Below are 56787 nucleotides of genomic sequence, written 5' to 3' on the forward strand. Positions count from 1 at the left end.
GCGCGCTGGAACCGCCCGTTCGTGGGCCTCGCGCACGCCGTGCTGCTCGGCCGGGAGGGCCGGCCGGGCGAGGCGTCGGCGGCCGCCGACGCGGCCCTGGAGGCGGCGGCGCCGTATCCCGTGGCACGCCACCTGGGGCTGCGGCTTGCGGCGGGCATGGCCTACGAGGACGGCTGGGGCGCCCCGGTGGACTGGCTGCGCGAGGCGGAGGAGTACTTCCACGGCGCCGGGGTCGCGCCGGTCGCCGGGGCCTGCCGGGCGCTGCTGCGCGGGATGGGCGCGCCGGTCAGGCAGCGCCGCTCGGGCACGGAGCTGGTTCCGGCGGGTCTTCGCCGGTGCGGGATCACGGTGCGCGAGTTCGAGGTGGCGCGGCTCCTGGCGGAACGGTTCGGCAACCGGGACATCGCGGGCCGGCTGCACATCTCGCCCCGTACCGTCGAGAAGCACGTGGCGAGCGTCCTGCAGAAGACCGGCCTCCCGGACCGGGCGGCCTTCGCGTCGGCCGCCCGCGACCTCGGCGGCGTCCTGTCGGTCGGCCCGGACCAGCGGGCGGCCTCCGGCGCACGCGATCTGGCCAGGCCGGCGGGCGCGGAGGTCGTGTCCGGAAAGTAGCGCCGTCTGCCCGCAGGTCAGGCGGGACTTTGCGGACACGACCTAGGCGGTGGCTTGTCGATCAGGCCGGGCCCGCGACGCCCGGCGCGCTTCCTCCGTAGCCCTTCGGGCACGGGAAGCGCGCCCAGAACGCGCCGGACGCCGCTCGCCGGTCCGGCCTGATCGGCCCGGCACTTCCTCGGGCGCGGCCGGAACGGGGCGCCGTCCGCCGACGGATCGGCCGGACGCGTGGCTGCAAGACCTCCGTGCCCGCGCCGGGGAACGCCGGGCGCCGTACTCCGGCGCCGGTGACCGTGCGGGGCGGGGCCCGAGCGGGTCACCGGGCCACCTCGTCCAGGAGGAAGTCCGCGGTGCCGCCGGTGCGGGCCCGGTGGAGCACGCGCAGGACACCGGCCGAGCCCGTCAGGTAGTCGGTCGCGCAGCGCAGCAGTCCCTCGCCGGGCACGGCGAGCGGCGCGGGCCGGTCGTCCTCGCGCGGGACGCGCAGAATCCGGTCCGGCTGGAAGAGGAAGACCTTGCGCACGAAGTCGAGCCGGCGCAGGGCGGCGGCGCGGAAGGCGCGGTCGCCGGTGAACTCGGTGGCGTCCAGGAGCGCGTCGGCGACGCCGCTGATGCCCGACGCGTAACCGGGCAACGCCCGGTGACCGAGCGGAAGGCCGCGCAGCACGGTCCGGGCGGCGTCGAGGTCGCCGTAGCGCAGCAGGACCTGCGCCACGCCGGCGCAATCCGCCCCGGCGTACGGCTCGATCGCGCCCTCGGGCCCGGGCCCGCCGGCCGTGGACCCGCCCCGCCCGTCTCCGTCCCATGCCGCGGTCCAGGTCCCGGTCCCGTTCCCGTTCCCGTCCGCGTCGCCGTCCTCGGCCGGCCGGGCGCGGTCGATCTCCCAGGCGAGCGCGTCACGGCCGAGCCGCAGATAGCGCTCCTCGCCGGTGACCTGGTGCATCCGCAGCAGGAACAGGGCGACGCCCGCCTGGCCGAAGCCGAGTCCGGTGAGCGGCCGGCCGGCGACGAAGGCGTTGAGCCAGTACGCGAGTCCGCCCTCGCGCCGCACCGTGTCGCTCAGCGCGTCCGCGCACCGCCGGGCCGCGGCGAGGTGGTGCCGGTCGCGGCCGTGGAGGTGGAAGCGGAGGTTGGTCATGCCGAGCCCGGACAGGCCGTAGTAGAAGGTGTGGTCGGGGTTCAGGTCGGCGCAGGCGTGGGCGCGCCGGTTGGCGTGGTCGAGCAGTTCCTTCGCCTGCGTCCCGAGACCGAGGCGGTCGGCGGACCAGGCGAGTCCGGCGAGGCCGCTCATCAGCCCGTCGGGATACGCGCGCAGGTCGATGCCGTCGAGCCGCTCGCGCAGCCAGTCGTGCCACTCCCGGCGGACGGGCACGCCGGACGCGTGCAGCGCCCACAGCACTCCGCCGGCTCCGAAGCCGAGGCTGAGCGGGTTGGTGACGTGCGCGAACGGGTCGACCGGGAAGAGGGTGGCGCGGTCGGTGTCGGCGACCGCGGTGACGAACGCGGCCACGCCCGCCTCCGCCCGTGCGAGCGGTTCCGGGTCGACGGCACCGGTGTCGGAGCCGGCATCACGTACGGAACCGTGGACCGGCTGGAGCGCGGGCGCGCGGACCTGGTCGAGCAGGCCCCGCTCGTCCTCGTCGAGAGCTTCCTCGAGGGCTTCGTCGAGGGCCTCGTCGAGGGCCTCGACGAGGTCGGTGAGGCCGATGCGCGCCGTGGCGAGGCCGGTGAGGAGTTCGTGGACGCGGGGCGGCCAGCCCAGGCCGTCGAGGAGGATCCGGCTGGTGTCGAGGAGTTCGGCGCGGTGGTACGGCACGGCGGCGACCGGGAAGACGAGCTGCGCCATGGTGGTGGCGAGGTCGTGGAGGTCGCCCTCCACGCTCCCGGCGAGGCGGCAGGCCTCCAGGCCGACGACCGTCACCTCGTGGCTGTCCGGGTCGAGGAGCAGGTGGTCGGCGGTGAGGTCGCCGAGGACGACGCAGCGGTCGTGGGCCGCGCGGACGGCGAGGGCGAGGCTGCGGAAGACGGCCAGGAAGAGCCTGAGGAAGTCCCGCGAGCACGCGACGTCGAAGGCGGGTCGGGTGAGCGGGTTGCGGGCGAGCAGCACCGCGTGGACGTCGGCGCCCTCGACGAACTCCGCGGCCAGATAGTGGTGTTCCCCCTGGGTGAAGCGCGCGACGGGGAGCGGGAAGCGGCCGGTGCCGACGAGCAGGTTCAGGAAGGCCCACTCCTCGGCGAGCAGGCCGGCGGCGCCGGAGCCGGCATCGTGGCGGCCGTCCTCTTGGCCGGTGTGCGGGCAAGCCTCCTTGAGCACCACCGTACGGCCGCCGCGGGCGGTGTCCTCGGCGGTGTAGACGTCGCCGGCGCGGCAGGGACCGAGCTCGCCGGTCACCCGGAAGCGCCCGCCGAGCAGCCGGCCGCGCACCCGGCCGCCGTTCCGCGCGCCCGTGTCGGGCATCCCGTCCTCGGCCGGATCGAAGAACAGTGTGTCGTGCCCGGCCAGGAGGAACCGCTTCACCCGTCGTTCGTTCTGCATCTCTGCCTCTGCTCAGCCTCTGCGTTCGTCCGGAGGCCGCAGCGGACGGTGTCCGCCCCAGCCGGCCGGTCCGGCCCGCGCCAGTCAACGCCGTCCGCCGGTCCCGCACATGGGAGATCCGCCCCCATAATCCGGGCGCCGGGCCGCGCGGGAATGCGGGGGGTCAGGAGGCGCAGGTGTCCAGCATGCGACCGAGGGCGGTCTTCTCCGCCGCGGTCGCCGTCAGGCCGTACGTCGACTTCACGGACGTCCAGGCCCGTGCGTAGGAGCACCAGGCGGTGCGCGACGGCGGCTGCCACGCGTCGGGGCCCTGGTCGCCCTTGGAGCGGTTGGAGACGGCGGAGACGGAGAGGAGCTGGGGATGGGTGAGGTCGTTGGCGAAGGCCTTGCGCCTCTCCTGCGTCCAGCGGTTGGCGCCGGAGCGCCAGGCGTTGGCCAGCGGCACGGTGTGGTCGATGTCCACGCCGGACGCCTTGGTGAGCGTCTTGCCGTCGTACGCGCTGATCCAGGTGCCGGACACGGCGCGGCACTCGGCGTCGCGCCGGACGCCGGTGCCGTCGCGCTCGAGGACGGCCTCGCGGGTGTTGCAGCTGTCGCCCTGCTCGGTCCAGTGCGGGAACTTGTCGCGGCTGTACCCGGTCATCGAGCCGCGTGGTGCGACGGTGAGGCGCGCGAGCTGGGCGCGCGCCTCGGCGACGGTGGGCATGCCGGGCAGCTTTCCGTCGCCGCCGCGGCCGGCGCCGGCCGCGCCCGGCGAGGACGGGGCGGCCGGCGTCGTGCCGCCGCCCTTGCCGTCCGGGCCCGCGCCGAGGGGGCCGCCGGCCTGTCCGGAACAGCCCGTGAGCGTGACGGCGAGCAGCGCCGCCGCCGCGGTCGCACGTGCCGTCAGACCGGATGTCGAGCCCTGCTTCTGACGCCCCATGAGCCGAATCGTTCCCTCCGCTTGCCGCCGTTACGCGCGGCAGCGTATCCGGCGGCGGGCGGCGGGCCGTCTGCGGGTGCGGGGCGGCCTTGCGGGTGCGGGCCGCCTTGCGGAGTGCGGGGCGTCGGGCCGGGTCCTGGGCGTCAGGCCGGGTGCGGGGCGTCAGGCCGGGTACTTCACGTCCGGCGTGTAGGTCGGCCCGGCGAGGCAGTCGCGCATCTCGTGGCGCGGCGCGGCCGTTCCGGTCCACCGCAGGAAACCGTCGGTGCCGGCCGGCTTGCGCGCGTCGATGAAGCGGCAGCCGTCGTAGAGCAGTTTGCCCGAGGTGGTCGGCGTGCTTCCGGTCGTCACCCGGTGCGTGCCCATCAGGGCGCAGTCGAGGTAGCGGACCATCGGGCCGCTCGCGCCGTCCACGTCGAAGGCGTACGCGTGCGTCACGGCGCCCGGCGCCCAGTCCTGGAAGTGCTGCGCGGTGTCGTCGCAGGAGACGAAGGTGATGTTGCCGCGGGTCCAGCGGGAGTCGATCACCTTGTGGTTCGGGCCCTGCAGCTCGAAGCGGATGCCCTGCGCGAACAGGCGCAGGACGGAGTCGAACCGGGAGGCGGCGTCGGAGGTCAGCTGGAAGAAGGTGCCGGCCTTGGCGCCGTCGGTGAGGATGTAGGAGCCGCCGATGAAGTTCATCGAGCCGCCGCGGATGTTCTTCACGAACACGCCCGACTTGAACTCCACCTTGCAGTCTCGGAACCAGTAGTTGAGGAACTGGTCCTGCTGGGTGGCGGCCGTGTTCATGCCCGTGACGAGGAAGGCCTCGGAGTAGGTGCCGCCGATCTGGCAGTGGTCCCAGCCCATCTCGCTGTTGAGGTCGGACTGGGCCTGGCCCTGCTGCGTGGCGTCCACGGGGCCGTCCAGGCCGATGCCGCGCTTCCAGTCGCCCCGCCACTCCACGTCGGTGTACCAGGTGTCCTGGGCGCCGTAGCCGCCGTCCTCCGAGTAGGAGTAGCAGAAGCTGGAGGTGGGGTTGGTGCTGGTGAAGGTGAGGCCGGAGATCCGGATGTTCTTGTAGCGGCGGTAGTTGGTCCACAGCGTGGTGTCGTTCGCCGTCGGCGCGTACACGATCCGGGAGGTCCGCTTGCCGTAGCCGCTGATGGCGATGCCGTCGATGACACCGCCGCCGCCCCGGCCGTCGACGTGGGGCAGCAGCGAGTCGGGCTCGGTGAGCAGGTAGTTGCCCGGCGGGATCAGCAGGACCTTCTTCAGGATCGTGCCGGAGATCGGGTTCTTCTGCCAGTTGGCGGCCGAGAGCAGCTCGGTGGCGGCCGCGCGGAAGGCGGCGTCGCTCGGCGTGGCGCCGGTCGGGTCGGCGTTGTGGCTCATCACGTTGACCACGTACGGGTCGCCGCCGGCTCCCGCCGCGTAGGCGGTGCCGCCGCCGGCCGCCAGCGCTCCCGCCGCGACGCCCGCCCCGGCGGTGGCCACGCCGCGCATGACGGACCGTCTGTCCAGGTGCTGTCCGGTCATCACGTACCCCCATTGTCGTGATCTTGGAAAGGACAGGACATGGGACCACGCCGCCGTCGGGTGCGCAAGATCTCTACGAGAGGGACGACTTGTGGGCGTCCGTTCCGATGGGTCCGCTCCTGCACCCATTTGTTGCCTGGGTAAAGTAATTACCAAGACGCCCGCCCACGGGACGTCTCGCTTTCGTGTGCCCACTCCCAGGAGAGCCGTCGTGCCCGCTGCCCGCATGAGCCGTACCCCGCTGCCCGGAATCGGTGTCCGCTACGACCTGACGACCCGCGAGGACCGCCGGCTGTCCGTCGTCGCGAGCCGCGACGGGACACGGGTACTGAGCGCCTACCGCCGCGACGATCCCGACGAATGCAGCCTGTCGGTGCGGCTGAGCGCCGGCGAGTCCGAGGCCCTCATCGACGCGCTGATGCCCTCCCACCACAGCCCGAGCCTGCTCTCCACCACCGACCTCGGCCTCGTGGCCGAGCGGATCGAACTGTCCTCCGGCTCCCACTGGAACGGCCGCCTGCTCGGTGACACCCGGATGCGCACCGAGACCGGCGTCTCGATCGTGGCCGTGCTCCGCCGCGCCGACGCGATCCCCTCCCCCGGCCCCGACTTCCGCCTCGCCGGAGGCGACACGCTCATCGTCATCGGCACCCGCGAAGGGGTCGACGCCGCCGCCCTGATACTCGAAAGGGAGTGATCCATGCACTCGTCCGCCGTCTTCCTCGTCGAGTTCGGTGCGATCATCCTCGGCCTCGGCCTCCTCGGCCGGATCGCCGGACGACTCCGGTTCTCGCCCATACCCCTCTATCTGCTCGCCGGTCTCGCCTTCGGTGAGGGCGGACTGCTGCCGCTCGGCGCGAGCGAGGAGTTCGTGGCCATCGGCGCCGAGATCGGCGTCATCCTGCTGCTGTTGATGCTCGGCCTCGAGTACACCGCCACGGACCTGGTCACCAATCTCAAGACGCAGTATCCCGCCGGTCTCGTGGACGCCGCCCTCAACGCCCTGCCCGGCGCGGCCATGGCCCTGCTCCTCGGCTGGGGCCCGGTCGCCGCCGTCGTCCTCGCCGGCGTCACCTGGATCTCCTCCTCCGGCGTCATCGCCAAGGTCCTCGGCGACCTCGGCCGGCTGGGCAACCGCGAGACGCCGGTGGTGCTCAGCATCCTGGTCCTCGAAGACCTCGCGATGGCCGTCTACCTGCCGATCGTCACCGCCCTGCTCGCCGGCGCGGGCCCGGCCGCGGGCAGCGTGACGCTCGCCATCGCGCTCGGTGTCGCCGGCCTCGTCCTGTTCGTCGCGGTCCGCTACGGACGGCTGATCTCCCGCTTCGTCTCCAGCGACGACCCGGAGAAGCTGCTCCTCGTGGTCCTGGGACTGACGCTGCTGGTCGCGGGCGTGGCGCAGCAGCTCCAGGTGTCCGCGGCGGTCGGCGCGTTCCTGGTCGGCATCGCGCTGTCCGGCGAGGTCGCGGAGGGCGCGCACCATCTGCTCAGCCCGCTGCGGGACCTGTTCGCCGCGGTCTTCTTCGTCTTCTTCGGCCTGCACACCGACCCGGCCAGCATCCCGCCCGTCCTGCTGCCGGCACTCGCGCTCGCCGTCGTCACGGCCGGTACGAAGGTGGCGACGGGCTACTGGGCGGCGCGGCGGGCCGGGATCTCGGCCAAGGGCCGCTGGCGGGCCGGCGGCACGCTGGTGGCGCGCGGCGAGTTCTCCATCGTCATCGCGGGCCTCGCGGTCACGGCGGGCATCGAGCCCTCGCTGGGACCGCTGGCCACCGCGTACGTCCTCATCCTGGTCGTCCTCGGTCCGCTCACCGCCCGCTGGACCGAGCCCGTCGCCACCCGGCTGACCCGGCGCCGCCGAGGCACGGCCGCTCCGGCGGACGCATCGTCGGACCGGTCGGCGGACGGACCGGCGGACGCGGCTGCGGACGGGTCGCGGCAGTCGCGGGACGGGTTGCTCGACCCGGTGGGCGAGACGCACTGATGTCCGGATCTGCAACTCGCATGACATTGCCGCCATGCGGCGGTGGTTCGTAGCGTGGAAGCACGGTCACCCGGCCGCACTCCGGGCCCTTCGACCGCACCCGAACCACGACCCTGAGAAGGGGCATCAGCATGCCTGGCACCACTCCGTCGATCACGCCGGCGACCACCCTGCGCGAGCTCAGCGGCTTCGACCAGACCCCGGCCTCGCTGGCCGGCTCGACCCTGATCCTGATCGACTACCAGAACACCTACACCACGGGCGTGATGGAGCTGACCGGCTGGGAGGCCGCCCTCGACTCCGCCGCCGGGCTGCTCGCCCGTGCCCGGGCCGCCGGCGCCACGGTGATCCACGTGGTCAACGACGGCGGCGAGGGAACTCCGTACGACATCCGTGCCGAGATCGGGCAGATCCACCCGAAGGTGGCTCCGGTCGAGGGCGAGGCCGTCGTGGTGAAGACCGCGCCCGACGCGTTCGTCGGCACCGACCTGGCCGAGCACCTCGACGCCGCCGGCCACAAGGACGTCGTCGTCGCCGGGTTCATGACCCACATGTGCGTGGCGTTCACGGCCGCCGGCGCCTTCCTGCGCGGCAACCGTCCCACCGTCGTCGCCGATGCCTGCGCCACCCGCCCGCTGGGCACCGTGGGCACCGAGGTGTCCGCCGAGCAGCTCCACCAGGGCGCGCTGGCGACGATCGACGACCTGTACGGCGTCGTCGTGCCGAACGCCGCCGCGCTGAGCTGAGCCTGGCTCGGCCGAGCCGAGGAGGGGCCCGCGGGGCATCGCACGGACGCGGAGGGGGTCGCGCGGCGCGCCGCGGGCGTGCTCAGTCCAGCTGAAGCTGGAAGTGGGCCGTCTCGCGGTAGCCGGCGTCCGGCGGGGCGACCTCGACCGTGACCGGGATGCCCTTGCGGCTGGGCTCGATCCGTACGGGGACGGTACGGGTCTCGCCCTCGGCGAGGGGCGGCAGCAGGACCGAGGCGGCGCCCCGCCAGTCGGGCCAGTCCAGCGTGTAGTCGGCCGTGTGGTCGTCGAGGGAACGGCCCGCGCGGACGACGAGCGGCGCCTGGCCGTACGTGCTGACACTGCTGTCCAGGGACTCGCCGCCCGGGCGGATCGTTCCGTCGGTGTCGTTCTCGTACGTGACGGTGAAGCTGTACGTCCGGCCGCCGGCGTCGGCGTGCGGCGGGCTGACCGTGACCTTCAGACCGTCCTCGTAACGGGCGGTCATGCCGGCCGCGAAGGGGCTGGCGACGCTTCCGGACATGCCGGTCGAGCCGGACTGCTCCAGCTGCCCGTAGCCGTCGAGGCCCTTCTCGAACTCCTGCAGGGCCCACGCGCCGAGTCCGAGCAGCCCGAGGAGGACGAACATCGCGATGCCGCAGCCGAGCGGCCACCGCGAGGCGCGCTCGGCGGGCGCCTCGGCGGCGGCGCCGCCGGTCGTCGCGCCGAGGTCGCCCCCGGGCGCGCCGGCGTCGCGGCCGGTCGCGCTCTGGTCGCCGCCGGCCGCGCTGCTGTCGCTGTCGTCGGCGGAAGTCCCGGGCTGCGGCGTGTCCGTGTTCATGCGGTCAACCTACGAGAGGGCGTCACCCGGGCCATGAGCGTGGCTACTCAACCGGCCCTGAGTACGTTCAGAGGCGGCGCAGGACCGAGACGACCTTTCCCAGGACGACCGCGTCGTCGCCGGGGATCGGCTCGTAGCTCGGGTTGGCCGGGTTGAGCCAGACGTGCGGGCCGACGTGGGCGAGGCGCTTGACGGTGGCCTCGCCGTCCAGCATGGCGGCGACGATGTCGCCGTCGTCCGCGGTGTCCTGCGCCCGTACGACCACGACGTCGCCGTCCTCGATGTGGGCGTCGCGCATCGAGTCGCCGACGACGGTCACGGCGAAGAGCCGGCCCGCGCCCACGACCTGCGCGGGCAGCACGAGGGTGTCCTCGACGTGCTCCTCGGCGGTGATCGGCACACCGGCCGCGATGCGTCCGACGAGCGGGACGGTGACGGCCTGCCGCTCGCCCCGGCTCACCAGCTCGCTCTCGGCGCGTCGCTCCGGGCGGCCGTCGGGCCCGCCGTCGGCTCCGCCCTCGTGCAGGCCCTCGGCGAGCACATAGGCGCGCGGGCGCTGCGGATCCTGGCGCAGGACGCCCTTCTTCTCCAGGGCCCGGATCTGGTGGGACACGCTGGAGGTGCTGAGCAGTCCGGCCGCCGCGGCGATCTCCCGCATCGAGGGCGGGAATCCGTGCCGCCGGGTGTGGGAGCGGATGATGTCGAGGATCTGCTGCTGCCGCTGGGTGAGCCCGTCGTGGTTGGCCCGGGTGCCCGGCGGCCGGCCGGCACGGCTCCTGCCCATGGTCGGCCTCCGTTCTTCCGCTTCGTTCGTCCGCTTCGCCGATAGGGCACATTAACCCGGCCGACCGACATCCCAGCAGGTCGGGTACGCCCCGGTGCCGGTCCCGGCTGATAGCAATGGGTCATGATCAGCAGTGACGACACGGCAGCGACGGCCCGGGACCTCTCGGAGGCCGCCTGGCACCTCCGCTGGGACGACACCTCCGTGCGGGAGCTCGCCGACCGGCTCGGGCCGCCGGCCGAGGTCTCGGACGACCCGCCGCGGCTGGTGGTCCCGGTGAGCCGTCCGGAAGGCGAACCGCTCGCGCAGGCGCGGGAGTTCCGGCGGGTCGCGGACGCGCTGCGGGCGGCGCTCGGGGAGCCGGGTCTGCTCGGCGCGCACGGCCATCGCCGCCCGCCCGGCCGCCGGGCCGATCCCCGCTGGGGCCGGCCGTTCCTGCGCTGGCGGCGCGGCGGGACCACCCTGGAGCTGCGGGCCGGCGCCGCGGGTCCCGAGCTGGTCCTGGAGCCCAGCGAGACGTGGGAGTCCTGGTATCCGGACGCCGGCACCGGTTTCGTCGGAGTCGGGGAGGAATCGGGCCTTTCGGTCGACCACCCGCCGCACGAGCCGCCGGCCGACTGGGAGGACCTGGCTCTCACGCTGGCGGTCTTCCTGCGCACGCTGCCGGCGGAGACGTACGCGCTCGGGATCGCCCACTGCCTGCCGCTGTACGGGCGGATCGCCGGCAGCGGCGCACCGCTCCTCTTCGACATCGTCTCCGACGACCGGCTCTTCCTGGACTTCACCGAGTACGAGGTGGCCGAGGCGGCCCGCGGTGAGCGGGTCGCCGCGCTCGGCTGGACCCGTACGGACTCCCTGCCGCCGGGCCATCTGGATCCCGGCCTGGACGGCGGCGCGCCGTGGCGGGTGGACGCGGGCGGCCCGGGCGAGGTCGACGCGGGCGCCGCGGCCGCCCTGCTCGTCCGCACGGCCCGCGCCGCCGGCCTCGACCGCCCGACGGACCTGCTCCTCGGCGGCGAGGGCGAGTTCCGCCGGCCGTACCGGTTCGGCTTCCCGGGCCTGGGACTGCCCACGGTCTGACCGCCGCGACCCGGCGGCCGGCGGGGCCCGCGGGCCCGGTGCAGCCGCGCGGGCTACCGGCGCGGGGGCGCGGGTCTACTCGAAGCGCGCCGGGTCGCCCGCTCCGCGCCGTACGATCTCGGCTCCGCCGCCGGAGAAGTCGACGACCGTCGTCGGCTCCGTGCCGCAGTCGCCCGAGTCCACGACGGCGTCCAGCACGTGGTCGAGCCGCTCCTTGATCTCCCAGCCCTGCGTCAGCGGCTCGGCCTCGTCGGGCAGGAGCAGGGTGCTCGACACGAGCGGTTCGCCCAGCTCGGCGAGGAGGGCACGGGCGACCGGGTGGTCCGGGATCCGGACGCCGACGGTCTTCTTCTTGGGGTGCATGAGCCGGCGGGGCACCTCGCGGGTGGCCGGGAGGATGAAGGTGTAGCTGCCGGGCGTCGCCGACTTGACGGCGCGGAAGACGTCGTTGTCGACGTGGACGTACTGTCCGAGCTGGGCGAAGTTCTCGCAGACCAGGGTGAAGTGGTGCCGGTCGTCGAGGCGCCGGATGGACTTGATCCGCTCGAGCCCCTCGTGGTTGCCGATCCTGCAGCCGAGCGCGAAGCAGGAGTCGGTGGGATACGCGATCAGGGACCCGGCCCGCAGGCCGTCGACGACCGTGCCGATGGTGCGCGGCTGCGGGGACTGCGGGTGGACATCGAAGTACTTGGCCATTTTCCGACCCTACGGGATCGCGCGCGTCCCCCGCGCGCACCCGACGTCGGGGTTCCGCTCCGTTGACAGCGCCGCTCGCCGCTCTCGATACTGACTGATGGATCAGTCAGTAAGCCGTTGCCGCAACTGGAGGCACCATGTCCGACCTCCCGACCGAGCTGGTTCCGTTCACTCCCGAGCAGCGTGGCATCGTGGACCTCACCCGGGCCTTCGCCCGCGACGAGATCCGCCCGCGGGCGCGCGCCGTCGACGAGGCGGACGTCGAGACGCCGTGGGACCTGTGGCAGAAGGCCGCGAAGGTCGGGATCACCGGCTTCATGCTTCCCGAGGAGTACGGGGGCGGCGGCTTCACCGACGTCTTCACGCAGTGCCTGGTGCAGGAGGAGCTGTGCGTGGGCGACCTCGGCATCGGAAACCTGCTCTGCTCCAACGGCTTCTTCGCCGATCCGCTGCTCGAACTCGGCACCGAGGAGCAGAAGCGGATCTGGCTCACGCCGCTGACCGGCCCCGACACGCCGATGACCGCCCTCGCCACCACGGAGCCCGGCGCGGGCTCCGACGCCGCGTCCATCGTCACCACCGCCACCCGCACCGAGGGCGGCTATCTGCTGAACGGCCAGAAGGCCTGGATCTCCAACGCCGGCGAGGCCGAGCAGTACGTGGTCTTCGCCAAGACCGATCCGGCCGCCCGCTCGCGCGGCGTGAGCGCGTTCCTGCTGCGCAAGGACACGCCCGGCATGAGCTTCGGCGAGCCCATGCGGAAGATGGGACAGCGTGCGATCGTCTGCCGCGAGATCTTCCTCGCCGACGCCTTCGTGCCGGAGGAGAACCGGCTCGGCGCGGAAGGCCAGGGCTTCCACGGGCTGATGCGGACCTTCGACGTCTCGCGCACGGTGCTCGGCGCGGCGGCCACCGGTGTGGCGCGGGCGGCGTACGAGTACGCCCGCGACTACGCCCGCACGCGGCAGCAGTTCGGCAGGCCGATCGTCGAGCACCAGGCGGTCGCCTTCCGCCTCGCCGACATGCGCACCCGGATCGAGCAGGCGCGGCTGATGACCTGGCGCGCCGCCAAGCGCCTCGACGCGGGTCTGACCGCCACCACGGAGGCCGCCATGGCCAAGCTGACGGCCTCGGAGACGGCGGCGTACTGCACGTGGGCGGCGGTCCAGACCCTCGGCGGCTGGGGCTACTCGCGCGAGTACCCGGTGGAGCAGTGGATGCGGGACGCGAAGCTGGAGGAGATCGAGGAAGGCACCTCGGACATCATGCGGCTCGTGATCGCGCGGGGCCTGTGATGACCGGGCCCGCGCAAGCCCCGACCGGCAGCTCCACGACCGGCGCGTACACGACCGCCGAGTCCGTGAGCGACGCGCCCTCGTCCGGCGGGTCCCCGACCGGCGGGTCCCCGACCGGCGGCCCCGCGTCCGGCAGCTCCCTGAGCGGCGGCGAGGCGGTCGTGCGCGCGCTCGCCGCGCACGGCGTCACCGACGCGTTCGGCATTCCGGGCACCCACAACCTGGAGATCTACCGCCACCTCGAGCCGTACGGCATACGGCACGTGACGCCACGTCATGAACAGGGCGCGGGATACGCCGCCGACGCGTACGCACGGGTGTCCGGGCGGCCCGGCGTCGCGATCACCACCACCGGCCCGGCCCTGCTGAACATCGCCGCCGCGGTCGGCCAGGCCCACTCCGACAGCGTGCCCCTGCTCGTGGTCTCGCCCGGCATGCCGCTGCGCCATCCGCGCCAGTCCACCGGCCTGCTGCACGAGATGCGCAGCCAGTCCGAGGCGCTGCGCGGTGTCGCCGCGTTCAGCCACCGGGTGTCGTCCGTGGCCGAGATCGACGCGGCGGTCGCGCGGGCCTTCACCCTCTTCCGTACCGGACGGCCCCGGCCGGCCCACATCGAGGTGCCGCTGGACCTCCTGGAGGCGGTCGAACCGGCCGGCCCCGTACGGCTCGCGCCGCCCACCGGGCCGCCCGCGCCGGATCCGGCCGCGCTGGAGGCGGCGGCCGCGGCGCTGCGCGCGGCCCGACGCCCGGTGCTCGTCCTCGGCGGCGGCGCCCGGTCCGCGGCCGCGGAGTGCCGGGCCCTCGCCGCGGCGCTCGGCGCACCCGTGGTCACCACCGCCAACGGCAAGGGCGTCGTGGACGAGCGCCACCCGCTGTCGCTCGGCGTCGGTCTGCACAGCCCGGCCGTGCAGAAATGGCTGGCCGACCGCGACGCCGTCCTCGCGGTCGGCACCGAACTGGCCGAGTCCGACGTCTGGGGCCCGCTGCCGGCGCTGTCCGGCACGCTGATCCGGGTCGACGTCGACCCGGCGCAGATGTACGCGGGAATCGTGGCGGACGTCCCCGTCGTCGGCGACGCGCGCACCGTCCTCGCCGCGCTGCTGGCGGCGGTCGACGGGCCCGGCCGGACCGGGGCGGACCCGGCGCGAGCCGGCGACGGCGCCGATCTGGCCCTGCTCGTCGCCGACCTGCGCACCGTCCGTGACGACGAGACGCGGGGCCGGGACGCGCGCTGGCTGCCGTATCTGCGGGTGATGCGGCGGGTTCTCGCCGAGGACGCGGTCATCACCTCCGACAGCGCCCGGTGCTGCTACTACGGCGCGCTGCCGCATCTGCCGCTCGGACCCGAGGGCCGCTATCTGCATCCCACCGGCTTCGGCACGCTCGGCTACGCGCTGCCCGCCGCGATCGGCGCCCGGACGGCCTGTCCCGATCGGCAGGTGGTGGCCCTCAGCGGCGACGGCGGTCTGCAGTTCTCCGTGCAGGAGCTCGCGACCGCCGCGCAGCTGGGCGCGCCGCTGCCCGTCGTCGTCTTCGACAACGGCGGCTATGGCGAGATCCGCGAGGAGATGGCGGCCCGCGGCGACCGGCCCACGGCCGTCGACCTGCCGGCCGTCGACCTGCCCGCGCTGGCCCGTGCGTACGGCGGGCGGGGCACGGCGGTCCACTCGCCCGAGGAGTTCGCCGCGGCCCTCGCCGAAGCGCTGGTCACCCCAGGACCCACCGTCGTCACCGTCCCCGAGGAGCCCTCCCGATGACGTCCCCGAAGCCCCTTACGCCTCCTCTGGTCTCCGTCACCTGGACGGATCACGTCACCGGCCGCCAGGGACACCTGGTGATCGACCGGCTGGTGCGCGGCGTGTCCAGCGGCGGGCTGCGGATGCGGGCCGGCTGCACCCTCGACGAGGTCACCGGACTCGCCCGCGGCATGACGATGAAGGAGGCCCTCCACTACAACCCCGAGGGCCGTTACGTCCCGCTCGGCGGCGCCAAGGGTGGCATCGACTGCGATCCGCGCGACCCGGAGGCGTTCGGCGTGCTCGTCCGCTACCTGCGCGCGATGCGCCCGTACGTCGAGCGTTTCTGGACCACCGGCGAGGACCTCGGCCTCACCCAGGACCTGGTCGACCGGGCCGCCGCCGAGGCCGGTCTGGTCTCCTCCGTCCAGGCGGTCTATCCGCTGCTCGACGACGAGGCGGCGGCGCGGCGGCGGCTCGCGGACGCGTTCGCGGTGACGGTGGACGGCATCGGGCTCGACGAACTGGCCGGCGGCTGCGGCGTCGCGGAGTCCGTGCTGACCGCGCTCGACCGGGCCGGCGTGCCGCACGCGGGCACCCGGGTCGCGGTGCAGGGCTTCGGCACGATGGGCGGGGCGACGGCCCGCTTCCTGGCCCGCGCCGGGCTCAGGATCGTGGCCGTCGCCGACGTGAAGGGCACGATCGCCCATCCGGACGGCCTGGACGTCGAGGCGCTGCTGGCCGCGCGCGACGCGTACGGCACGGTGGACCGTGCGGCGCTCAGGCCGGCGGACACCGAACTGCCCGGCGACGCCTGGCTGTCCGTGCCCGCCGACGTCCTGGTCCCGGCGGCCGTCTCGTACGCGATCGACGCCGGCAACCAGGCCGCGATCACGGCGCGCTGGATCGTCGAGGCGGCCAACATGCCGGTCCTCGCCGACGCCGAGGAGCTGCTGGCGGCGCGCGGGGTCACGGTCCTGCCGGACGTCGTCGTCAACTCGGCGACGAACGCCTGGTGGTGGTGGACGCTGTTCGGCGACATCGGCGCCGACGCGGACGAGGCCTTCGCCCACATCCGGGGCGCCATGCGGGCCCTGGTCGGTCAGGTCCTGGACCGGGCCGAGCGGGACGGCACGACGCCGAGGGCCGCGGCGCACGGCGTGGTCGCGGACCGGCTGCCGGTGATCGCCGAGCGCTTCGGCTGGTACGCATGAGCCTGGACGCCCTGTTCGACCCGCGCTCCGTCGCGGTCGTCGGGGCCTCCGCCGATCCCGCCAAGTGGGGCTACTGGCTGGCCTCCGGCGCGCTCGCCGGCCGGTCCCGGCGCCAGGTCCACCTGGTCAACCAGCGCGGCGGCAGCCTCGACGGCGTCCCGTTCCTGCCGGATCTCGCCGCGCTGCCGGCCGTGGCCGAGCACGTGGTGGTCGCGGTGCCGCCGCGGCAGGTGCGGCCCGTGGTCGTGGCGGGCCTCGCGGCCGGCGCCCGCTGCTTCACGGTGATCACCTCCGGTGGCGCGGACCCGGCGGAGGAACGCGAGCTCGCCGCCCTCGTCACCGCTCACGGCGGCCGGCTGCTCGGCCCGAACTGCATGGGCGTCGTCGACACCACCACCGAACTGCGTCTCAGCTGGGGCGACTTCCCGGCCGGTTCGGTCGGTCTGGTGTCGCAGAGCGGCAACCTCGCCCTGGAGATCGGCCGGCTGCTCGGCCGGGCCGGCCAGGGCTTCTCCCGCTTCGTGTCGCTCGGCAACCAGCGGGACATCGACGCCGCCGACGCGCTGGAGTGCCTCGTCGCCCACGACGCGACCCGGGTCCTCGCCGCGTACGTCGAGGACTTCCGCGACGGCCGCCGCCTGGCCCGCACCCTGGCCGCCGCCCGCGCGGCCGGCAAGCCCGTCCTCCTGCTCACCCTCGGCCGCAGCGCCGCCTCCGGCCGTGCGGCGGCCTCCCACACGGGCGCCCTGGTGAGCGCCCGCGCGGTGGTGGAGGCGGTGTGCCGCGACGCGGGAGCGGTGCTGCTCGACTCGGCGGGCGAACTCGTCGACACGGCCGTGCTGTTGGCGGCGTCCCGGCCGGAGTCCGGACGCGCGGGGCGCCCGCTCGGTGCCGGCCGCGTCGCCGTCGTCGGTGACAGCGGCGGGCAGGGCGCGCTCGCCGCCGACGCGCTGGTGGCGCGAGGGCTCGACGTGCCGGTGCTCGAGCCCGGCACCCGGGCGGCCGTCGAAGCGCACCTGCGCGGCCGGACCGGCGGCTGCGCGAACCCGGTGGACCTGGCGGGCGCCGGCGAGGCGGACCTCCACAGCTACGCGCGGGTCGCGCGGGCGCTGCTCGACGGCGGCGACACCGACGCGACCCTGCTCACCGGCTACTTCGGCGACTACGCCACCGCCAATCCGGGCCAGGCGGCGCAGGAGTGCGAGGTCGCCCGGGAGCTGGGCGAGGCCGCGCGGGCGTCGGGCCGGCTGCTCGTCGTGCACACCATGGCCCGGGACACTCCCGCCCTGGCCGAGCTGCGCCGGCAGGGCGTGCCCGTCTACGAGCGCGTCGAGCAGGCGGCGACGGCGCTTGCGCACTTGGCCCGGCCGGAGCGGACGGCGGCCGGGCCGCCGCCCGCGCTGCCGGGCCGCCCGTCCGGCCCTCCTCTCACGGACGGCGGCTACGAGACCGTGCGCGCGCTGCTGTCCTCCCACGGCCTCGGCTTCCCGGCCGCCGCGTTCGTCACCACCGCGGACGAGGCGGCCGACGCGGCCCGGCGGCGCACCGGCTATCCGCTCGTCCTCAAGGCGATGGGTCTGGCCCACAAGACGGAGGCGGGCGGCGTGGCCCTGGGTATCGCCGACGAGCCGGCGCTGCGGGCCGCCTTCGCCCGGATGCGGGCGGCGACCGGCGCCGGCCGCTTCGCGGTGGAGGCGATGGCCGTCCACCCGCAGGCGGTGGAGCTGATCGCCGGGGTCCGTCACGACCCGGCGTTCGGTCCCGTCGCGATGGTCGGTCTCGGCGGTGTCACCGCCGAACTGCACGCCGACACCGCGCTCGCCCTCGCCCCGCTCACGCCGCCGCGGGCCCGCGCGCTGCTGCTCTCGCTGCGCCACGCGCCGCTGCTCACGGGCTGGCGGGGCGCGCCGCCGGTCGATCTGGAGGCCGCCGCGGAGGCGCTGTGCGCGCTGACGCGGGCCGCGGCCGGCCACCCGGAGCTCGCCGAGCTCGAAGTCAATCCCCTGCTCGTCCACCCGGGCGGCGCGCTCGCCCTCGACGCTCATGGAGTGCTGACCTGACCGGCTCCGACGACCGTGCGGGCTTCGACGGCCGGACGTAGCGCGTGACCGGCGGCGGCAGCGGCATCGGCCGCGCCGTCGCCCTGGCCCTGACCGCGGCGGGCGCGCGGGTCGCGGTCGCGGGCCGCACGCCGCAGCGGCCGGCCGAGACCGTGGCGCCGGCCCAGAAGGCCGGAGGCGAGGCGCTCGCCGTGCCGACGGACGTGCGGGACCCGGACGCCGTGGACGCGCTGGTCGCGGCGGCGGTGGAGCGGTTCTGCGGGCTCGACGGCCTGGTCGACGACGCGGCCGGCAACTTCGTCGTCCCCGGCGTCGACCTGTCGCCGGGCGGGCGGCGCGCCGTCGTCGACATCGTCCTGAACGGCTCCTCCTCCTGCACCCGCGCCGTCGCCCGCCGGCTGCGCGAGCAGGGTACGGGCGGCTCGATCCTGTCCGTCATCGCCACGTACGCCTGGCACGGCCATCCGGGCACGGTCCACTCGGCCGCCGCGCAGGTGGGTGCGCTCGCGACGACCCGCACCCTCGCCGGGGGAACTCGCCCCGCTGGGCATCCGCCTGAACTGTGTCGCTCCGGGGCCCACGGAGACGGCGGGCGCGGGCGCCGCGCCGTGGGCGACGCCGGAGGCCCGCGCCGAGGTCCTCGCCACGATCCCGGCGGGCCGGTTCGCCGACCGGCGGAGATCGCGGACGCCGCGCTCTTCCTGCTGGGCGACCGGGCCTCGTATCTGACCGGCGCATGCCTGACGGTGGACGGCGGCCAGTGGCTGGGCAAGCAGGTGTACGGGCGCGCCGCCGGATGGTCCGCGGCGCGGGAGTCGCGACGAGGAGGAGGCGGCCCGCGGCGGGCCGCCTCCTCCTTGTCCGTCCGCGCGTCAGCGTTTCGTACGGCGGGTCTTCGCGCCCAGGGCGTAGAAGACGAGCCCGATGGCCGCGATGACGAGCAGTGGCACGACCTGGCTGAGCGTGTACGCGGCGCGCTGGCCCGCGAAGGCGGCGGGCAGCGAGTCGGCCGGGGAGCCGTCCGTGCCGAACCAGCCGACGCCGAAGCCGGGCCAGATGAGCACGACGACGGTGAAGGCGACGAGACCGGTCGCGAGCGCGGTGACCGTCCGGGCGCCGGCCCGGCCGCCGGGGACGGCGTACGGGCGGGGCGTGTCGGGGTACTTGCGGCGCAGCACCAGGAGGCTGGGGAAGGTGATGACGTAGGAGATGAAGGTGGTGCAGATCGTCAGGCCGAGGCCGGCCGCGAAGTACTTCTCGCCGTCGCCGCCGGTGAGGCCGAGCGCCACGACGAGGAGGACGGAGGCGAGGACCGCGGAGAGCAGATTGACCCGGACCGGCGTGCCGTGCTTCTCGGAGATGGTGCCGAGCCAGGCGGGTCCCGCGCCGTCGGCGCAGGCGACGGCCTGGGCGCGGTGCGCGCCCATCGCCCAGGTGACGCCGGAGGTGAGCAGGCCGACGATGAGGCCGGCGGCGGCGATGCCGCCGAAGACGGCGCCGGCGCCGGTGAGCGTCACCGTGCCGTCGGCGGCGATGGAGCCGCCGTAGACGGTGAACACGGCCTTGCAGGCGTCGATGAAGCCGCCGAGGCTGCCGATGCGGTCGCCGGGGAGGACGAAGAGGATGCCGAGGATCGGGCCGCCGTAGAGCAGCAGGGAGGCGAGTCCGGAGCGGAGGATGGCGAGCGGGATGTCGCGGCGCGGGTTGCGCATCTCCTCGGCGGCGGAGCTGGGCAGTTCGAAGCCGACGTAGTTGAAGATGAGGACGGGCACGAGGGCGACGAAGCCGGCGTAGGTCGGGGTGAACTCGTGGGCGGGCAGGGTGTGCACGCCGTTCTCGACGGCATACACGACGACCGAGACGAGGAAGAAGCCGAGCAGCACGACGCGGGCGACGGCGCCGGCGATGGGCACCCACTTGCCGACCCGGACGGACTGGACGACGGCGAGCGCGCCGCCCCAGATGAAGACGAGCCCGGCGGCGTACTTCCACGGGCCGGGCAGCGGCGTGAAGAACTCCTCCCAGGTGGTGAGGGCGATGATGCAGAGGCTGCCGCCCACCCACACCGGGTTGGAGATCCAGTAGAGGATCTGGTTGAGGCCGGCGGTGAGCCGGCCGAAGGCGAGCCGGGTCCAGACGTACGGGCCGCCCTGGACGGGGAAGGCGGAGCCGAGTTCGGCGACGAGGAGTCCGTACGGGAGGAAGAACAGCACCGCGAGGACGGCCATCCAGGTCAGGCCCTGCGGTCCCTGCGCGGCGACCGAGCCGATGGTGTCGAGTCCGACGAGGGTGCAGATGAGGAAGAGGAGGACGTCGAAGCGGCGCAGTTCCTTGCGCAGGCGGCCGCGTTGTTCGCCCCAGCCCGCGGAGAGGTCGGGGGCTTCGGGGCTGCTTCCGGAGGCGGGGGTGGGTTCTTCTTCGGATCGGCCGGCGGCGACGGGTGCTTGGGTCACGGGGCGGGCTCCTACGGCGACACGGGGGAGGTTCTCGTACGGGAGCGGCATGGGTGACACGCCTTTTGACTGAACAGCCAGTCAGTAGCCTGCACTGTGAGCCCGGCCACACGGCACTGTCAAGAGCTGTGTAGGGTGGGACGCGTGGCCAGAGTGCGGTTGAGCGTGGAGGAACGGCGCGCGGACATCCTGCGCGTCGCCGTCGAGCAGATCGAGGCCCGGGGCGTCAGCAGTGTGCGCATCGCGGACGTCGCCTCGGCGCTCGGCGTCAGCAGCTCCCTGGTGCTCTACCACTTCTCCACCAAGGAACTCCTCGTCGCCGAGGCCTTCGCGCACGCCGCGCAGGGCGACCTGGCCCAGCTGCGCGAGATCCTGAACAAGCCCCGCACCAGCGCCACTCGGCGGCTGCGGTCCGCCGTGCGCTGGTACGCGCCGACCGGGCAGGCCAAGGGCTGGCGGCTGTGGATCGAGGGCTGGGCGGCGGCCCTGCGCGAGCCCGCCCTGCGGAAGGTCACCCACGACCTCGACCAGCAGTGGAAGGCCGCCATCGCCGAGGTCGTCACCGAGGGCGTCGCGGCCGGCGAGTTCACCTGCGAGCGTCCCACGGAAGCGGCCTGGCGCCTGACCGCGCTGCTCGACGGGCTGGCCGTGCAGACCACCTCGTACCGCGGGCCGGTCGGGCGCGCGACGATGCTGCGCTGGGTCGACGAGGCGCTGGTACGCGAACTGGGCATCGACCACGAGACGTTGACCACCGCGCACTGAGGTCCCACCGTCACTCCGCTCGCGGTCCGGTGGCGGTCGCGGTCCCGCGCCGCTCGCGGTCCGGTGCCTCGCGTCGCAACCATTGACGCCCGCGTCAGTGTTGCCGCATCCTCTCGGGCCATGGAGAGACAGAGCACACCGCGTCTGATCGAATCCGAGGTCGTCGTGGTCGGCGGCGGCTACGCCGGCCTGGCCGCGGCACTCCGACTCCACGACCACGCCGTCGACTTCACCCTGCTCGAGGCCGCCGACCGGGTCGGCGGACGGGTCCTGACCGAGACCCGGCCGGACGGCACGACGATCGACCACGGCGGCCAATGGGCCGGTCCGACCCAGACCCGGCTCCTCGAACTCGCCGCCCGCTTCTCCTGCCCCACCTTCCCGACCTGGGAGAAGGGCAGCCACATCGAGATCCGGCACGACGGCGCCCGGGTGCCCTACACCGGCGCCGCACCCGACCAGGGGCCGGGCATCGCCGCGTACACCCGGATCACCGAACTCCTCGACGGCCTCGCCCGCACCGTGGACACCGTCCGCCCGTGGCGCACGGCCCGGTTCGCGGAGTGGGACGCGCTCTCGGCCGGAGATTTCTTCCGCTCCGAGACGAACGAAACCGAGGCGCTGCGCCGGCTCGCCCTCGCCGTCCAGGGGCTGTGGTGCACGGAGCCCGACCGCGTCTCGCTCTTCCACGTGCTGTTCTACATCGCGGCGGCGGGCGGCTTCGAGCAGCTGATGGAGACCCGCGGCTGCGCGCAGGACAGCCGGTTCGCCGCCGGAGCGGCGGGCCCCGCACGCTCCGTCGCGGCGCTGCTCGGCCCCGGGCGGGTGCGGCTCGGCGAGCGGGTCACGGCGATCGCGTACGGCCCGGAGGGCGTGCGTGTGCGCGCCGGGAGCTGCGAGGTCCGGGCCGCGCGGGCGGTCGTCGCGCTGCCGCCGCACGCCGTACGCGCCGTGGAGTTCGCACCGCCGTTGCCGCCCGGCCGGGTGGCGTGGCTGGCGCACAGCCCGATGGGGCGGGTCGCCAAGATGCACGCCGTGTACGACACGCCGTTCTGGCGCGAGGCGGGACTGTCCGGGGTGGCGACGCTGTACGACGACGGGCCGGTCGGCGTCGTGTTCGACAACTCTCCCGAGGACGCGTCGTGCGGCGTCCTGGTCGGCTTCGTGTACGGCGACCGCCTGGACCGGTTCGCCGGGCTCGACGAGCCCGCCCGCCGTGCCGCCGTCCTGCGCGGTCTCGTCGCGGTGGCGGGCCCGTCGGCCGGCCGGCCGCGCGACTACACGGAGAAGATCTGGACCCTCGATCCCTTCGCCCGGGGCGGCTACGAGGCGTACGTGACGCCGGGCGGCTGGACCGCCGCCGGCGAGGACGGCTGGCGGACGCCGACCGGGCCCGTGCACTGGGCGGGCACGGAGACCGCGTCGGAGTGGAACGGCTACATCGACGGCGCGCTGTCCTCGGGCTACCGGGCCGCCGACGAAATCCTGGCGACGCTGCGGCCGGAGCCGGGGCGGGCGTCGTGAACCGGCCGGCCGTGGCGGACGAGGCGCGGGCCGTGGCGGAGCGGGCGCGTCAGGTGGTGCGGGCGGCGCCGGGCAGCCAGCGGGCGTTCGCGGCGAGCGTCGGCATGGACCCGACCGCGCTGTCCAAGGCGCTGCGCGGCACCCGGCGGCTCGCGGACCACGAACTCGCCGCCATCGCCCGGGAGGGCGGGGTGTCCCTGCGCTATCTGCGGACGGGGCGGGGCCGCCCGCCGGGCGGGGGCACGGGCGCGGGCACGGGTGACAGCAACGGCAGCGGCAGCGGCAGCGGCAGCGGCGACCGCGACGGCGTCCGCGGCGAGGAGGCCGGCTCGGCGCGGCGGCGCGCCGACGCGGTGGACGCGGAGGCGCGCAAGGAGCAGATCCTGCGGGCCACGGCGCGCCTCGTCGCCCGGCGCGGCTTCCACCGGGTCCGGGTCGCCGACATCGCCCGCGCCTGCGGCACCAGTACCGGCACCATCCACTACCACTTCCCCACCAAGGGCGACGCGCTGCGCGCCGCCCTGCTGCACTGCGCCGACCGGCTCCACCGGCGCCTGGACGCCGAGTTCCGGTCCGCGGACGGTCCGGCGGAGAAGCTGCGCCGGCTGATCGAGGTCCAGCTGATCAGCGGCGAGGAGGACCGCGAGGAGTGGTCGGTGTGGGTGCAGTCCTGGAACGAGGCGATCCTCGACCCGGACCTGCGCGAGGGCCAGCGCGCCGTCTACGCGCGCTGGCGCCGGACGGTGCGCGACCTGGTCCTCGCCTGCCAGGCCGAGGGCCTCGGCGCGGACGCCGACGCGGAGGCGCTGACCAGCCGGTTCACGGGGTTGGTCGACGGTCTGGCGATCCAGGTCCTGGCGGGCAACGCGGAGTTGCCGCCGGCGCGGATGCGGGACCTGCTGCTCGACGCCTTCGAACCGCACATCACCTTGCGACGACGCGACTGAGGGAGCCATGAGCCAGGACGAGACGTCGGCGGAGACCGAAGGCGCGGCCGAGCGGTTCGCGCACGCCGCCGACTGGCTGCGCCGGGAACTGCGCTCGGTCGCGGGCGCCGTCGCCGCGACCGGAGTCGAGCGGCGCGCCGAGCCGCGCGCCGAGGAGCGTACCGAAGACCGCCGCACGGTGTACGGCGCCGTGGGCAAGCGGTTCTCGTTGGTACTGACGCTGCCCGACACGCCCTTCGAACCGGCGGCGGCCGCGGCACGGGCCGTGTTCGAGGCGGCCGGCTGGGAGACGGCGCAGGGCGAGGGTTCCGGCGGGCTTGTGCTGCTGAAGGCGTGGCGTGACGGGTTCGAGGCGGGCGTCGGAATCGCGGGCGGCGCGCTGCGGATCACCGGCTCGACGCCCGTGGTCCGCTTCCACGCTCGCTGGGTCCGGCCTCCGCGGGTCGTCGGCCCGGACACCCTGTGGCCCGGCCACCGGCTGTGCGTGACGTGCGACGGCTGGGGCTCCTGCCGCACGTGCGAGGGCCTCGGCTTCGTGAACGGCCGGCGGTGCGCGGAGTGCGGCCTCGGCATGGACTGTCCCGACTGCCGGGGCACGGGTCAGGAGCCGGCCCCGGACCGCTCCTAGGAGATGTCCGCCCACGGCCCGGGCCGGGTGCGTCAGCCGGGCTGTCTGCCGGTGACGCGGATGCGCAGTTCGTACGGCGCTCCGCTGCTGATGGCCTCGGCCTGGTCGGCGAGGTCGGCCGGTGTGAAGCCGAGCAGGGCGCGCTCGGCCGCGGCCCGCAGGAGCGGCACGATCGTCGCGGCCGGCCGCCCGCGGTGGGAGGCGGCGAGCTCGGCGAACGCCTGCTGATAGGGGATGTCGTACGCGCTCGACGGGTCCGCGAGGAGATGGTCGAGGTGCCGCCGGTCCACACTGATCTCGCCCATGACCGCTCCCTTGCTCCGGTGGCCGGGCAGGTCCCGGCCCTGTCCTCCTGACGCTAAGGGGAGGGTCTGACAGTCGACCGATTCTGATCACTTCCTGCTCGATCGCCGACGGTCAATTTTCTTTGTTTTTCCTGTGCACGTTGGGGCCGCGGCCCTCGCTGTTACCTGTGGAGGCGGTCGCCTCCGGTGCCGCGAGAAGGGGGGCTGCAGGCGGTGCTCGGGTCCAACGGGAGGAAGACAGGTGCAGCACAGCACGACGGAGTGGCTGATCGGCGCCGCGGTGCTCATGCGGGTGTTCGGGGGAGACGCGGTCCGGTGCGGGCGGCGCCTGCTGGCCGCGGCGGTGCGCAGGGCGGTCTCGGACCTCGGTTCCGAGGCGCGGCGCCGTGCGGGAGCGGCGGACGACGTGCGGTGCGAGGTGCGCGGGTGAGCGAGGTCGGCACGGAGGAGGAGTCCGGTGGAGCGCTCGACCCGGCGGCGGTCGCGGGCGGGCACGTCGGCACCGGGCCCGGGCCCGAGCGGCCCGGGCAGCCGGGCCGGTCGGGACGGCCGCTGCCGCCGACGGCCGACTGGGGCCCCGGCCTCCACCACGCCTTCTGGTCGCTCCACGCCCAGTGCCACGACCGCTTCCTGCGCTACGCCCGCTACGACCTGCGGTGCGACGAGGCGGCGGAGGCGGCCGTGGACGCGACCTTCGTGGACCTGATGCGTCTGTGGCCCCGGGTGGCGGCCATGGACAGCCCGGTCGCGTACGCCTGGAAGGTGCTCAAGCACCGGATCGTCGACCAGGGTCGCCGCCGGCGGCGGACCGCGATACCGGTCGACGACGAGACCCTCCAGGGTCTGCTCGACGAGCGGGCGGGCGGGATCGACCCGTTCGACGCCCTGGCGGAGAAGATCGCCCTCCACGAGGCGCTCGCCCGGCTGCCCGAGCGTCAGCGGGAAGCGGTCACCCTCTGCTATCTCCTCGGCCAGACCACCGCCGAGGCCGCCGAGATGCTCGGCATCGACGCGGCCACCGTCCGCTCCCACCTGAGCCGGGCCCTGCAACGGCTCGGCCGCGCCCTTGGTATGCCGATCACACGCTCCGGAGACGGGAAGGCCAGCTCATGAGCGAGACCCACGAGGGCGGGGTCCTCCGGTCCGTGACGGACGTCCTCGCCACGGCCTCGGCCGGCACGCCCCGGCCGCGCTCCGACGCGGCGGCCTCCCGGGCCCGGCTGCTGGCCCGGATCGCCGGACCCGCACCGTACGCGGACGACGCGGCCGTCCCGTACGCCGACGAGAGCCTGGCCGAGGCTGAGGCGGCCGGACGGGAGCTCGCGGCCCTGTGCGCCGACGTCGTGCTCGCCCGGGACGCCGCCGCGCGGCTCGCGGTCTTCGCCGAGCACGCCGCCGCCGATCCCGAGGGCGCGCTGGTCTTCGGATGCGTCCTGCACCTGGCCGGCGACGGCGAGGGCGCCGCCTTCTGGTGGCAGCTGGCCGCCGGGGCCGAGGTGGAGCGGGCCGCGCGCTGCATGTTCCTCGACCACGCGCGGCGCGGCGAGTACGGCGACGCGGCGCTCTGGTTCCGCCGTCTCGACGGCGCCGTCCCACGGTCCTCCGCCACGGAGGCCGTCCTCACGCCGGACGCGCGACGGGTGATCGAGGAGGCGCCCCGCTGGGTGCGCCACCATGAGCACGAGGACCTCGGGCCGGTCCCGACGGCCGGCCCAGGCCTGGCCAAGGCGGTCTTCGGCATCTCCCCGCAGCCGGTCGTCCCGCGTCCCGGCGCCTGGATGGTGCCCCACCCGCCGGCCGTCACCCGGCCGGCCGCCCGCGCCCGGCCGGCCGAGTCCCCTGGCGCCACCGGGTCGGGGTCCTCGTCCGGGCGGCCCGCGCCGACGCCGCCCGGCCAAAGCACCGGCTACTCTCCCGCGCCGCTGCGGCACACCACCCTCACCGCGCTCGCCCGGCAGACCGCGGCCGCGCCGCACACGCCGGACCGGTGGGCGGCCGCGCTGCACGTCCTGGACGTGCTGCACGCCGTGCGCACGGCGGGGCGCCCGCTGAGCACGGCCGAGATCGCCGTCGCGGCCCACCTGGACCGGGTGCGCCTCGGCCCGCTGCTCGGCTGGCTCTGCCGGCACCTGCTGCTCGCCCGGCGGACCGACGGTGCCTTCACCGTCGGCCCGCTCTTCTCCCCCGCTCCCACGGGCGACCGCGTCCTGCGCCACGACGCGCTCACCCGACTGCTCGGCGACCTGCGCGACACCACCGGCGCCGCCATCTACGTCAGCCGCTACCGGCACGGGGAGGTCGAGATCCAGCACTGTGCCGACGGACCGGCGACGCCGGCCGTCAAGCCCTGGGTGGACTTCCGGCTCGCGGCGCACGCCAGCGCGGTCGGCAAGAGCCTGATGGCCCAGCTCGACTTCACCGGGCGCATGGACCATCTGGCCCGCCACCGGCCCGTACCGCTCACGGAACGCACCATCACCGACCCGGCCGCGCTCTTCCGCGCGCTGGACGGCCACGGCCCGCAGGCCAGCCAGTTCGACCTGCTCGAGTACTCGTACGACGAGGTCTGCGCGGCCGTCCCGCTCACCCTGGACGGCCTGCCGGCCTGTGTCGCCCTGTCCCTGCCCGCCCGCCACTTCCCGCGGCTGATCCACGCCGCCGACGTCCTGTCCAGCCGTTCGGGACTGCTGCTGCTCACCCTCCTCGCCGAACTCCCGGCGGCCGCGGTCCCCGAGGGCCCCGACGCCTCGGAGACCGCCCCGGCCGACCCGGCCGGCCCGCTGCGGACGGGGGCCCGGTGAGGCGCGCACGGCATGACTCGGCGAGACACCCTCTAGGGTGTGCGACGTGCGCGTACTGCTGGTCGAGGACGACGAGAACCTCCGGTTCGGGGTGGCCGCCGCGTTGCGGGCCGCCGGGCTCGCCGTGGACGAGGCGGCGGATCTGCCCCAGGCCGACGAGGCGCTGTTCGTCACCTCGTACGACTGCGCGGTCCTCGACCGGATGCTGCCGTCCGGCGACGCCGCCGCGTACGTGGAGGGTCTGCGGCGGGCCGGGCGTCAGGTGCCCGTGCTGTTCCTGACCGCCCGCGACACGGTGGCCGACCGGGTGGAGGGCTTCTCGAGCGGCGGCGACGACTATCTGGTCAAGCCGTTCGCGGTGCCCGAGCTGGTCGCCCGGGTGCACAGCCTGTGCCGCCGTTCAGCGGTGGTCCGGCCGCCGGTGCACCACGTCGGCGATCTGGAGGTCGACACGGCACGGCGGCAGGTGCGCCGCGCCGGGGTGCTGCTGACGCTTACGGGCCGGGAGTTCGCGGTCCTCGAGGTGCTCGCGACCCGGGCCGACCAGGCGGTGGCGCGCACGGAGCTGATCGAGCGCTGCTGGGACGAGATGGCCGAGCCGCAGTCCAACGTCCTGGAGGTGGTCGTCTCGCAGCTGCGCCGCAAGCTCGGCGAGCCGCCGCTGATCCACACCGTGCGCGGCGTCGGCTATCGGCTCGCTCCGGCCGGCGCGCCATGAGCACCGCCCGCCGTCCGTCGCTCCGTCGTTCCCGGCGTCCGCTCACACCGACCGCGCGGGTGCTCCGGCTGCGCCGCCGCATCACCCTGCTGTTCGCACTGACCAGCGCCCTGGGCCTGATCACGATGGCCGTGCTCGCCGTGCGCAGTGACAGTGCCCGCTGGCGGGAGCAGCTCGACCACGCGATGGACGCGGACACCAGCTGGGCGCTCGGCCTCCTGGAGACCGGGCCGGACGGGCGGCTCGACACCGACGTCCTCGCCGACAACGTCGACACCGCCTGCCCGCCGCTGAGCGTGCTGCTCGTGGACGACGCCGCACCGGACGGCCTGACGGTCCGCCACACGGCGGCGAGACCCTGCCTGTCCGTGAGCCGGGCCGTGGTGCTGGAGGCCGGCCGCGCCGCGGCGCGCGCCGGGGAGGTGACGGCCGTCGACCGGCACACGGCGGACGGCGCTCCGGTGCGGGTGTTCGCGCTGCCGTTCTACGAGGAGGACGCGGCGGACGACGACGCGCCGCAGGGCGTCCTGGTGACCGTGGCCGACGCGACCGCCCAGCGGGACGACCACCGGCGGCTGGTCTGGCTGGTGACCGGAGGCTGCGCGGTGCTCGTGCTGCTGTCGGCGGCGGTCGGCCACGTCCTGTCCGGGCGCGCGGTCCGTCCGGCGCTCACCGCGCTCGGCCGGCAGGAGGCGTTCCTCGCGGACGCGGCGCACGATCTGCGCACGCCGGCCGCCTCGCTGCGCACGCTCGCCGAGACGGCGCTGCGCGGCGAGACGGACAGCGCGGACGTCCACCGGCGCACCCTGCGGCTCGCGGAGGGCATGGGCCGGCTGGTCGACGGGCTGCTCACCCGGGCCCGGCTGATGTCGGGCACGGCCACGGTCGCACGCGAGCCGCTGCGGCTCGACCAGCTGGTGGAGGCGGTGGTCGACGAGGCTCCTACGGAAGGGCACCGGGTACGGGTCGAAGCCGAGGACACGGTCGTCGTCGCCGATCCCGACCTGGTGCGCCGCGCGGTCGGCAATCTGCTGGGCAACGCCCTCGCGCACGGCCACGCACCCGGCGAGCCGGCCCAGGTGCGGGTCACGGTCGCCCGCGACGGCACGCTGACCGTCGAGGACGCGGGGCCCGGGCTGCCGCCGAAGGTCGCGGGCGCGCTGTTCGAGAGGTTCCGCAGCGGATCGGGCTCCACCGGCCTCGGTCTGTCCATCGCCGCCTGGGTGGCCCACGCGCACGGCGGCTCACTGACGGCCGGGCCGGGCGCGGACGGCGGCGCCCGCTTCGTGCTGCGGCTGCCGACGCCACCGCACTGAGCCGACGACCGGTGGGCTCGACGGGGGCCCTCGCTTCAGCAAAACCTCAGGTTCGGTACGTGATCCTTGCGAGGTCCGACCACCAGGGGAGCACCTCGTGATACGCGCCACCGTCCGCCGCCCGGCCCTCGTCCTCGCCCTCGCCGTCCTCGGCGCCACCTCGCTGGCCGCCTGCACGGCCGGGCCCGCAGGGCCGGACGGGAAGAAGCCGGCAGCAGCCGCCGACCCGGCCGACCGGCCCGACCTTCGGCGCTTCTACACCCAGAAGCTCCACTGGCAGCCCTGCGGCGACTTCCGGTGCGCGACGCTCACCGTCCCCATGGACTACGCCCGCCCCGGCGACGGCAAGACCTTCGTGCTGCCGCTCGCGAAGGCCGCCACCGCGGTGCCGGGCAAGCGGCTCGGCTCGCTCGTCCTCAATCCCGGAGGGCCGGGCGAACGGGGCGTACGGCTGATCAAGGACGGCGTCGCCGACGACCTCGGCGAGGGCGTGCGCGAGCGGTTCGACATCGTCTCCTTCGACCCGCGCGGTGTCGGCGAAAGCAGGCCGGCCCTGACCTGCCGCGGCACGGACGAGCCCGGAGACGACGCGGCGGCCGGCACCGGCGCCGCGCTCCATCCCCGTACCGCCGCCGAGCGGGCCGCCGTCCTCGCGGACGCCCGGGCGACCGCCGACGCCTGCCGCAAGGCCAGCGGCCCGCTGCTCCCGCACGTCGGCACGGCGGACGCGGCCCGTGACCTGGACGTTCTGCGCGCGGCCCTCGGCGAGCGCCGGCTGACGTACGTCGGCTGGTCCTACGGCACCAGTCTGGGCACCTCGTACGCCGAGCAGTTCCCGCGCCGGGTGCGGGCGATGGTCCTGGACGGCGCGGTCGACCCGTCCCTGGACTGGCGACAGCGGATGATCGGGCAGGCCAAGGGCTTCCGGGACGCGGTGGAGGACTACGCCGGCTCCTGCGCGGACACGGTCGGCGACGGGTGCCCCGGCGCGACGCCCGAGGCGATCCGGGCACTGATCGACCGGCTCCTGGAGCGGACGCGGCGCGCGCCGCTGCCGGTGGACGGCTCGGAGGACGGTCTCGACGCGTCCGGCGTGATCTCGGCGCTGAGCCTGTCCATGTACACGCCGGAGGACCAGTGGAAGGACCTCTCCGCGGCGCTGCGGGCGGCGGACGGCGGGGACGGGACGAAGCTGGCGGCGCTGGCGTCGGGCGACGAGCAGACGGAAGAGGCGGAGGAAGAGGAAGCGGCCGGGCAGGAGGAACAGCAGCAGGAACAGGAGCAGGAGCAGGAGCAGGACTCGACCGCCGACGGGGTGCCCGAGGACAACTCCGAGGCGGCCCTGATCGCGGTCAACTGTCTGGACGTTCCTCATCCGCGTGACGCGCGGGCCTACTGGGAGGCGCTGGCGCCCGCCAACCGGGCCGCCGGTGTCTACGGCACCTCCCAGGTGGCGAGCGAACTGGTCTGCAAGGACTGGCCGGCAGGCTCCGAGCACCCGCACCGGGTGCGCGCCGAGGGCGTCCCGCCGGTCCTGGTCGTGGGTACGGCGGGCGATCCGGCCACACCCTACGACGAGGCGGTCGGCCTGGCGCGGCAGTTCCCCGGCGGCATGCTGCTGTCCTTCGAGGCGTCGGGCCACACCGGCTACGGCCGTGACGCCTGCGTCGACCGGAAGGTGGAGGCGTATCTCGTCTCCCTCACCAAGGTCGGCCCCGGCACCACCTGTTCGCCCTGACGGCCGCACCGCCTCCGGAAGCGGGTGTCAGTGGCCGGTGTCAGGCTGGGTCGTGGGGAATCTGCGAAAGGGAACGCCCATGATCACCACTGATTTCGCTCCCGGCTCTCCCTGTTGGCTCGACCTCGGCGCGCCCGACGTCCCGGCCGCCGCGGCCTTCTACGGTGCCGTGCTCGGCTGGGACTACGAGCCCATGGGCGACGGGACGGACGCAGAAGGCGGGGAAAGCAGGGAAAGCGGGGACAGCGACGACGGCGGGGCGGGCGGCGAAGGCGGCATGTTCCGTAAGGACGGCAAGATCGTCGCCGGGCTCGGGAAGCTCACCGAGGAGGGCGCGCGCCCCGCCTGGATGATCTATTACACGGTCACGGACGCGGACGCCACGACGAAGGCCGTGGAGCAGGGCGGCGGCACGGTGCGGGTGGCGCCGCGCGACTTCGGGCAGTGGGGTCGGATGGCGCAGTACAGCGATCCGCTGGGCGGCCAGTTCGCCGTCTGGCAGCCCGGCGAGACCAAGGGCTTCGACGTGGCGGACGCGCCGGGCTCGCTGTCCTGGACCGAGCTGTACACGACGGACGCGGGCGCCGCGAAGGACTTCTACGGCGGTGTGTTCGGCTGGACGTTCAGCGACATGGAGCTGCCGGGCGGCGGCACGTACAGCCTCGTCACGCCGGCCGGTCTGCCCGAGGAGCGGATGCACGGCGGCCTGATGGAGATGCCCGGCGAGCAGCTCGGCCTGGCGCACGGGAAGCCGTACTGGCACCCGGTGTTCGCGGTGGAGGACTGCGACGCGACCGTCGCCCGGGTCACCGAGAACGGCGGCGCGGTGCAGATGGGCCCTGAGGACGCCGAGGGCGTGGGCCGCCTGGCGGTGTGCCTCGACCCGTGGCGCGCGGACTTCGTCGTCCTGACGCCGACGTCGTCGCCTTCGCCGGGCTGAGGGGTACGGCGGCGGGCCCCCGGCACGGGGGAAGCCGGGGGCCCGTGAGCCGCACTGCCGCATGGGGTCGGCGGTGCCCTTTCATCGTAGCGCTGCGTTCTCGCTCGTACGCGATCGGTGACCGAGTCCGTCAGGTCCGTCGTCCAGGGCTACGGGCTCGGCCTTGCCGCGGCAGGGAACCGTCACCGACGGGCTGTGACCTCCGTGGACCACAAGTGGGGCAGGACCGCCGCCCAGGCCTGGCACGGGCACCACAGACGAAGGCCCGCTCCCGCAGGGCCCCCGGCTGCCCCACGGTCACATCTTCCGGCTGGGCTGTGCCTGGTGGAGAGCCGGCTGCCGCTCGGCGATGAGCTGAGGCAGCTGGCGCATGTCGTAGAAGACGACCGTGTCGTGGCCTTCGAGGCGTTCGGCTGGGGTGAGCCCGCCGGCATAGCCGAAGGCTCGCATGCCGGCCGCCCGGGCAGCGCTGACGCCGGGCCGGCTGTCCTCGACGACCACGCACGCTTCGGGATCGACGCCCATCTGCTGGGCGGCGTACAGGAACAGGTCGGGTGCGGGCTTGCCGAGGGAGACTTCGGTGGAACTGAAGATACGGCCCGCGAAGCGTTCATAGAGCCCGGTGCGGCCGAGGGTGTGCCGCATCTTGGCGTGCGAGCCGCTGGAGGCGACGCACGTCGGCAGAGTGAGCGCGTCGAGTGCCTCCGGCAAGCCGTCGACCGGGACAAGCTCGGCGTCCACCGCCTCCCGGTGGAGCTGCTCGAACCTCTCCGACCAGACCGCGGCCGTGTCCGGGCCGAGCTGAACGGCGACCTGCTCGTGGATGGCGGCGTGCGAGCGCCCAATGAACCGGTCCACGACCTCGTCCTCGGTCAGCGGCCAACCCAGCTCGGCTCCGAGCGCGACCTGGACACGCGCGGCGATGCGCTCGCTGTCGACCAGCACGCCGTCACAGTCGAATATGACAAGTTCAATGGCCTTGATCATTCCCGCAGCATAGGCCTTGCCTGCTCACGCTGCGCCGCCCAGCGGGGACGGCACGCCCGAGACGAGCTGGGCCGAAGCCGTGACCGACGAGCAGTACAACGGCCCACGCACCACCGCCCATTGACCACGGCGGCGATGACGGCGCATCCGTCCTACGGGCAGGCCGTGACGGTGTCGCCGAGGCTGGCGGGGCAGGTCTGACGACGCCTCACGGATGCGGCCGATCGGCAGCACCTGCGGGTGACCGGGCCGTGGAGCACCGTCGTGCGTGGAAGATGCCTGGAGAGGCATGGAAAGGCACGGAGGGCCCTAAGAACCCCGCAGTGGCCGGGAGAGGCCCGGAGAAACGGAGCGAAAGGCGAGGCATGGCACTGATCCTGGTGACGGGCGCGGCCGGCGGGCTCGGGTACGACACGGCGAGCGCGCTCGCCGGCGACGGGCACGACGTGGTCGTGCACGTCCGTCACCGGGCGCGTCTCGGCGACGCGGGGCATGACGCCGGCCGGTGGGCGGGCGTCGTCACCGGCGACCTCGCCCACCTCGACGAGATCCACGGCGTCGCCGCGCAGGCCGCCGCGTTCGGCCGCTTCGACGCCGTCGTCCACAACGCCGGCGTGCTCCACTCCCCCGACACGGCCACCGTCAACACGGTCGCGCCCTATGTGCTGACGGCCCTGATGGAGCGACCGGGCAGGCTCGTCTACGTCAGCAGCTCCATGCACCACGGCGGCTCCACCGACCTCGGACGGCTGGCCGCCGGCACCGCGTCGTACGCCGACAGCAAGCTGTGGGTCACCACGCTCGCCCTCGCCGTCGCCGCCCGGTGGGCGGGCACCGCGAGCCATGCCGTCGATCCCGGCTGGGTGCCCACCCGGATGGGCGGCCCCGGTGCCCCGGACGACCTGGCCGCCGGGCACCGGACTCAGGTCTGGCTCGCCACCGGTTCCGGCATCACCCCGCCCACCGGCGGCTACTGGTACCATCGGCGGACGCAGGCGCCGCACCCGGCGACGCGGGACGAGGACTTCAGGGCCCGGCTCCTCCAGACCCTGGCGGAGCACACGGGTGTTCCGCTCGCCTCAGGGTGACTGAAGCGCCAGCCGGACCGCGAAGCCGATCAGCAGGAGCCCGGTGACCTGTTCGACGCGGGCGCGGACGCGAGGGCGGCGCAGGACTCTGCCGAGGCGGTCGACGGTGATCACGTACAGGCTGAACCAGAGCAGGTACAGCGCCGCGAAGACCAGCGACAGGACCAGGGCTCTGGGGAAGACCTGGCCGTCGGGCGGCAGGAACTGCGGGAGGAAGGTCACGAAGAACAGCGCGACCTTCGGGTTGAGGGCGTTGGAGAGGAAGCCGTGGCGTACGTATCTGCCGCCGGCCCCGCCCTGGTCCGCCTCGTCCGCGTCGTCGGGCTTGTCTCCCTGCTCCGCCTGCTCGCGCAGGGTGCGGCGGGCGCCGCGCAGGGTCGCGATGCCCATCCACACCAGGTAGACCGCGCCCACGACCTTCAGGACGGTGAACGCGGTCGCGGAGGCGAGGAGGACCGCGGAGATGCCGAGGACGGCCGCCCCGACGTGAACGACCAGTCCGAGGACGCCGCCCACCATGGTGAGCAGGCCCGCCCGCCGGCCGCCGGCCAGGGCGCTGCGGGTGATCAGCGCCTGGTCGGGGCCGGGGATCATGATGAGGACCAGGGACGCGGCGGCGAAGGTCAGCACGTCGCGTTCCTCTCCGTCGCGTTCCTCTCCGCCCCGTCGTTCTCCTTCTCCGCCGCGTCCTTCTCCGCCCCGTGCGGGCCGGACGCCGGACGCGCGGCCGCCGAGGCGAGGGCTGCGGAGAGCGCCCGCAGGACCGGGGCCGGCCGGTCGCGCAGGTAGAAGTGGCCGCCTGGGAAGCGGCGTACGGTCACCTCCGCGTCCGTCAGCTCCCACCAGGCCTCGAGCTGGGCGTCGGTGATCCGGTCCTCCGTGCCGCACAGGACGGTGACGGGGAGGGACAGCGGCGCCTCGGGCCGATGGGCGTAGGTCTCGAGGATCTGGTAGTCGGCGCGCAGGGCCTGCGCCGCGAGGGTGACCAGGGTGTCGTCGGCCAGGACCTCGGGCGGAATGCCGCCGTGCAGCCCGGCGACGGTTTCGAGGAGTTCGCGGTCGCCGAGCAGGTGCAGCCGCGACGCGGCGCGCGGCAGGTGCGGGGCCGGGTAGCCGGAGACGACCAGGTGCGCGGGCTGCGGGCGACCGGCCGCCCGCAGCGCGCGGGTGAACTCGAACGCGACGAGCGAGCCGAAGCTGTGGCCGAAGAACACGAAGGGTTCGCGGTCCGGCCGGACACCGTCGAGGAGCGCGTCGACGAGCGCGTCCATCGACGTGATCACCGGCTCGCGGAGTCGCGAGCCGCGGCCGGGCAGCTGGACGGCGTTCGGCTCGCCGGCCTTCAGGTCGCGGGCCCAGCGCAGGTATTCGGCGGCGGAGCCGCCCCCGTGTGCGAAGCAGTAGAGCGCGGGGGCGGCCGGCCGCGGCGCCCCGCCGAGGATCCAGCGGGGCGACGTGGGGGTGCTCACGGGACTCTCACACTCCCGCGGGCATGGGTGCGGACAGGTGCCGGGCGAGGGCGCCCGCCGTGAAGTGGTCGAACACGTCCCGGGGCCGTACGGGCAGGGCGAACTCGTCGCCGAGACCCGCGCACATGACGAGCGTCGTGGCCGAGTCGACGCCGAGCTCGTCGAGCGGCGTGGCGGGATCGATGTCGTACGGCGGGACGTCGAGGATCTCGGCGAGGAAGCCGAGCACCCACGCCTCGATCTCGTCGGCGGAGGGTCGGCGCCCGGCGGACGCGGGCTCCCGGCCCGGCTGCGTCTCCGTCTCCCCGCTGTGCGGGTTCGGCCGGCTCCGCCGGGCCGGACCGGTCAGGTCGGTGGGATCGGTCAGGCCGGTCGGGTCCGTCGGGGCGGTCGGGTCCGTCGGGGCGGTCGGGTCGGTCAGGTCGGTCAGGTCGGTCGGGTCCGTCGGGTCGGTCGGGTCGGTCGGGTCGGTCGGGCGGTTGTCGTTCATCACTTCTCCCCGGGGATGAGCTCGGACGGGCCGAGGAGCTGCTCGAGGTAGCCGTCGAGCGCCTCCACCGTCGTGTACTGGAGGACCGTGCCGACCGGCACGGACACGTCGAACGCGGTCTGCAGGTGGGCGACGAGCCGCGCGGCGAGCAGCGAGTCTCCGCCCGCGTCGAGGAAGTCGTCGTCGAGGTCGACCCGGCTCAGTCCCAGGACCTCGCGCCAGATCTCGGCGAGCTTGCGCTGCCGGTCGGTGCGCGGCGGCTTGGCCGGCCGGCCGCGGGTCGCTCCGCGCGCCCCGGCCTTGGCGAGGGCGGCGCGGTCCACCTTGCCGGTGGCGTTCAGCGGCAGCTCCTCCAGGGCGAGGATCTGCGCGGGCACCATGTGCTTGGGCAGGCGCTCGGCCGCGAAGTCCCGCAGGGCGTCGGGTGCGAAGCGGCGGCGGGTGTCGGGCGCCTGGGCGACGATCACGTCGAAGCCGACCGAGCCGGGGCCGCCGGCGGTGGTGAGGACCTCGCTGCGCGCGAAGCCGGCGGCGGCGAGCTCGGCGGCCCACTGCTCGCGGTCGAGCAGGCAGTGGCGGGTGCGCAGTTCGGTGTCCTCGAAGTTGTCGAAGCCCTGCTGGAGGCCCATGACGAGGTCGAACCACGGGTGGAAGGTGGTCTGTTCGACCATGAGCAGGATGCCGCCGGGCGCGGTCATGGAGCGCAGGTTGCGCAGGGTGGGGCCGATCCGGCGCATGTCGTGGAGCACGCTGGCCGCGACGACGAGGTCGGCGGCCTGGTCGCCGAAGCCCTGGACGGCGGGCGGCAGGTCGAGGTCGAACAGGTCGAAGCGCAGGGCCGGGTGGTCGGCGAAGACCGTCCTGGCCCGGTCGGTGAAGTAGCGCGAGATGTCGGTGAAGAGGTACTCGGTGCGGTCCTCGGGCAGCAGCGGCAGCAGGTGCCGGGTGAGCGAGCCGTAGCCGGAGCCGACCTCCATGGCCTTGAGGGTGCGGTCGGCGGGCCACCGGGCGGCGAGCTCGCGGACGGCGTCGGCGGCGGCTTCGTACGTGGGGCCGAAGAGCCGGTCGTAGACGCCGGGTGTGCGGTCGGAGGCGTACAGCTCGGCGGAGTGGACGCTCTGGGTGAGGACGTCGGCGAGGCCGCCGGCGAGGGTGAGCATCCAGTCGGTGACGTCCTCCTCGATGCCGAGGACGTCCTTGAGGACGGTGCGGGCCCGGCCCTTCAGCTCCTCGGGCAGGGCGTCCGGGAGCGGGCGGGCGACGGTGGTCCCGTCGGGGCCGGCGGTCAGGTGTCCGGTGGTCTCCAGACGGGCGACGGCGCGGGCCAGCCAGCGCTCGTAGCGCGGGGCGACGCCGGCGCCGCGCAGCGCGGCCGGGTCGAAGACGGCGCCGGGCTCGTGCGGGAGGCCGAAGGAGCGGAAGGCGGCGGCGGTGGCGACCGTGTACACCTCGTCGAGCACGTCCCAGGCGGCGCGCAGCCGCTCGGGCGTGGGGCCGGTGCCGGGCTTGCCGGCCGTGGAGCCGAGGGCCTGCCAGAGCTCGCGGCTGGTGGCGGGCTCGGCGTGCTCCGTGACGAACAGCGTCTCGTCGCGGGGCGAGGGCACGACGTAGCCGTGGAGGCGGGCGGCGCCGGCGCCGTCGGCGGACTTCACGACGACCGAGGCGTCCACGCCGGGGTGCTGGGAGAGGGTGGCCTCGATCTCGCCGAGCTCGACGCGATGGCCGTTGATCTTGACCTGGCCGTCGCGGCGGCCGAGGAACTCGATGGTCCCGTCAGTGCGGTAGCGGCCGAAGTCGCCCGTGCGGTAGAGGCGTTCGCCGGTGCGCGGGTGGGTGACGAAGGCGGCGGCGGTGCGCTCCTCGTCGGCCCAGTAGCCGCGGGCGAGTCCGATGCCGCCGATGTAGAGCTGGCCGGCGGTCCACACCGGGCAGGGCTCCATGCGCTCGTCGAGCACGTGGAAGGTCTGGTTGCGCAGCGGTACGCCGTACGGAATGCTCTTCGCGCCCTGCGGGACCTCGTCGACCGGGTGGTGGACGGACCAGATGGAGGCCTCGGTCGCGCCGCCCAGGCTGATGACCTCGGCGTCCGGCCACAGGTCGTGGATGCGGCGGGGCAGGTCGACGGGGATCCAGTCGCCGCTGAGCAGGACGAGGCGCAGCTTCTCGGGGACCTCGCCGCCGGCTTCGAGGTGCTCGACGAGCATCTGCATCTGGGCCGGCACGGAGTTCCAGACGGTGACGCCGTGCTGGGACATGACCTTGGCCCAGTGGGCGGGTTCGGAGCGCATGTCGGGGTCCGGCAGGACGAGGGCGGCGCCGACGGCGAGGGTGCCGAAGAGGTCGTAGACGGACAGGTCGAAGCCGAGGTCGGCGAGGCCGAAGACGCGGTCGTCGGGGCCGACGCGGAAGCGCTCGTTGATGTCGTCGACGGTGTTGAGGACGGCGCCGTGCTCGATCATGACGCCCTTGGGCGTGCCGGTGGAGCCGGAGGTGTAGAGGACGTACGCGAGGTCGCCGGGCCGGGCGGGGCCGGCGGGCAGGCGGCCGGCGGGCGCGGCGGCGGGGCCGTCGACGAGGAGGCGCGGCACGCCGTCGGGCCATTCGAGGGCGGCGTCGAGGGCGCGGTCGGTGACGATCGCGGGGGCCTCGCCGTCGGCGAGGATGCGGGCGCGGCGCTGCGCGGGAAGGGCGGCGCCGACCGGCAGGTAGGCGGCGCCCGCCATCATCACGCCGTAGGCGGCGGCCACCTGCTCGGGGCCCTTGTCGAGGGTGATGCCGACGAGCCGGTCGCGCAGCTCGCCTTCTCCGGCGCCTTCTCCGGCGAGGGCGAGCACCTGGCGCCGTACGTTCTCGGCGCGGCCGGCGAGTTCGCCGTACGTGACCTCGCGTCCGGCGGTCAGCACGGCGGCGCGGTCGGGGTGGGCGGCGGCCCGCTCGAGGAACGGCTCGTGGAGCAGGCCGTCGGGGCGCGGGCCCTCGGTCGCGTTGGCCTGGGCGCGGCCGGTGAGCTGGTGCGCGGGGAGGGTGAGGGTCAGCTCCTGGTCCCACGGGGTGTCCTCGTGGGCGAGCCGGGCCACGGTCGCGCAGTAGGTGGCGAACATGTCGTCGAGGAGGCCTTCGGGGAAGAGCTCCTCCACGCAGTCCCAGGTCAGGTCGAGGGAGCCGGTGAAGTCGACGACCTGGTGGTCGAGCCAGACCTGCGGGGTCTGGCTGACCCGGTAGGAGATGTCGCCGAAGTAGCCCATGGCGTCGCTGACGTCGGCCGCGGTGCCGAGGCCGCTGGTGAAGACGACGGGCATCGTCTCGAAGCCGCTCTGCAGGCCGAGCCGGCGCCGTTCGCGCAGCGTCTGCAGCGCGCTGACCTGGCGGTGGCGCAGGTCCTTCTGGAGCTGGGTCTGGGTGGCCTCGGCGCGTTCGCCGAGGGTGCGGCCGGCCTGGGCGTCGACCTCGAGGAGGCAGATGGAGGTGAAGTCGCCGACCATGCGGCGCAGATGGGGATGGACGACGCGCTTGCCGGCCTCGTTGCGGTCGAGGAGCAGCGGCAGCCGGTTGAAGAGGGTGAGGTTGAGGGTGAAGCGCCGGGTGCCGCTCCAGACGGCGAGCACCTCCGAGAAGACCGCGGCGAGGACGGCGGTCGGCGTGAGGCCGCGGGCCTCGCAGCGCTCCTGCAGCCGCTTCCAGTCCGGCTCGGGCAGGTGGTACTCGCGGTGGGTGAAGCGGGGCTTGTGGACCGCGACCGGCGACTTGGCGAGCGGGAGGTCGGGCGGCGGGGCGAGCGAGGTGGCGCGCGAGGTCCAGTAGTCGAGGGCCTTCTGGTGGCGGGGCGCCTGGGAGCCCTGCTCGAGGGCCAGCGCGTAGTCGCGGAAGGTCACGTCGACCGGCGGCAGTTCGAGCGCGGGGTCCTGGCAGAGGGCGCTCCACTCGCTGAACAGCAGGGTGAGGCTGGCGAGGTCGACCATGAGGAGGTCGAGGCTGACGTGCAGCCGGTCGTGGTCGGGCAGCCGGGACAGGCGGATGTCGAACAGGGGCCAGTCGGCGGCGGTGTAGACGTGGTGGGACATCTCGTCGCGTATTCCGGTCAGCACGCGTTCCGCCTCCTCGGGCGGGGCCGACCGGAGGTCGGTACATCGGACCTCGAACTTCGGTACGGACGCGAGGACGCGCTGCTGTCCGTCCTCGCCCACGATCGCGCGCAGCATGTCGTGGCGCTCGATCAGCGTCCGCCAGGCCCGGGAGAGCACGTCGGGGTCGAGCCGTCGTCCTTCGAGTTCGAAGTACGCGTGCGGTGCGACGTTGCCGAGCACGAAATTGGATCCGCGGCCGACCCAGTAGGCGTACTGGATCTCCGTCAGCGGAAACTTCTCGAACCTGTCGTCGTTCCGGGGTGTCCGGATCGTACGACTGTTGTCCGTCATCGTTATTCCCTCTTCGTCTGTTTCGTCTTCCGCCGGATCGCGGCGGAAGCGTGCGGCCCGATACCATTTGTTGAAGACGGGAGAGTTGAAGGAGTAAGGAAAAGGATCCGGTGAAGGCCGGGGCCGTCCGGTGCGGTCTCACCGGAGGCATGCCGAAGGCGCCGCCCAGGGCGGCGCGCCTTCCCGATCGTCGACCTCCTCGCAAGCCCCCGTGATGCCCTTTCGGACAGCTCGTTCGAATGAGCCCGCCAATTAGAACCACGGCGGCCGTGAGGGTCCACCGTGAGGACGGTCACGTTTCGCATGAGCGGCCGGAATCAGACCCGCGAGAAGGTGTCGAAAACCCCGCTGTGCACGGACTTCTCCTCCGGTAAGGGAATTCCCGGATCATGACGGATGGCTCGAATGCGCCGGACCAAGACGGCGACCTGACACATAATTTGGCCGAAAAGCAATGAACCATCGGTCCATGCGCCGGTGAACGGAACGGGGCCGCGCCGCTCACCTCACGGCCGCTCACCTCCCGGCTGCTCACCTCACGGCCGCTCACCTCGCGGCCGGTGCCTCCCCGGCCGGGTGCGGGAGCGGTTCGCTGGAGCCGCGGACCACGAGACGGGTGGGGACCATGACGGTCCGGGCGCGGCTGCGGTCGCCGTCCAGGCGGGCGAGGGCGGTCCTGGCCGCCGCCTCGCCGATGGCCGCCGGGTCCTGCGCCACGACGGTCAGGGCCGGTTCGAGGACGTCGGCGAGCGGAAGGTCGTCGAAGGTGACCAGGGCGATGTCCTTGCGCCCCGCGCGGGTGAGCTGCGAGATGACACCGAGGGCCGTCATGTTGTTCGCCGCGAACAGGGCGGTGGGCGGGTTCGGCAGGCCGAGGAGCGCGGTGGTCTCGGCAGCGGCCCCGCCCTGGTCGTGGGCGCCGGTCACCAGGGTCCGGTCGTAGGGCAGGCCGGCCTCGGTGAGCGCCGAGCGGTAGCCGGCGAGCCGCTCGCGTCGGGTGTACAGCTTGGCGGGAAGGTCTCCGATGAAGCCGATCCGGCGGTGGCCGCGGGCGATGAGATGGGCGACGCCCTCGTGGACGCCGGCCTGGTTGGAGCTGACGACACAGTCGGCGGACAGTCCGACTCCCGGCCGGTCGACGAACACCACCGGGAGTCCGGCCGCGCGCGGTGCCTTGAGATGGCTGTGATCGGCCCCGAACGCGGGGACGACCATCAGCATGCTGACGCGCCGGGCGAGGAAGGTCTGGATCAGCGCCCGTTCCCGGTCCGGGTCCTCCGCCGACGAGCCCATGAGCAGGGTGAGTCCCCGGCTGCGTACGAGGTCCTCCACGCCTCCGGCGACTGTTCCGAAGAAGGGGTTGCCGAGGTCGGGCACGACCAGGCCGACGGTGGTGTCGGGGCCTCCGACCCGGATGTTGCGGGCCATCAGGTTCGGCTGGAAGCCGAGCTTCGCGACCGCGGCGAGCACGCGCTCGCGGGTCTCCGGGGAACTGGGCCCGTCCTCGTTGAGCACCCGGGAGACCGTCTTGGCGCTGACGCCCACTTCCCTGGCGACGTCGGCCAGCGTGGGGCGGCGGTTCGCGGCCATGTACCACCGTTCCTGTGCGTTCGTCGGGCCCGGCCCCTGCCCGGGGCCGGGCCCGCTGTCCTGACTGTGCGGCGACCCCGTCGTCCGCGCGGCGTTGCCCCGCGGCGACTCAGTGGGCGGACACGCCTGCCGCCTCGGCGGCATCCGCGTCGGCAACGACCGTACCTCCATCGTCGCTCACCCTGAGCGCCCCGGTCATGATGGCGACGACCTCCGCCATGGAGTGGTCGGACGGCTTGATCAGCGCCTCGCGACGGCCGAGCCGGTGGACGTGGATGCGGTCGGCGATCTCGAAGACGTGCGGCATGTTGTGGCTGATCAGGACCACGGGCATGCCCTTGTCACGGACCCGGCGGATCAGGTCCAGGACCTGGCCCGACTCCTTGACGCCCAGCGCGGCGGTGGGCTCGTCCATGACGACGACGCTCTTCGCCCAGGCGACGGACCGCGCGACCGCCACGGCCTGACGCTGACCGCCGGAGAGCGTCTCCACCGGCTGCGTCAAGGACCGCAGTCCGATCTTGAGATCGGCCATGTGGGCCGCCGCCTCCCGGCGCATGCGCTTCTTGTCGAGCATGCGCAGCGTGCTGCCGAGGAAGCCCGGCCGGCGCAGCTCGCGCCCGAGGAACATGTTGGAGGCGATGTCCATGGACGCGGCGACGGCCAGATCCTGGTAGACGGTCTCGATGCCGTGCTGCCGGGCGCTCTGCGGCCCGGTGAACCTGATGGGCTCGCCGTTCAGCCGGATCTCGCCCTCGTCCGGGGTGAGGGCACCGGTGAGCGCCTTGATCAGGCTCGTCTTGCCGGCGCCGTTGTCGCCGATGACGGCGAGGACCTCGCCGGGGAGCAGGTCGAAGTCGGCGCCGTCGATGGCGGTGACATGGCCGTACCGCTTGACCAGGCCGCGGGCCTGGAGCACGGGAGTGACATCGGCGGTGCTCATCGTGCCTTCCTCCGGGAGATCTGGTCGACGGTCACGGCCAGGATCACCAGCACGCCGGTGATCAGGGTCTGGTAGACGGAGGCGACGCCCATCAACTGGAGGCCGTTGCGGAACACACCGACGATGAGGACGCCGATGAAGGTGCCGAGGACGGAGCCGCGCCCGCCGAAGAGGCTGGTGCCGCCGAGGACGACGGCGGTGATGCTGTCCAGGTTGTCGGTCTGGCCGGCCTGCGGGTCGCCGACGCCGGTGCGGGAGATCAGGAGCAGTGCGGCGATCCCGTAGACGAGTCCGGCCAGGGTGTAGAGGCCGATGGTCAGCCGGGAGGTGCGGATGCCGTTGAGGCGGGCGGCCTCGGGGCTGTTGCCGAGCGCGTACACGTGCCGGCCCCAGGACGTGCCGCTCAGCGCGTAGGCGAAGAGCAGGAACAGGGCGATCGTCACGAGCGAGCCGTAGGTGATGTCGGTGTTGCCGAGCGGGAAGGTCTCACCGAGGGCGGTCAGCGGCGCCGGGAGGTCGGTGATCGTCTGCTCGGCCGAGTAGACGTGGGTCAGGGCGAAGGCCACGTTCAGCATGCCGAGGGTGACGATGAACGGCGGGAGCGGGATCAGCTGCACCAGCAGGCCGTTGACCAGGCCGAAGCCCGCGCTGACGGCCAGCCCGAGGGCGATCGCGGCGAGGGGCGGCAGACCGCCCTCGGCGGCCGTCTTGGCGATGACGATGCTGCCGAACGCCATGACGGCGCCGCAGGAGAGGTCGATGCCCGCGGTGAGGATGATCAGGGTCTGACCGATGGCGAGCGTGCCCACGACCATGACCTGCTGCACGATCAGCGAGAAGTTGCCGCCGGAGAGGAACTGTTCGGTCGTCAGGGAGAAGAAGACGCCGGCGAGCAGCAGCGCGACGAGTGGGCCGGTGGTCGGTGTGGCGAGCAGCCGGCGGACCGTGGTCGGTCCCTTCAGCTGGTCGTAGGGCAGGGGTGTGGCGGACATGGGGATTCCTTGCCGGTGGTCGGTGGTCGGCGGAGCGGGGTTCGTCAGGGGATACGGGCCGGAGGGCGGTGCGCCGAGGAGGTGCCGGGTCTCGGGGCGCGGGCCGGCCCTGGCGCCGCCGAGGCGGACCACGGCGGTGGCGAGCCCGCGCCGGCGCGCCCCGGTGCCCGGGGCTCGGCTCAGCCCCAGCACTTCTCCAGGCCGTACGCGGTGTCCTTGGCGTCGATGCCCGGCTTGGCGGCGTCGGTGATGAGCGTGACGCCGGTGTCGGTGTAGCCGGAGACCTTGCTGCCGCCCTTGGCGAAGCCGGCGACCGCCTTGACGCCCTGGGAGGCCATCTCGAGCGGGTACTGCTGCGAGGTCGCCGCGATCTTGCCTTCCTTGACCGCCTTCGTGCCGGTGCAGCCGCCGTCGACGGAGACGACCAGCACCTTCTTCTCCAGGCCCTTCGCCTTGAGCGCGGTGTAAGCGCCCAGTGCGGCCGGTTCGTTGATGGTGTACACGACGTTGACGTCCGGGGCCTTCTGCAGACAGTTCTCCATGGCCGTCTGGCCCTTGGCCTGGTCGCCGCCGGTGTCCTGCGTGCACACGACCGACGGGTCGCCCTCCGCGACGCCGAAGCCCTTGAGGAAGCCCTGGTGGCGCTGCACGCCCACCGCGACGCCGGGAGCGAGGTCCAGGGTGGCGATCTTCGCCTGCTTGCCGGCCATCGCGGCCTTGGCGTAGCGGCCGATGAGCTCGCCCGCCTTGACGTTGTCGGTGGCGAAGAGGGCGTCGGTGGCGTCCTGCGGCTCGGTCGGACTGTCGAGCGCGATGACCAGGACGCCCTTGGCGCGTGCCTTCTCGAGGGCGGGGACGATCGCCTTGGAGTCGTTGGGCGTGATGAGGATGCCCTTCACGCCGGAGTTGACCATGTTCTCGACGGCGGTGACCTGGCCCGCGTTGTCGCCGTCGAACTTGCCGGCCGCGCTGACGAGTTCGACGCCGTTGTCCTTGGCGGCCCGCTCCGCGCCCTCCTTCATCTTCACGAAGAACGGGTTCGTGTCCGTCTTGGTGATCAGCCCGACCTTGGTTCCGCCGCCGGATCCTCCCTGCGCGCCGGAGCCGCAGGCCGTCAGAGCCGGCGCCGAGACGGCGGTGAGGGCGGTGATTCCGACAAGGGCGCGGAGGGCGCGGTTTCTGCGAAGCATGCTGAACTCCTGCTGGACGAGGACGGAACGGCCGCGCGGACCGAAGGCCGCGGCGCAGAGGGACTGCTGCCGCCGAGCGCACGGGAGGCGATGTCATCGTTGACCTATGTCATCGTTGACACTGCTTGCGGAGGATGATGAACTCCATCACCCGGAAACGTCAATGCCTTCGCGCCGTCACGGATCGGCAACGTCGCCCGCACCGCCTCACACGGGGAGCAGCGCTCCCGGTGAGCTCCCTCAAGGCCCCTTGCCACCGCAGCCCTCCCGCGCTGCCCACCTGGAGAGAACGAGTCATGCGCCTGCCTCTGGTCACCGTCCTCGGAGAATGCGTCGCGGACGCCTTCACCGTCCCCGCGCCCGCGCCGGGCGAGCTCGCCCTGCGGGTCCTGCCGGGCGGCGGTCCGGCGAACACCGCCGTGGCGCTCGCCCGGCTGGGCACGCCCGCCCGCTTCCTGGGGCGGCTGTCCGGCGACGTCTTCGGCCGCCTGTTCCGCGCGCACCTGGAGGCCTCGGGTGTCGATCTCACGGCCGCCGTCCGCGCGTCCGAGCCCAGCACGCTGGCCGTCGCCGAGCTGGACGCCGAGGGCCGTGCGGCGTACTCCTTCCACGCCCGGGGCACCGCGGACTGGCAGTGGACGGCGGACGAACTCGCCGCGACGGACCTCGGCTCCACGGCCTGCCTGCACTCGGGCTCCCTGGCCCTGGTACGGGAGCCCGGCGGCGCGGTCGTCGAGGAGTTCCTCGCCCGCGCCGCCGCCACGGCCACGATCTGCGTCGATCCCAACGTCCGGCCGCTGCTCGTCGACGTGGAGGTCTACCGCGAACGCCTGCCGCGCTGGTGCGCGTTCGCGGACATCCTCCGGCTGAGCGAGGACGACCTGGAACTTTTGCTGCCCTCCGCCACCGTCGAGCGGGCCTGCGACGCCTGGCACGCGGCGGGCGTGCCGCTCGTCGTGATCACTCGCGGGGAGCGCGGCGCGGTCGCCTCGCTGCGCGGCGAGCGGGTCGCCGTACCGTCACCTCCGACCGACGTGGTCGACACCGTCGGAGCCGGCGACTCCTTCACCGCGGGGTTCCTGCACCATCTCGGCGCGAAGGGGCTCCTCGGCGGGCGCCTGACGGAGCTTCGGGCCGACGACGTCTTCGACGCCTGTGCTTTCGCCTCCCAGGTGGCGGCGCTGACCTGCGGCGTCGTCGGCCCGAACCCTCCGTGGGCCGGCCAGGTGCCGCTGCCGGCATCCGCGGCCGGACGCGCCGCCGGCTGAACCGGTCGCCGAACCGGCGGCGGAACGGCCGGATCGGCGAAGTCGGTCCGGGGCATTGACGCGCCGCCCGGGGCCCGCACATCATCTCTCCCCAGCGGATGTCATCGCTGTCACATGTCATCGTTGACATTCCGTCTCTCCGGGTCGCCCCCACCGCCCGGCACCGTGAATCCCCAGGCGTCGTACCAGCCCAGCGGACGCGGCCACGACGCCGCCGCCCCCGTGCAGGAGAAACCATGAGCCGAGCCCCCGCCCGCCGTCGTGTCCCGTTGCGCCTCCTCGCCGCCGCGGCCGCGACCTGCGCGCTCGCCGTCACCTCCGTCGCCCCGCAGGCGGCGGCGGACGCCGGCCGGCCGTACACGGAGACGTACCGTCCCCAGTTCCACTTCAGCCCCGCGAAGAACTGGATGAACGACCCCAACGGACTGGTCTGGTTCCAGGGCGAGTACCACCTCTTCTACCAGTACAACCCGAACGGGAACACCTGGGGCGACATGTCCTGGGGCCACGCCGTCAGCAGGGATCTGGTGCACTGGAAGGAGCTTGACCTCGCCCTCCCGCACGACGCCGAGGAGATGGTCTTCTCCGGCAGCGCCGTCGTCGACCACGACAACACCACGGGGTTCGGGACCAAGGAGAACCCCGCGATGGTGGCCGTCTACACCAGCCACTTCAAGAACGGCGGCAAGCAGGCCCAGTCCCTGGCCTACAGCACCGACCGCGGCCGCACCTGGACCAAGTACGCCGGGAACCCGGTCCTCGACATCGGGTCGACGGAATTCCGCGACCCCAAGGTCCAGTGGTACGCGCCCACCAGGAGCTGGCTGATGACGGTGTCGCTGTCCGCCGAGCACAAGGTCCGGTTCTACTCCTCCAAGGACCTCAAGAGCTGGACGCATCTGAGCGACTTCGGCCCGCGGAACGCGGTCGGCGGCGTCTGGGAGTGCCCGGACCTGTTCCCGCTGCCCGTCGACGGCGACCCCCAGCGCGTCAAGTGGGTGCTCGTCGTCAACATCAACCCCGGTGGGATCGCCGGTGGTTCGGCCGCCCAGTACTTCGTGGGCGACTTCGACGGCAGGCGCTTCACGGCCGACGACGACGGCTCCTACACGCCACCGCCCGGAGTGGTGACACAGGACTTCGAGGGAACCGACTACGGCGCGTGGCGGACGACCGGTACGGCCTTCGGCGACGGGCCGGTCCCGGCGCCGAAGCCCGGCACCTCGGGCACCAGCGGCTTCGAGGGCAAGGGACTCGTCGACAGCTTCCACGACTCCGACGCCGAGACCGGCACCCTCACCTCACCGCCCTTCACCGTCGAGACCCCCTACCTCAACTTCAAGGTGGCCGGCGGCCGCCACCCGCACGTCCCCGGCTCGGTGACGGGCGACTCCCCCGCGCCCGCGGGACAGGTGCTCGCCGACTTCGAGCAGGACGGCTACGGCTCCTGGACCGCCACCGGCACCGCCTTCGGCAACGGCCCCGCACACGGAACGCTGCCCGGACAGAACCCGGTCAGCGGCCACGACGGCGGCGGCCTGGTGAACAGCTTCCTCGACGGCGACGCGACCACGGGCACCCTCACCTCGCCCGAGTTCACCCTCACCGCGAAGCACATCAACTTCCTCGTCGGCGGCGGCCGTCACCCCTCCGGCTCCGACGCGCCCACCGCGGTCCGGCTCGTCGTCGACGGCACGACCGTGCGCAGCGCCACCGGCGCCGACTCGGAGGAGCTCAACTGGGCCTCCTGGGACGTCGGCGACCTCGCGGGCAAGACCGCGCACATCGAAGTCGTCGACCGGAACACCGGCGGCTGGGGACACATCCTGCTCGACCAGGTGATGCTGTCCGACACCCCGGCGCGGCCCCGCTCCACCGAGACGGCGGTCAACCTCCTCGTCGACGGCGAGGTCGTCCAGAGCGAGACCGGCGGGAACAGCGGCAGCCTGGACTGGGCGTCCTTCGACCTGCGCGCCCATCAGGGCAAGCAGGCCGTCGTCCAGATCGTCGACATGAACCGGGGCGGCTGGGGCCACGTCCTGGCCGACCACTTCGTCGCCGCCGACCAGCCGGCGATCCCGAGCGTCCGGCGGGCGTCCTGGATCGACCACGGCAAGGACTACTACGCGGCCGTGTCCTGGGAGGACGCCCCGGACGGCAGGCGCCGCATGATCGGCTGGATGAACAACTGGCAGTACGGCCAGGACGTTCCGACGTCTCCCTGGCGCAGCGCGCAGAGCATCCCCCGCGAGATGGCGCTGCGCACCGTGAACGGCCGGCTCCGGCTCACGCAGCGACCCGTCGCCGGCGTGGAGTCGCTCCACGGCCCCTCGGTCGGCGTGCGCGGCATCAGGGTCGCGGAGGGATCCGTACCGCTGGCGGCGGGCCGGGCCGACGGCAAGGCGCTCGACATCCGGGCCACGTTCTCCCCCGGTGACGCCGAGCGGTTCGGGTTCACGGTCCGCACGGGCGGGGGACAGAAGACGGTCATCGGCTACGACACCGAGACCCAGGAGCTGTACGTCGACCGCACCCGGTCGGGCGCAGTGGACTTCCACGACGACTTCCCCGGCGTCCAGCGCGCACCGCTGACCACCCGGAACGGCAAGGTCGAGCTGCGCATACTGGTCGACTGGTCCTCCGTCGAGGTCTTCGGCGGCGACGGCGAAGCCGTCATCACGGACCAGACCTTCCCCGGCCCGGACAGCGAGGGCATCCGGCTCTTCGCCGAAGGCGGCTCCGCCCGTCTGGACAGCGCCACGGTCCGGCAGATGGAGTCGTACCGGGACTGACCACACCCGGCGGGCGAGCGACCACGTCCGGTGCGGGGAGCGCCCGCCGTGGCAGGACCCCGCACCGGCCGGTGCGTCACCGGGAGGCGATACGAGCCCCTCCCGGTGGCGCCCGCCCTCAGCCACGGCGAGGAAACCCCAGGTCAGCGCACGCGTCCCCGGGCCTTCAGCTGGGTCGGCGGGACCTCGGGGGCGTCCAGGCGGGCGCCGTCGTAGCCCTTGACCTCGCCGAAGCGGTCGGACGTCATCCAGTCGTCCCGCGCCTTGCGGATCTCCTCGTCCGTGCGGCCCACGAAGTTCCACCACAACACACCTCATTACGGCGTCTCTGCAGGTGAAGCCACATCGACGCGGCCGAGGTCAGCAAAAGGTCAGCATCGTTCCCACTTCCGACCATCGCGGCGCTACACAGGGCGAGAGCCGGCCGGGTTTCCTATCAGCGCCTGACGGCCTCTACGGAGCTGGGGACCACACGCGTCTGCGACTGCGCTCGTCCAACGCCAGGTCCCCATGGCCCCGAGGACATCGATCGTGCACCGCGTCGTCGACGCCGACGACGATCGAGGTGTCCAGTTCGAGCGAGCCGCCTGCCGAACAGTCGACCGGTTCGCTCTTGAACTTCGAGGTGAACGGCACGATCACCTGCTCTCCGCCAGGGTCACCGGAAGCGGCGGCGTCTCGCGACCTTCGGGGGCGGGCTCGGCCAGCCGAGTCAGTGCTCTCGCAAAGTTCCGAGGAGGCTCATCCGGGTGACCTTGCCTCAGGTCCGGCGTGGACCCCTCACGCGTACGCGAACGTAGCGCTCGCCGAGGGAGGCTGCCCACGTTCACTCGTTTGGGGACTCCGTTGCCAGCGGGATACCGCACCGCCAGCAGTCGTTCGCGTGGTCGTCCTGGCAGACGTAGCCGATGGCACCATCCACGCACCATTCGGCGGCCTCCTCGGAAAGCAGGTCAGGCCCGGCAAGGAGCAGCCGACGAAATTCCGTGGTGTCCGCAATGTCGGGCGGCCGGTTGGTGAACCACTCGTCGAACCAAGGCTCGTCCCGGTGCATGCGCCAGTGCGCATTCTCCCGGTCGTCGACAGCCGTAAGGAACCGATCGACGATACGCCCCCAACTCGGTGCTCCGAACCAGCCGTTGTCGAACGCGCAGAAGAATTCGATCAGGGTTCGCAGGCCGAACTCCTTCTCGCGAAGGCGGTACGTTCGCCCCCAAGCGATCGCGTCCTGTGCCATCTCCGCGAGTTCTTCGCGCGGATCAACCTCGTGCGCCGGGTCGTCAGGGTTGTGGCAGGCCAGCCCGAGCTCGAGCACGGACTGCCCGGTCGGTAGAACCCGGGACGGGTTGACGATCGCGAGACCGAGACCGATCCAGTCGACATGGTCGAACGACAGCATCGAGCGCACGAGTCGGGTGGTTGCCGTGTTGATCCGCATCATCGTGCCGTCGTGCAGCGGACTCTTCCCGGCATGCCAGTTCTCGACGGGTGTGTTGCGCCACACGGCGAGCGTGATGCGGGTGGCAGCGAGCCACAACAGGGCGTCTTCGTCGAGGTGCCCGAAGCGCTTGGCACACTCCTGGGCGCCGTTGGTGATCAACTCTTCCGGTTTCGGCCACCTGTGGCTGTCGGGCCCTTCAGGCGCGTACTCGTAGTCGCCGGCGTACTCGTCGAGGATCGCGCTCAACTCGGCTGCACTGTAAGCCTCGCTGTACTCGGAGCCGTCCGGCCCCTCGACGGTGTACATGTCGTGGTCCCAGGAGACGTACACGTCGCCCCAGAGCACGACGTCATCGCACTCACCGGCGTTGTCCGTCACAACCGGCCTGATGGTGATCGGGGCAGTACGCCCGTCGGTTCGCTCGCCGTCCTTCTCGGCGGCCCATGCGGTGATGACCCCGAGCGGCTTCGGAAGGAGAGGACCGACCTCGGTGATGCTGAACGGCTCGTCGTCGTCATCGGTGTCGAACCGGCTATTGACGAACGCGACCGCCTCGGAGGGCGTGCTGACGATGGACTGGCTACCATTGTGGTTGTCAACTACTCGCCACAACGCCCTGTTCTTCACGGTGCTCTCCGATCGCGGTGAGTGCACCCGAGGCGGGTGCGGTGCGCCGGGTCGCTCGGCACTGACTCCAATTATGGGCTGATCAACCCGTCCCTAGTCCCGCAGGCGCTCGTCGGCGACGCTCAAGACGTTCGTGTGCAACCTGCTTTTCGCGACCGCAGCCGGCGTGCCGCCACTCCCAGCGCTACACCGCCAGGGCACCTGATGAACCGTCAGTAAAGTCAGCAAAAGGTCAGCATTCAGCTGACCAGACTGGCTCGCACCCGAGCACACTCTGGAAGTGCACCCACTGACTGCACGACTGCGGAAGGGGCTGCGATACGTGCCCTCCCGCAGTCGCGACGACAGCCCCGGCGGAGCCAAGCAGCCCTCGACCTTGAATCGACGCAGAAGCGAAACCCCAGGTCAGCGCACGCGTCCCCGGGCCTTCAGCTGGGTCGGCGGGACCTCGGGGGCGTCCAGCCGGTCGCCGTCGTAGCCCTTGACCTCGCCGAAGCGGTCGGAGGCCATCCAGTCGTCCCGCGCCTTGCGGATCTCCTCGTCCGTGCGGCCCACGAAGTTCCACCACATGACGATCTCCTCCTCGAACGGCTCGCCGCCCAGGAGCATCAGGCCGGCGTCGGAGGAGGCGCGGAGCGGGAGTTCGGTGCGGCCGCAGCCGAGGTAGAGCATGGAGCCGGGGAGGACCGGGACGTCGTCGACGTGGGCCTCGCCGGACATCGCGAGGACCGCGTACTCGAAGTCGGGGTCCAGCGGCAGGCGGGTCTCGGTGCCGGCGGCCAGGGCGAGGTCGGCGCCGACGATGGGTGTGTACGCGGTGCCCGGCGAGGTCGCGCCGTCGAGGGAGCCGAGGATGACCGTGGCGGTCAGGCCCGGCGCCGTGACGTGCGGGAGGTCGGCGTGGTGCTGGAAGTGGGGTTCGACGTGCCGGTGGGCGTCCGGCAGGGCGACCCAGAGCTGGGCGCCGTGCAGATAGCGGGCGTGGGACCTGGGGCTCTCCTCGGAGTGGGAGATCGCCCGCCCCGAGGTCATCAGGCCCAGTTCGCGCGGGCGGATGGTCTGGAGGCTGCCGGTGGAGTCCCGGTGCAGCACCTCGCCCTGGTGCAGCCAGCTGACGGTCTGCAGGCCCATGTGCGGGTGGGGCGGGACCTGCATGCCGGGCTCGTCGGCGATGTCGTCCGGCCCGTAGTGGTCGACGAAGGCCCACGCCCCGACCATGCGGCGGCCGAGGTTGGGCAGCAGACGGCGTACCTCGGTCGACTCGCCGAGCTGGACGTGACGGGGGCTGAGGAGTTCCCGTACCGGTTCGGCGACGACGAAGCCCCGGCCGCCGCAGACCTGAACGGCGGCCTGGCGATCAAGATTGCTCATGGCGCTCAACCTATTCCTCTCGGGGTGCCGTACGGAGTGCCCCCACACAGGAATGTTAGTGGAATGTTCAACGATGTTCCTGTGTTGCAGGCACCGAGACGATCCACCTCGAAGGAGAGCGAGCCAGCGGTGAGCGACGAGACGTACTACGAGTTCGGCACGGCCGCCGACCGGTGGGGCCGCGCGCAGCTGTTCTTCGAGGCCAAGGAGTACCTGACGGCCGCCCGCATCCTGCGGGGCCTGGTCGCCGAGCACCCGGAGCAGACGGCCCAGCGGCTGCTGCTCGCCCGGGCGTACTACCACTCGGCGCAGCTCGGCCGCGCCGAGGAGGAGCTGCGGGCCGTCCTGGAGCGCGACCCGGTCGAGCACTACGCCCGGCTGATGCTCGGCCGCACCCTGGAGCGGCAGGGGCGGACGGAGGAGGCCGCGCCCCATCTGCGGCTGGCCGCCGCCATGACGGGTGAGACGGCTCCGTAGCACGTCACGGCGTGGCGTCGCACGCGGCAGGACCGGAGGCCGGCGGGTGTACGCCGGTCGCGTGGCGGCGCGCCCTCCCGATGGCATACCGGTGAGGGGTATTCGGTAAGGTCGGCCGTGAGGAGGTCGGGAGCCCTGCACACGGAACGAGCGCGACGACGGAGGCGGCACGGCCGCACACGACCGGGAGGTGCCCTGGCGCACCTGCTGCTGGTCGTCGTGCTCGCGCTCGGCGTGTTCGTGATGCACACCCTGGGCCACCCGGACGGCTCCTCCGGCGACGGCGGTACGGGCGGGGCGCACGCCCAGGCCGGGGCGCACGCGCAGGCCGGGGCGCACGCCCAGGCCGGGGTGCACGCCCAGGCCGGGGCGCACGCGCACCGCTCGGCGCCGGCGGCCCACCACGACGCCGGCTCCGCGCCCGCGACCGGCTCGCCCGAGTCGTCCTCGCACCACTCCGGTACGGGGACGGGCATGGCCTCGCTCTGCGTGGCGGTGCTCGGGGCGTGGCTGATCGCGGGCCTCGTCCTGGCCGCCCTCGCCCGCCGTCCGGACGGGACGGCTCTGCTCCTGTCCCGGCTGCTGCGGACCGTGGGCCCGAACGCCCCGCCGCCCCGGCCTCCCGACCTCGCCCAGCTGTCGATCCTGCGGATCTAGGCCGTACCGCCGCCGCGGGCGCCTCGCGCTGCCCGCGCGCGCCCGCACCCACGCGTACGACCGATCCGAGAACGACAGCACACACGAGGTGTGACACCCATGCGCACGAACACCCACCGCACCACCCGCACGCTCGCCCTGACCGGAGTCACCGTCACCGCGGCGGCCCTACTGCTGACCGCCTGCGGCGGCTCGTCCGGCTCCGCCGGACCGGGCACCGAGGGCGGCGCCGCGGGCGCCGGAAAGCCCTCCGTCACGGCTTCGGCGACCGCTTCCGCGGCGCCCTTCAACGACGCGGACGTGATGTTCGCGCAGATGATGATCCCGCACCACGAGCAGGCCCTGGAGATGGCGCAGCTCGCCGACGGCCGCGCCGAGGACCCGGAGGTCAAGAAGCTCGTCGGCGCGATCGAGCGGGCCCAGGACCCCGAGATCCGCACGATGAGGTCCTGGCTCAAGGCCTGGGGCCGGCCGGAGTCCGCCGCGGGTCACGGCGGCCACGGCGGTCACGGCATGGCCGGGATGATGTCCGAGCAGGACATGAAGGAGCTGGCGGCGGTCAAGGGCAAGGCCTTCGACCGGAAGTTCGCCGAGCTGATGATCGCGCACCACGAGGGCGCGGTGGAGATGGCGAGGACCGAGCAGAAGGACGGCAGCGACCCGGCCGCGCGGAAGGTCGCCGACGACGTGGTGCGGACGCAGGCCGCCGAGATCGCCCAGCTGCGCAGGATCCTCGACCGCCTCTGACCGCCCGGTCCGCCGTCCGCGGGGTCCTGCGGACCCCCCGGCGGACCCCCCCGCGGACCCCGCGGACCCTGCGGACCCCACGAACCTGACGGAGCCGGAGAACCCGGCGGCCCCGCGCCGTGCGCGCGGGGCCGCCGGCGGCGGTCAGTAGCCGATCCGCACGCCCGTCACCGTGTGGCGGTCCGTCAGTCCGCCGGTCGCGCCGCTGAAGCCGACGAGGACGTTCTGCGGGAGGGCGACGGCGACGTCGATGACGCGGGTCCCGTCGACGGAGACCTGGAGCCGTCCGGTGGCGGTGACGACGGCGTCGACGGTGTGGCTTCCGCTGCGCAGGTTGGGCACGTTGGCCGCGGTGGCCACGTAGGTGAGGGTCGTGCCGCTGCCGCCGGTGGCCACCGCGACGAAGTTCGCCGACGGGTCGTGGGCGCCGTTGTCGTAGGTGTCGAGGGTGACGGCGACGCCCGGCAGGCCGGCGAAGCCGAGGCTGCCGCCGCCGTAGGCGGAGAGCGCCGTGGGCGTGGCCCTGCTCGCGTCCAGGAACAGCAGGGCGAGTCCGTCGGCACCGGTGCCCCCGCCGATGGTGGCGGTGAAGCGGGCCCTCAGGCGGGCGGAGGGGACGGCGGTGGCCTGGACGGCGGAGCCGCGCTGCCCGGTCTGGAGCGGGGTCAGCTGGAGGCTGGTGCCGGACAGGACGGCGCTGCCGTTGTACGTCCAGCCGTTGGGGCCGGGCGGCGCCACCGCGTACGAGGTGGCGGTGAAGCTCGCGTTGCGTACGGCGTGGATGTCGGTGAGGCCTCCGGTGGCGCCGGTGAAGGCGAGGAAGGCGGTGGGCGGGAGCGCGGCGACGCTCGTGCTCAGCCGCTGGGCGCCGTCGACGGAGACGGTCAGGGTGCTGCCGGTGACGGCGACGGTCACGGTGTGGCTGCCGGAGCGCAGGTTGGGCACGGCGGTGGTGGTGGAGGCGTAGGTGAGGGCGCTGTCGGTGCCGCCGGTGGCGATGCCGACGAAGTTGGCCGAGGGGTCGGCGGCGCCGTTGTCGTAGGTGTCGAAGGTGACGGCCACACCGGGCAGGCCGGCGTAGCCGAGGCCGCCGCCTCCGGTGCCGAGGGCGCTCGGGGTCGTCCTGGCCGGGTCGAGGAGGGCGAAGGAGAGTCCGTCGGCGCCGGTGCCGCCGCCGATGACGGTGGTGAAGGTGGCCCTGAGGCCGTCGGTGAGGACGGGGACCGGCCAGACGGCGGTGCCGCGCTGTCCGGCGGTGGCCTGGGTGAGCTGGAGGTCGGTGCCGGAGACCTGGGCGTTGCCGTTGAGTTTCCAGCCGCCGGCGTCGGGGCCCGGGACGGTGACTCCGGTGCCGGGGACGCCGGTGCCGGTGAGCGTCTCGTTCTGCGGGCCGCGGCCGTCGTCGGCGGTGAGCTCGTAGGCGGCGCTGACCGCGCCGAGCGCGGTGGGCGAGAAGGTGACGGCCTGGTGGACGACGTCCTCGGGGCCGATGACCTGGCCTTCGCTGAGCGGGTTGGTGACGGAGAACGGCGCCGCCGGCGCCTTGGCCTTGGTGATGGTGAGCGGGATGTTGCCGGTGTTGCTGATGTCGAAGGTCTTGGTGACGGACTGGCCGACCTTGACGGAGCCGAAGTCGGTGGAGGTCGGGGTGACGGTCAGCTGGGCCCGGCCGGTGACGGCGGTGCCCGTGAGGCCGACGGTGGCGGTGCCGTTCTGCCCGGTGACGGAGAGGCCTGCGGTGTGGTCGCCGGCGGCCGTGGGCGCGTAACGGACCTGGACGGAGACCGACTGCTGGGGCTGGACGACGATGCCGGCGGCGGGCAGTCCGGCGCTGCTGAACGGGGCGCCGGGCGCGGTGGCGCCCGAGACGGTCTCGGGCTCGGTGCCGGTGTTGGTGAAGGTGACGCCGAGGGACTTGGCGGTGCCGGTCGGCACGGTGCCGAAGTCGAGCTGGGCGGGCGCGGCGACCAGGCCGGGCCGGGTGCCGTAGCCGCTCAGGCCGACGGCGCTCCCGCCGAGGTCGGTGGCGAAGGTGAGGGCGGTGGAGTCCGGTCCGGGTGCGGCGGGCGAGAAGGAGACGGGCACGGAGTAGGTCTCGCCGGTGC

Annotated in this window: 46 protein-coding genes and 2 pseudogenes (2 of these 48 only partly in view); 27 read left to right on the forward strand and 21 right to left on the reverse strand. The window is 73.6% G+C overall.

Annotated features, from left to right (window positions below):
- A protein-coding gene (locus ACIGO8_RS06195) for an AAA family ATPase (protein WP_399724644.1) crosses the window boundary here: on the forward strand, window positions 1–612 show its end. It extends 2469 nt beyond the left edge of the window; the window shows 612 of its 3081 coding nt (coding positions 2470–3081); its start codon lies off the left edge, out of view; its stop codon occupies window positions 610–612.
- 316 nt (window positions 613–928) lie between these two features.
- Here ACIGO8_RS06195 and ACIGO8_RS06200 read toward each other — a convergent pair whose 3' ends face one another.
- From ACIGO8_RS06200 to ACIGO8_RS06210, 3 genes are all read right to left on the reverse strand, one after another.
- Entirely contained in the window at window positions 929–3148 is a 2220-nt protein-coding gene (locus tag ACIGO8_RS06200; protein ID WP_399724647.1) for a lanthionine synthetase LanC family protein, read from the reverse strand.
- Between the two features lie 163 nt (window positions 3149–3311).
- Complete coding sequence (locus tag ACIGO8_RS06205) at window positions 3312–4070, reverse strand: HNH endonuclease family protein (protein WP_399724650.1); 759 nt, start codon at window positions 4068–4070, stop codon at window positions 3312–3314.
- 162 nt (window positions 4071–4232) lie between these two features.
- On the reverse strand, window positions 4233–5588 hold the full coding sequence (locus ACIGO8_RS06210; protein ID WP_399724652.1) for a hypothetical protein: 1356 nt from the start codon (window positions 5586–5588) through the stop codon (window positions 4233–4235).
- A gap of 226 nt (window positions 5589–5814) precedes the next feature.
- Between ACIGO8_RS06210 and ACIGO8_RS06215 the strand changes: the two genes are divergently transcribed.
- From ACIGO8_RS06215 to ACIGO8_RS06225, 3 genes are all read left to right on the forward strand, one after another.
- Window positions 5815–6285, forward strand: coding sequence for a cation:proton antiporter regulatory subunit (locus ACIGO8_RS06215; RefSeq protein ID WP_399726756.1), 471 nt, complete (start codon window positions 5815–5817; stop codon window positions 6283–6285).
- 3 nt (window positions 6286–6288) lie between these two features.
- On the forward strand, window positions 6289–7572 hold the full coding sequence (locus ACIGO8_RS06220) for a cation:proton antiporter (RefSeq protein WP_399724655.1): 1284 nt from the start codon (window positions 6289–6291) through the stop codon (window positions 7570–7572).
- Between the two features lie 131 nt (window positions 7573–7703).
- A complete protein-coding gene (locus ACIGO8_RS06225; protein ID WP_399724657.1) occupies window positions 7704–8318 on the forward strand; it encodes a cysteine hydrolase family protein in 615 nt (204 codons plus the stop codon).
- Window positions 8319–8400: 82 nt separating this feature from the next.
- Here ACIGO8_RS06225 and ACIGO8_RS06230 read toward each other — a convergent pair whose 3' ends face one another.
- Window positions 8401–9138: a hypothetical protein gene (locus ACIGO8_RS06230; RefSeq protein WP_399724659.1), complete on the reverse strand. Its 738-nt coding sequence runs from the start codon at window positions 9136–9138 to the stop codon at window positions 8401–8403.
- A 67-nt stretch (window positions 9139–9205) separates the two neighbouring features.
- Complete coding sequence (gene lexA, locus ACIGO8_RS06235; RefSeq protein WP_399724662.1) at window positions 9206–9922, reverse strand: transcriptional repressor LexA; 717 nt, start codon at window positions 9920–9922, stop codon at window positions 9206–9208.
- 123 nt (window positions 9923–10045) lie between these two features.
- Between lexA and ACIGO8_RS06240 the strand changes: the two genes are divergently transcribed.
- Window positions 10046–11002, forward strand: a complete 957-nt coding sequence (locus ACIGO8_RS06240; protein WP_399724664.1) for a hypothetical protein — start codon at window positions 10046–10048, stop codon at window positions 11000–11002.
- A 75-nt stretch (window positions 11003–11077) separates the two neighbouring features.
- Here the strand turns inward: ACIGO8_RS06240 and ACIGO8_RS06245 are convergent, their stop codons facing one another.
- Window positions 11078–11698, reverse strand: coding sequence for an L-threonylcarbamoyladenylate synthase (locus ACIGO8_RS06245; protein ID WP_399724667.1), 621 nt, complete (start codon window positions 11696–11698; stop codon window positions 11078–11080).
- 137 nt (window positions 11699–11835) lie between these two features.
- On the opposite strand from ACIGO8_RS06245, the gene ACIGO8_RS06250 reads away from it, so the two are divergent.
- The 5 genes and pseudogenes from ACIGO8_RS06250 to ACIGO8_RS06270 all read left to right on the forward strand — a co-directional run.
- Complete coding sequence (locus ACIGO8_RS06250; protein ID WP_399724670.1) at window positions 11836–12993, forward strand: acyl-CoA dehydrogenase family protein; 1158 nt, start codon at window positions 11836–11838, stop codon at window positions 12991–12993.
- A complete protein-coding gene (locus ACIGO8_RS06255; protein WP_399724673.1) occupies window positions 12993–14750 on the forward strand; it encodes a thiamine pyrophosphate-dependent enzyme in 1758 nt (585 codons plus the stop codon). The genes ACIGO8_RS06250 and ACIGO8_RS06255 overlap by 1 nt, the downstream gene beginning before the upstream one ends.
- Complete coding sequence (locus ACIGO8_RS06260) at window positions 14747–15943, forward strand: Glu/Leu/Phe/Val dehydrogenase dimerization domain-containing protein (protein WP_399724676.1); 1197 nt, start codon at window positions 14747–14749, stop codon at window positions 15941–15943. The genes ACIGO8_RS06255 and ACIGO8_RS06260 overlap by 4 nt, the downstream gene beginning before the upstream one ends.
- Complete coding sequence (locus tag ACIGO8_RS06265; RefSeq protein ID WP_399724679.1) at window positions 15940–18003, forward strand: acetate--CoA ligase family protein; 2064 nt, start codon at window positions 15940–15942, stop codon at window positions 18001–18003. The genes ACIGO8_RS06260 and ACIGO8_RS06265 overlap by 4 nt, the downstream gene beginning before the upstream one ends.
- A 44-nt stretch (window positions 18004–18047) precedes the next feature.
- Window positions 18048–18701 (forward strand): annotated as a pseudogene (locus ACIGO8_RS06270) (SDR family NAD(P)-dependent oxidoreductase); the annotation flags it as partial.
- A gap of 174 nt (window positions 18702–18875) precedes the next feature.
- Here ACIGO8_RS06270 and ACIGO8_RS06275 read toward each other — a convergent pair.
- On the reverse strand, window positions 18876–20456 hold the full coding sequence (locus tag ACIGO8_RS06275) for an APC family permease (RefSeq protein WP_399724682.1): 1581 nt from the start codon (window positions 20454–20456) through the stop codon (window positions 18876–18878).
- Between the two features lie 144 nt (window positions 20457–20600).
- Between ACIGO8_RS06275 and ACIGO8_RS06280 the strand changes: the two genes are divergently transcribed.
- The 4 genes from ACIGO8_RS06280 (at window position 20601) to ACIGO8_RS06295 (ending at window position 24320) form a co-directional block, all read left to right on the forward strand.
- A complete protein-coding gene (locus ACIGO8_RS06280) occupies window positions 20601–21221 on the forward strand; it encodes a TetR/AcrR family transcriptional regulator (RefSeq protein ID WP_399724686.1) in 621 nt (206 codons plus the stop codon).
- Between the two features lie 63 nt (window positions 21222–21284).
- Window positions 21285–22745: a flavin monoamine oxidase family protein gene (locus ACIGO8_RS06285; protein ID WP_399724689.1), complete on the forward strand. Its 1461-nt coding sequence runs from the start codon at window positions 21285–21287 to the stop codon at window positions 22743–22745.
- Window positions 22742–23692: a TetR family transcriptional regulator C-terminal domain-containing protein gene (locus ACIGO8_RS06290; protein ID WP_399724692.1), complete on the forward strand. Its 951-nt coding sequence runs from the start codon at window positions 22742–22744 to the stop codon at window positions 23690–23692. The genes ACIGO8_RS06285 and ACIGO8_RS06290 overlap by 4 nt, the downstream gene beginning before the upstream one ends.
- Window positions 23693–23699: 7 nt before the next feature.
- Entirely contained in the window at window positions 23700–24320 is a 621-nt protein-coding gene (locus tag ACIGO8_RS06295; protein WP_399724695.1) for a hypothetical protein, read from the forward strand.
- Window positions 24321–24352: 32 nt separating this feature from the next.
- On the opposite strand, the gene ACIGO8_RS06300 is transcribed toward ACIGO8_RS06295, so the two are convergent.
- Entirely contained in the window at window positions 24353–24625 is a 273-nt protein-coding gene (locus ACIGO8_RS06300) for a hypothetical protein (RefSeq protein ID WP_399724698.1), read from the reverse strand.
- 241 nt (window positions 24626–24866) lie between these two features.
- Between ACIGO8_RS06300 and ACIGO8_RS06305 the strand changes: the two genes are divergently transcribed.
- The 7 genes from ACIGO8_RS06305 (at window position 24867) to ACIGO8_RS06335 (ending at window position 32138) form a co-directional block, all read left to right on the forward strand.
- Entirely contained in the window at window positions 24867–25055 is a 189-nt protein-coding gene (locus ACIGO8_RS06305; RefSeq protein WP_399724700.1) for a hypothetical protein, read from the forward strand.
- Window positions 25052–25738 carry a sigma-70 family RNA polymerase sigma factor gene (locus tag ACIGO8_RS06310; protein ID WP_399724703.1) on the forward strand — a complete coding sequence of 229 codons (687 nt, stop codon included), beginning with the start codon at window positions 25052–25054 and terminating at the stop codon, window positions 25736–25738. Before ACIGO8_RS06305 ends, ACIGO8_RS06310 begins: the two co-directional genes overlap by 4 nt.
- The gene (locus ACIGO8_RS06315; protein WP_399724706.1) at window positions 25735–27426 is read left to right on the forward strand and encodes an IclR family transcriptional regulator C-terminal domain-containing protein; all 1692 of its coding nucleotides are present in this window, start codon (window positions 25735–25737) and stop codon (window positions 27424–27426) included. The genes ACIGO8_RS06310 and ACIGO8_RS06315 overlap by 4 nt, the downstream gene beginning before the upstream one ends.
- A gap of 46 nt (window positions 27427–27472) precedes the next feature.
- A complete protein-coding gene (locus ACIGO8_RS06320) occupies window positions 27473–28144 on the forward strand; it encodes a response regulator transcription factor (protein WP_399724709.1) in 672 nt (223 codons plus the stop codon).
- Entirely contained in the window at window positions 28141–29460 is a 1320-nt protein-coding gene (locus ACIGO8_RS06325; protein WP_399724712.1) for a sensor histidine kinase, read from the forward strand. Before ACIGO8_RS06320 ends, ACIGO8_RS06325 begins: the two co-directional genes overlap by 4 nt.
- A 97-nt stretch (window positions 29461–29557) precedes the next feature.
- Window positions 29558–31198, forward strand: a complete 1641-nt coding sequence (locus ACIGO8_RS06330) for an alpha/beta hydrolase (RefSeq protein WP_399724715.1) — start codon at window positions 29558–29560, stop codon at window positions 31196–31198.
- 79 nt (window positions 31199–31277) lie between these two features.
- The gene (locus ACIGO8_RS06335; protein ID WP_399724718.1) at window positions 31278–32138 is read left to right on the forward strand and encodes a VOC family protein; all 861 of its coding nucleotides are present in this window, start codon (window positions 31278–31280) and stop codon (window positions 32136–32138) included.
- Window positions 32139–32435: 297 nt separating this feature from the next.
- Here ACIGO8_RS06335 and ACIGO8_RS06340 read toward each other — a convergent pair whose 3' ends face one another.
- Window positions 32436–33125, reverse strand: a complete 690-nt coding sequence (locus tag ACIGO8_RS06340; protein WP_399724721.1) for an HAD family hydrolase — start codon at window positions 33123–33125, stop codon at window positions 32436–32438.
- A gap of 365 nt (window positions 33126–33490) precedes the next feature.
- On the opposite strand from ACIGO8_RS06340, the gene ACIGO8_RS06345 reads away from it, so the two are divergent.
- Window positions 33491–34213, forward strand: coding sequence for an SDR family NAD(P)-dependent oxidoreductase (locus tag ACIGO8_RS06345; RefSeq protein ID WP_399724723.1), 723 nt, complete (start codon window positions 33491–33493; stop codon window positions 34211–34213).
- On the opposite strand, the gene ACIGO8_RS06350 is transcribed toward ACIGO8_RS06345, so the two are convergent.
- From ACIGO8_RS06350 to ACIGO8_RS06385, 8 genes are all read right to left on the reverse strand, one after another.
- Complete coding sequence (locus ACIGO8_RS06350) at window positions 34205–34843, reverse strand: LysE family translocator (RefSeq protein ID WP_399724725.1); 639 nt, start codon at window positions 34841–34843, stop codon at window positions 34205–34207. The two genes, ACIGO8_RS06345 and ACIGO8_RS06350, sit on opposite strands and share 9 nt — an antisense overlap.
- Window positions 34837–35682: a thioesterase II family protein gene (locus tag ACIGO8_RS06355; RefSeq protein WP_399724728.1), complete on the reverse strand. Its 846-nt coding sequence runs from the start codon at window positions 35680–35682 to the stop codon at window positions 34837–34839. Before ACIGO8_RS06355 ends, ACIGO8_RS06350 begins: the two co-directional genes overlap by 7 nt.
- Before the next feature lie 7 nt (window positions 35683–35689).
- The gene (locus ACIGO8_RS06360; protein WP_399724730.1) at window positions 35690–36172 is read right to left on the reverse strand and encodes an acyl carrier protein; all 483 of its coding nucleotides are present in this window, start codon (window positions 36170–36172) and stop codon (window positions 35690–35692) included.
- Complete coding sequence (locus ACIGO8_RS06365) at window positions 36172–40587, reverse strand: amino acid adenylation domain-containing protein (RefSeq protein WP_399724732.1); 4416 nt, start codon at window positions 40585–40587, stop codon at window positions 36172–36174. Before ACIGO8_RS06365 ends, ACIGO8_RS06360 begins: the two co-directional genes overlap by 1 nt.
- A gap of 546 nt (window positions 40588–41133) precedes the next feature.
- A complete protein-coding gene (locus ACIGO8_RS06370) occupies window positions 41134–42177 on the reverse strand; it encodes a LacI family DNA-binding transcriptional regulator (RefSeq protein WP_399724735.1) in 1044 nt (347 codons plus the stop codon).
- Between the two features lie 109 nt (window positions 42178–42286).
- Window positions 42287–43120, reverse strand: coding sequence for an ATP-binding cassette domain-containing protein (locus tag ACIGO8_RS06375; protein ID WP_399724738.1), 834 nt, complete (start codon window positions 43118–43120; stop codon window positions 42287–42289).
- On the reverse strand, window positions 43117–44112 hold the full coding sequence (locus ACIGO8_RS06380; protein WP_399724741.1) for an ABC transporter permease: 996 nt from the start codon (window positions 44110–44112) through the stop codon (window positions 43117–43119). Before ACIGO8_RS06380 ends, ACIGO8_RS06375 begins: the two co-directional genes overlap by 4 nt.
- A gap of 179 nt (window positions 44113–44291) precedes the next feature.
- Window positions 44292–45302 carry a sugar ABC transporter substrate-binding protein gene (locus ACIGO8_RS06385; RefSeq protein WP_399724744.1) on the reverse strand — a complete coding sequence of 337 codons (1011 nt, stop codon included), beginning with the start codon at window positions 45300–45302 and terminating at the stop codon, window positions 44292–44294.
- 296 nt (window positions 45303–45598) lie between these two features.
- On the opposite strand from ACIGO8_RS06385, the gene ACIGO8_RS06390 reads away from it, so the two are divergent.
- Complete coding sequence (locus ACIGO8_RS06390) at window positions 45599–46570, forward strand: carbohydrate kinase (protein ID WP_399724746.1); 972 nt, start codon at window positions 45599–45601, stop codon at window positions 46568–46570.
- A gap of 236 nt (window positions 46571–46806) precedes the next feature.
- Entirely contained in the window at window positions 46807–49362 is a 2556-nt protein-coding gene (locus ACIGO8_RS06395) for a GH32 C-terminal domain-containing protein (protein ID WP_399724749.1), read from the forward strand.
- A gap of 143 nt (window positions 49363–49505) precedes the next feature.
- Here ACIGO8_RS06395 and ACIGO8_RS06400 read toward each other — a convergent pair.
- The 3 genes and pseudogenes from ACIGO8_RS06400 to ACIGO8_RS06410 all read right to left on the reverse strand — a co-directional run.
- Window positions 49506–49664, reverse strand: a pseudogene (locus tag ACIGO8_RS06400) (pirin); the annotation flags it as partial.
- A gap of 524 nt (window positions 49665–50188) precedes the next feature.
- Window positions 50189–51430, reverse strand: coding sequence for a hypothetical protein (locus tag ACIGO8_RS06405; protein ID WP_399724752.1), 1242 nt, complete (start codon window positions 51428–51430; stop codon window positions 50189–50191).
- Between the two features lie 405 nt (window positions 51431–51835).
- The gene (locus ACIGO8_RS06410) at window positions 51836–52801 is read right to left on the reverse strand and encodes a pirin family protein (RefSeq protein ID WP_399724754.1); all 966 of its coding nucleotides are present in this window, start codon (window positions 52799–52801) and stop codon (window positions 51836–51838) included.
- Window positions 52802–52930: 129 nt separating this feature from the next.
- Here ACIGO8_RS06410 and ACIGO8_RS06415 point away from each other — a divergent pair, with 129 nt between their 5' ends.
- The 3 genes from ACIGO8_RS06415 to ACIGO8_RS06425 all read left to right on the forward strand — a co-directional run bounded on the left by ACIGO8_RS06415 (window position 52931) and on the right by ACIGO8_RS06425 (window position 54682).
- Window positions 52931–53278: a tetratricopeptide repeat protein gene (locus ACIGO8_RS06415; RefSeq protein ID WP_399724756.1), complete on the forward strand. Its 348-nt coding sequence runs from the start codon at window positions 52931–52933 to the stop codon at window positions 53276–53278.
- A 219-nt stretch (window positions 53279–53497) separates the two neighbouring features.
- Window positions 53498–53935 carry a hypothetical protein gene (locus ACIGO8_RS06420; protein WP_399724759.1) on the forward strand — a complete coding sequence of 146 codons (438 nt, stop codon included), beginning with the start codon at window positions 53498–53500 and terminating at the stop codon, window positions 53933–53935.
- Between the two features lie 99 nt (window positions 53936–54034).
- Window positions 54035–54682 carry a DUF305 domain-containing protein gene (locus tag ACIGO8_RS06425; RefSeq protein WP_399724762.1) on the forward strand — a complete coding sequence of 216 codons (648 nt, stop codon included), beginning with the start codon at window positions 54035–54037 and terminating at the stop codon, window positions 54680–54682.
- A 144-nt stretch (window positions 54683–54826) separates the two neighbouring features.
- Here ACIGO8_RS06425 and ACIGO8_RS06430 read toward each other — a convergent pair whose 3' ends face one another.
- On the reverse strand, window positions 54827–56787 hold the 3' portion of the coding sequence (locus ACIGO8_RS06430) for a choice-of-anchor D domain-containing protein (protein ID WP_399724765.1). The gene runs 1813 nt beyond the window's last position; only the last 1961 of its 3774 coding nucleotides appear in the window; its start codon lies off the right edge, out of view; it ends in the stop codon at window positions 54827–54829.

The sequence above is a fragment of the Streptomyces sp. NPDC053493 genome (assembly GCF_044544825.1).
In the GTDB taxonomy this organism is placed as follows: Bacteria; Actinomycetota; Actinomycetes; order Streptomycetales; family Streptomycetaceae; genus Streptomyces.

Excerpts from the sequence above, each read along its gene's own strand:
- ACIGO8_RS06200 (WP_399724647.1), bottom strand. The coding sequence starts at position 3,148 with ATGCAGAACGAACGACGGGTGAAGCGGTTCCTCCTGGCCGGGCACGAC.
- ACIGO8_RS06205 (WP_399724650.1), bottom strand. The coding sequence starts at position 4,070 with ATGGGGCGTCAGAAGCAGGGCTCGACATCCGGTCTGACGGCACGTGCG.
- ACIGO8_RS06210 (WP_399724652.1), bottom strand. The coding sequence starts at position 5,588 with ATGACCGGACAGCACCTGGACAGACGGTCCGTCATGCGCGGCGTGGCC.
- ACIGO8_RS06215 (WP_399726756.1), top strand. The coding sequence starts at position 5,815 with ATGAGCCGTACCCCGCTGCCCGGAATCGGTGTCCGCTACGACCTGACG.
- ACIGO8_RS06220 (WP_399724655.1), top strand. The coding sequence starts at position 6,289 with ATGCACTCGTCCGCCGTCTTCCTCGTCGAGTTCGGTGCGATCATCCTC.
- ACIGO8_RS06225 (WP_399724657.1), top strand. The coding sequence starts at position 7,704 with ATGCCTGGCACCACTCCGTCGATCACGCCGGCGACCACCCTGCGCGAG.
- ACIGO8_RS06230 (WP_399724659.1), bottom strand. The coding sequence starts at position 9,138 with ATGAACACGGACACGCCGCAGCCCGGGACTTCCGCCGACGACAGCGAC.
- lexA (WP_399724662.1), bottom strand. The coding sequence starts at position 9,922 with ATGGGCAGGAGCCGTGCCGGCCGGCCGCCGGGCACCCGGGCCAACCAC.
- ACIGO8_RS06240 (WP_399724664.1), top strand. The coding sequence starts at position 10,046 with ATGATCAGCAGTGACGACACGGCAGCGACGGCCCGGGACCTCTCGGAG.
- ACIGO8_RS06245 (WP_399724667.1), bottom strand. The coding sequence starts at position 11,698 with ATGGCCAAGTACTTCGATGTCCACCCGCAGTCCCCGCAGCCGCGCACC.
- ACIGO8_RS06250 (WP_399724670.1), top strand. The coding sequence starts at position 11,836 with ATGTCCGACCTCCCGACCGAGCTGGTTCCGTTCACTCCCGAGCAGCGT.
- ACIGO8_RS06255 (WP_399724673.1), top strand. The coding sequence starts at position 12,993 with ATGACCGGGCCCGCGCAAGCCCCGACCGGCAGCTCCACGACCGGCGCG.
- ACIGO8_RS06260 (WP_399724676.1), top strand. The coding sequence starts at position 14,747 with ATGACGTCCCCGAAGCCCCTTACGCCTCCTCTGGTCTCCGTCACCTGG.
- ACIGO8_RS06265 (WP_399724679.1), top strand. The coding sequence starts at position 15,940 with ATGAGCCTGGACGCCCTGTTCGACCCGCGCTCCGTCGCGGTCGTCGGG.
- ACIGO8_RS06295 (WP_399724695.1), top strand. The coding sequence starts at position 23,700 with ATGAGCCAGGACGAGACGTCGGCGGAGACCGAAGGCGCGGCCGAGCGG.
- ACIGO8_RS06300 (WP_399724698.1), bottom strand. The coding sequence starts at position 24,625 with ATGGGCGAGATCAGTGTGGACCGGCGGCACCTCGACCATCTCCTCGCG.
- ACIGO8_RS06315 (WP_399724706.1), top strand. The coding sequence starts at position 25,735 with ATGAGCGAGACCCACGAGGGCGGGGTCCTCCGGTCCGTGACGGACGTC.
- ACIGO8_RS06325 (WP_399724712.1), top strand. The coding sequence starts at position 28,141 with ATGAGCACCGCCCGCCGTCCGTCGCTCCGTCGTTCCCGGCGTCCGCTC.
- ACIGO8_RS06335 (WP_399724718.1), top strand. The coding sequence starts at position 31,278 with ATGATCACCACTGATTTCGCTCCCGGCTCTCCCTGTTGGCTCGACCTC.
- ACIGO8_RS06340 (WP_399724721.1), bottom strand. The coding sequence starts at position 33,125 with ATGATCAAGGCCATTGAACTTGTCATATTCGACTGTGACGGCGTGCTG.
- ACIGO8_RS06345 (WP_399724723.1), top strand. The coding sequence starts at position 33,491 with ATGGCACTGATCCTGGTGACGGGCGCGGCCGGCGGGCTCGGGTACGAC.
- ACIGO8_RS06360 (WP_399724730.1), bottom strand. The coding sequence starts at position 36,172 with ATGAACGACAACCGCCCGACCGACCCGACCGACCCGACCGACCCGACG.
- ACIGO8_RS06365 (WP_399724732.1), bottom strand. The coding sequence starts at position 40,587 with ATGACGGACAACAGTCGTACGATCCGGACACCCCGGAACGACGACAGG.
- ACIGO8_RS06370 (WP_399724735.1), bottom strand. The coding sequence starts at position 42,177 with ATGGCCGCGAACCGCCGCCCCACGCTGGCCGACGTCGCCAGGGAAGTG.
- ACIGO8_RS06375 (WP_399724738.1), bottom strand. The coding sequence starts at position 43,120 with ATGAGCACCGCCGATGTCACTCCCGTGCTCCAGGCCCGCGGCCTGGTC.
- ACIGO8_RS06380 (WP_399724741.1), bottom strand. The coding sequence starts at position 44,112 with ATGTCCGCCACACCCCTGCCCTACGACCAGCTGAAGGGACCGACCACG.
- ACIGO8_RS06385 (WP_399724744.1), bottom strand. The coding sequence starts at position 45,302 with ATGCTTCGCAGAAACCGCGCCCTCCGCGCCCTTGTCGGAATCACCGCC.
- ACIGO8_RS06390 (WP_399724746.1), top strand. The coding sequence starts at position 45,599 with ATGCGCCTGCCTCTGGTCACCGTCCTCGGAGAATGCGTCGCGGACGCC.
- ACIGO8_RS06395 (WP_399724749.1), top strand. The coding sequence starts at position 46,807 with ATGAGCCGAGCCCCCGCCCGCCGTCGTGTCCCGTTGCGCCTCCTCGCC.
- ACIGO8_RS06410 (WP_399724754.1), bottom strand. The coding sequence starts at position 52,801 with ATGAGCAATCTTGATCGCCAGGCCGCCGTTCAGGTCTGCGGCGGCCGG.
- ACIGO8_RS06425 (WP_399724762.1), top strand. The coding sequence starts at position 54,035 with ATGCGCACGAACACCCACCGCACCACCCGCACGCTCGCCCTGACCGGA.